This window comes from Vibrio sp. 10N.247.311.14 (assembly GCF_041467715.1).
In the GTDB taxonomy this organism is placed as follows: Bacteria; Pseudomonadota; Gammaproteobacteria; order Enterobacterales; family Vibrionaceae; genus Vibrio; species Vibrio crassostreae_C.
On sequence record NZ_JBFSVE010000005.1, the window covers coordinates 34,643 to 92,313 of the forward strand.

Consider the following 57,671-nt stretch of genomic DNA (forward strand, 5'->3'; position numbering starts at 1 on the left):
AGATCTTCTTTCTTCTTTCTTCTTTCTTCTTTCTTCTTTCTTCTTTCTTCTTTCTTCTATACAGGTATATACAGTACTTTTCTGCAAAAACCAGTGTATACACCTGTATAAAGCTCACATTTATTCAACTTATGATACAAAACAGCAGATTCATTCAAATTTAATTTATCGAATACTTTCAATGATTTAATCATTTACCATCCATAACCTCAGACGAAATCGTCCAATAATCCCGCAAAAAACGCTTGATCTTATAAGCAACTAAAACTACTGTATACACATACAGCATGTATATAAGGACAGCAAAATGATTCAAGCACACGTTAAAGCACAACACTCTAGCCCGCTAGTTCACTGCGCATTTACATCAGTTTCTCGTAAAAGCAAAAATTCAAACGAGGAAGCGTTGTTTGCAAGAATGGCGTTGCTGTCCAATCAACATCAGTGGTTACTGTTTACGGCTCAAACACCAAGACCATCGGCTAAGCAGCTTAAGCAACATAATGTTTGCTGCGACCGCGTTATTCATATGAAAGCCTCTCATCAAATGACTGAGGTAGAGACTGTCGAGAAAGCAATCCGCTCTAAGAATGCGAGCGCGATTGTTGCAAGTGCATCGATTGATCAGTTCAGCCAACAGTACCTAAGAACATTAGGGTTACGCTTTCAATGTGAAGTCTTCTTTATGGATGCAAATTCAGAGCGTATTCACTAAGCCACCTTGCTTAATAACATGTTGGCTTAATAACATTTTGGCTCAAAAACATGGTCCACAAACATAGCTTAATCTTTTAGCTAACAAACTTAATTTAACTTAAGAAAAAATTCGCCAAAACACAGTCCAAACATACTGCCTTCCCCTGCCCTACAATTCGCCCATTTTTTAGCGGATTGTTAGGCGGGGGTTTTTATTTAAACAACAGATTTAGCAATCGTTTGCTTTTTCTCTGGAAGCAAATAGTAGATTGGGTATAATGCCCGTCTAATCATGTGCACACCGCACTTCTCTGTATGACGTTTGATAAAAGATAGGAATGTCTAAATGAGCCTTGCTGATCAAGTTCTTGCCGTAAATGATGACCTACCAATCCGTACTGACAAACCTGTCCACAGTGGCAAGGTTCGCTCAGTCTACTGGTTAACTGAAGAAGATAGCCAACGACTAATTAAAGAGAAAGGCTACGACGTAGCACCCGATGCGCCTTTAGCAATCATGGTGATCAGTGACCGTATCTCTGCATTTGATTGTATCTGGCGTGGTGAAGGGAATCTTAAAGGTGTTCCAGGTAAGGGAGCGGCTCTGAATGCTATCTCTAACCACTGGTTCAAATTGTTTAAAGACAACGGACTTGCTGACAGTCATATTCTTGATATCCCTCACCCGTTCGTATGGATTGTACAAAAAGCTCGCCCAGTCATGATCGAAGCGATTTGTCGTCAATACATCACTGGTTCAATGTGGCGTGCATACGCAAACGGCGAACGTGAATTCTGTGGTATCGAGATGCCTGAAGGCCTTGAGAAAGACAAGAAGTTGCCTGAGCTACTGATCACGCCTTCAACAAAAGGGATTCTGAAAGGTATTCCTGGCGTTCCAGAAGCTGACGATGTGAACATCACACGCAACAACATCGAAGATAACTTCGCAGCATTCAACTTTACTCAAGCAAGCGACATCGCGCATTACGAAAAACTTCTTAAAGAAGGCTTCAACGTAATCAGCCAAGCGCTAGCAAAAGTAGACCAAACCTTTGTTGATACCAAATTTGAGTTTGGCTACGTCAACGATGCTCAAGGCAAAGAAAAGCTTATCTACATGGACGAAGTCGGTACTCCAGATTCATCTCGCATTTGGGATACTCAGGAATATAACAACGGCAACATCGTTGAGAATTCAAAAGAAGGCTTCCGTCAGTTCTTGCTTAACTACTTCCCTGATGCCGACATTCTTTTGAATAAAGAGCGTATGCCAGAACGTGAAGCATTGGCTCGTGACAATGAACTTCCACTGGATTCTCTAATGTCTCTGTCTCGCACTTACCTTGATATCGCAGCGAAAATCACAGGTGCGGAGATCGTACTGAGCGAAAATCCTAAGCAAGAGATCATCGATGTACTGCGCGCTGACTATGGTCTAATCGACTAGTCGCTTAATTGCTAATTGCTTAATCGCTTAATCTCAAAATAAAAAGCTCGAAAGCTAATAAGCTCGTAGACTCAAGTTTTAGATACTAAAAGGGCCTCAATATTTGAGGCCCTTTTTACGTGTACGTTTTTACTATTCCTCGAGAGAGATTATAGGCGAGCTGAAGTTACAGCTTAATCGTGAACTCTTCTCCAGAATTACCCGCAATCACTAAATGACTGCGCGATTCAATATACTCGATCTGCTCTTCTTCAAGTGAATATGGCATCACCACTTTGAGCTCATTGATCCCTTCCAGCTTAGCGAGCTTGAGTAAGGTAACAATGTTCGACTCATCACTTTTACGCGTCGACATTGATTTCAATGCCATCTGCCATAAACGATCCTCTGGGGTGCCCAACTCTTTAATGCTATCTCGCCAGACGGTACTGAACACTGGCGCAATTGTGGTGAGTGCTTCCAGAAAAGTCCATTTTTTACTGCATGAGGCGCCAAGAAATGTTGTGTAATCGAACTCTACACGCGTCTCTTCCTGTTTATCCATGATGTCCCCCGACACTTTGGCAACACAATATACTCAATATCTATCAACTCTTTCTTTATAGCAATAGGATATAGAAGAATAGTCTTTTATGACCTTTTGATTGGTTAAAAAGGAATATAAAAATCAAACTTGTAACAAAATAAGCACTGAAAAATCATATATGCATCTATTTGATTAATATTTTAGAGATAAAACTTATCCATCTATTTGATATCAATTATTCGACTCGCTTTTTTGAACTGAATACGCCAACCAGACCATGTCGGTAGCTCCCAACGTTTTGGCGATAACTTTCGGCTACCCGACTGATAATGGACGTAAATCAGCTTTCTTGCGGGCAAGTATTCAACATCGAGTTGCAAGTCGGCAAGGCTCAATGCAAACGGGTATTTTTCCGAAAATTCTGAGTAGAGCCAAGTTGGAATGCCATCGAACGGTATGTCTGCATGATCGAACATTTCCAATTCGCTGACATCAGTAACACCTAGTACTTCAAGCTGCTCTATAAACCATAGCTCAAAGTTAATGTTCTCAATTTCTGGTGTGTATTTAGTTTGTTCATCGAGACCAAGTTTCACATACAACTGCCAGTGTTTGATTTCTTGAGTGCGAGCCTTTGCAAAACCGGGAAGCTGCTCTCCATTTAACACAAGGTCGACGATAGGTTTTAACGATAGTTGCCCTTCAGCGGCGACGAGTTTGGTTGTAATCGTGCGGCCTGCGTACACTAATGCCATCTCGGTAAAAACACCATCATCATTCACAACGGTTTCGCCTTGCTCCCACTCTCCTAGTTCAGCATCAATGAGAAGCTCAAGAGGAATGGGTGTCGTGACCGTCGCTAAGGTCAGTGTTTGCTTAACGCCTCTTCCCGGCAAGCTGTGAGTATCCAACACCAACATCGCTTGTGCATTATCAGGGAAACGGTTCTGACGACCGAGCACCACTTCTAAAACACCATTGGCAAAGGCTTCTTTCCTTTTCAGTCGGCGCACAAACACCAGTTCAGGATGCAGATTCACAATGGTCTTGAGCAATTCAATGCGTTGGAAACGTGACGCGACTTCTAGCTGAGGAAGTTCAAATACCTCCCGCATTTGCTTCGCCAATCCTTGAGCTTCATTCAGAGCCTGTTGGTCGATGTCTAAATGCGGATATTCTCGACCGCGCACAATCTGAATCAACAGGCTTAAATCACACCCTTCCTTCTCTTGTTGCGCGAGCGCTTCAAGATGTTCTGCATTGTTTGGTAACTGATACAAGCGAGCAGGAACGGACAGCGCCGCAGTGAGATCAACCATCGCCTCTTTTAATGCTTTGGTTTTGATTCGAGTAACGATATCGGCATACAAAGCATCAATCGGCAACGGATACAGCTTTTTACCATGCTCGGTAACTTGATGGTCGGCGTTAATCGCTTCCATCGTCAGCAAGGTTTGAGTTGCACTGTTGAGTGATTTCTCTGGAATAGGGTCAAGGAAGGACAAGCTCTCAAGCGGAGATCCACAACATGCTGCGGCCAACATAGGTTCAGTCAGCTCTTCACGCTGCAATTCAGGCGGTGTGACTAACTCTAACGCCGCATGTTCACCATATAGACGCACGCAAACGCCATCCATTACCCTACCCGCGCGGCCAGCTCGCTGTTTGGTACTCGCTCGTGATATGGATTTAAGCATCAGTGTGGTTCTGCCATTACGCTGAACGGTGCGTCTCTCTAATCCTGAATCTATCACCACGCCAATGTCAGGAATGGTTAATGAGGTTTCTGCAACGTTGGTCGCAAGGATGACCTTTTTCAGGCCATTACCTTCAGTATTGATATTACGACCCGATAAGGCTGAATCTCGCTCTTTATCACTGACCGACGCATGCAATTTAACAACTTGGATATCTGGATTTTTCGCTAAGGCTTGTTCGCATTGCACGATCTCTTTTTTACCCGGTAGAAAAACCAACATATCGCCAGAAGAAGCGATCAACTGATGATTCACTTCTTCCACGATGCGCTGCCCTAGATGTCGACTATCAGGCAGTGTTCTGGATTCATTCGCTCTGTGTTCAATCTCAACTTGATAAGTTCGCCCCTCGCAGCTAATTCGATTCGCATCCAAGTAATCAGCAAGACGCTCCCCTTCAATGGTTGCTGAAGTGATCACCAAGCGATGGCTCTCTTTTTGTTTCAGAATCGCCACCAGCAGATCAATGTCCCAGCGCCTCTCGTGAAACTCATCCACCACAATCACATCAAAACTGGCTAATCCGTCTTCTGATAACCAACGCAGCGCGATACCGGGAGTCACAAAAACAACGTTAGTTTGCTCGTTATACTCTGACTCAAGCTTAATCGCATAGCCCACTTTGCTACCCAACTTCTCGCCTGATCGCTGTGCGAGGTATTTAGCCAGTGATGTACACGCGATGCGTCTTGGCTCCACCACTAACACTCGTCCATGTTGAGAGGCCCAAAGTGGCAGGCGCGTTGATTTACCTGATCCGGTTTCCGCCTCTACGACAAGGTGAGAATTAGCGATTTGTTCGTGGAATACGTTTTGATAAGCATCGATGGGAAGTAATGACATAAAATGGCGAGTAGCGAAAAAGTGTGAGCAAAGTATAACGAATTATCGTGTTGAAATTCGATAAGTGTGGGACAGAGGTAAGAATATCATTTTGTTTGCTCAGATCGCGGAGAAACTATTTACAATTGAATAACTAAACCGTTATCATTTTTTAGTTACCCTTTCTCCCATATTAGGCATCCAATGAACAACGATAAACGCCCTCTATATATCCCTTATGCTGGTCCTGCTCTACTAAGTACACCTCTTCTAAACAAAGGCAGCGCATTCTCTGCTGAAGAGCGCAGTTCTTTCAACCTTGAAGGTTTGTTACCGGAAACAACCGAAACAATCCAAGAGCAAGTAGGACGTGCATACAAACAATATTGTAACTTCGAAAGTGATATGGATAAGCATATCTACCTTCGTAACATCCAAGACACTAATGAAACGCTTTTTTATCGTTTAGTTCAAAACCACATCTCTGAAATGATGCCTATCATTTACACGCCAACGGTTGGCGCAGCATGTGAGAACTTCTCAAATATTTACCGTCGTGGCCGTGGTCTGTTTATCTCATACCCGAACCGCGATCGTATCGATGACCTACTGAATAATGCGACAAACCACAACGTTAAAGTTATCGTGGTTACAGATGGTGAGCGTATTCTTGGTTTGGGAGACCAAGGCATCGGTGGTATGGGTATTCCAATTGGTAAGCTAGCACTTTACACAGCGTGTGGCGGTATCAGCCCAGCTTACATGCTACCAATCGTACTCGATGTGGGTACTAACAACCCTCAACGTCTTGCTGACCCAATGTACATGGGCTGGCGTCATCCTCGTATTACGGGTGCTGACTACGATGCATTCGTTGAAGAGTTCATCCAAGCGGTTCAACGCCGTTGGCCTGATGCATTAGTTCAGTTCGAAGATTTCGCACAAAAGAACGCAATGCCACTGCTTGAGCGCTATAAAGATCGCATCTGTTGTTTCAACGATGACATCCAAGGTACAGCAGCAGTAACCGTAGGTTCTCTACTTGCAGCATGTAAAGCAGCGAACAGCAAACTGTCAGATCAGCGTATCACCTTCTTAGGTGCGGGTTCTGCGGGTTGTGGTATTGCTGAAGCTATCATTGCTCAAATGGTGTCTGAAGGTATCAGCGATGCACAAGCTCGCTCTCAAGTTTACATGGTTGACCGTTGGGGTCTGCTACAAGAAGGCATGCAAAACCTGCTTGATTTCCAACAGCGTCTGGTTCAAACCAACGAAAACACCAAAGACTGGGAAAGCGATGGCACTGGTTTCTCTCTACTAGACGTAGTTCGCCACGCGAAACCAACCGTATTGGTTGGTGTGTCTGGTGCTCCAGGTCTATTCAGCAAAGAAGTCATCAAAGAGATGAACCTACACAGTGAACGCCCTATCGTGTTCCCACTGTCGAACCCAACAAGCCGTGTTGAAGCGACGCCAAACGACATTATTCGTTGGACTGATGGCCAAGCACTTGTTGCGACAGGTAGCCCATTTGAGCCAGTCGTTCACAACGGCACAACTTACCCAATCGCTCAGTGTAACAACAGCTACATCTTCCCAGGTATTGGCCTTGGTGTATTGGCTGTGAATGCTTCACGCATCACTGACGAAATGCTAATGGAATCAAGCCGTGCACTTGCTACGTGTTCTCCACTAGCAATCAATGGCACAGGTGCTCTACTTCCACCATTGGAAGAGATCCACACGGTATCTAAGAAAATTGCTCTTGCGGTAGGTAAAAAGGCGATTGAACAGGGCGTTGCTCTAGAGATCACTGAAGAAGCACTGCAACAAGCGATTGACCAGCACTTCTGGCAGCCAGTTTACCGTCGCTACAAGCGCACGGCATTCTAATAAAGCGTACTGCGCTTGGAATAAAGAGCGTTAACGACTCTTATATGAGCCTCTGCAATTGCAGGGGCTTTTTTCTTTAAACTGTCTTGTCTTTTTAACTGATTTTTCTCATTTTTATTTGGTATTATCGAGCACTCAAAAATTAATGCTCAGTGAAAGGACCATACCGAGAGTGAAATTTGATTCTCACATTATCCGTAGCTACATAAAAAAAGCTTACAAAAAACTGCAAGGTTTTCTGTTTGGCGCTTTCCTCGTGTTCTTAGTAGGCAGCGCTGCGGTTATTGCGATCGATTATTGGGTTTCATGGCAAGCGGAAGATCGTATCATCTACGATATAGATGAAGTGCCCGAGCTTGAGGTCGCCGTTGTGCTTGGCACGAGCAAATATTTGGGTCGAACACTCAACGACTATTATAAGCACCGAATCGAAGCCGCGATTGAGCTGTTCGACCGTGAAAAAGTCGACCAGTTTCTGTTAAGTGGTGATAACGCTCATCGCTCTTACAATGAGCCGTGGACGATGAAACGCGACTTGCTGAAAGCGGGTGTACCCGATGAACGCATTAACCTCGATTACGCAGGCTTTAGAACCTTAGACTCGATTGTTCGCGCTAAAAAGATCTTCGACACCGACAACTTCCTGATCATTACTCAGAAATTCCACTGTGAAAGAGCACTATTTATCGCTAATTCTTACGATATTCATGCACAATGTTTAGCGGTTTCAGGCCCTACTCATCATTCAGGCACCTCTATCCGTTTGCGTGAAGTTTTTGCGCGTACCAAAGCCTTCTTAGATTTGTATATTATGGGGACAACGCCAAAGTTCCTTGGACCTAAAGAGCCCATTCAATCGAGTCCAAAACCGGAATCATTTCCGATTCCAAACCCTATGACTGACCCCTCTGTAAACCCTGTTGTAGACCCTACAAAAAGCCCGATTGCAGACCCAGCAGAGACCGATGTGTAGAAAACTACACATTTTGAATTTGTTGCCTCACACTTCCCCATTGTTAAGCAAAAACACACCAACACTCCTTTATTAACTTGAGTAACATTCTTCCAACAAAGTCTGACCCTACATCAAGCTATATACCTCGACAATAATAAGCATGACTCAATGAAGTCACGCGCCAATACAACGAGGATAAACAAAAGGAGCGTCTTATGACGGCACTTGTTACTACACTGAAACACTGGTTGTTTACCCGCAACAGCATGATATTAATTGGTAATTTCACGCTATTTGCAGTTTTGCTCAATACCCTGCCATTCGAAGCGCAAGTGAATACAGGTTTAAGTATTCTCGTGTTCGTTGCCATTCTATGGTTAACAGAAGCTATTCACGTCAGCATCACCGCTTTGCTCGTTCCCCTATTGGCTGTCTTGTTTGGTGTATTCAACACGCCCGCAGCGCTGGCTAACTTTTCAAACCCAATCATCTTCTTATTCATGGGTGGCTTCGCATTGGCAGCCGCACTGAACAAGCAAGAGCTAGATAAAGCGATTGCTGACAAAGTACTGTTGATTGCAAAAGGCAGAATGTCGGTCGCTGTGTTCATGCTGTTCGGTGTGAGTGCTGGCTTATCCATGTGGATCTCAAACACAGCCACCACAGCAATGATGCTTCCTCTTGTTCTTGGCATCATGAACAAGGTTGACCAAAGTGAAGACCGCAACACCTACGTGTTCGTACTATTGGGTATCGCTTACTGTGCTTCAATCGGTGGTATCGCAACCTTAGTGGGTAGCCCACCAAACGCAATTGCTGCCGCAGAAGTTGGTTTAAGTTTCACAGAATGGATGGCGCTAGGTCTACCTATCTCAATGATCTTATTGCCAATCACAATGGTTGTCCTGTACGTGATGACTAAGCCAAAGCTCGACCATAAATTTGAGCTAGACCACGCTCCTGTAGAGTGGACAAACAGCAAGAAAATCACACTGTCTATCTTCCTTCTAACCGTAACGCTTTGGATATTCGGTAAACCAATCAACGCAATGATTGGTGGATTCTCTAAATTTGATAGCTTAGTAGCGATTGGCGCAATTGTACTGCTTGGCGCTTCTAGAGCGGTGGAATGGAAAGACGTTGAGAAGACAACGGACTGGGGTGTTCTTATCCTATTCGGTGGTGGTATCTGCTTAAGTAACATTCTAAAAGCGACAGGAACCAGCGTATTCTTAGCACACTCACTAAGCGGATTTTTAGAAACAGCTGGCGTACTGCTTACGATTCTAGCCGTGGTAGCGTTCGTGGTATTCCTAACGGAATTTGCGAGTAACACAGCGAGTGCAGCACTTCTGGTGCCAGTATTCGCAACCATCGCTGAAGCACTTGGTATGTCGCCAGTTATTTTGTCTGCACTGATCGCTGTTGCTGCGTCTTGTGCCTTCATGCTTCCTGTTGCAACACCACCAAACGCAATCGTGTTTGGCTCGGGTCACATCAAGCAGAAAGAGATGATGCGAATCGGTATGGTGTTGAACCTAGTTTGTATCCTAGTTCTGACTCTGTTCGCTTGGATCTTCTGGTAAACACTAACGTTCTATAAGCGCATGCTTACAGGAATGCTCCCCTAAACTGGTTGAACTTCCCCCGGTTCAACCAAGACAAAAATGCCCGTTCAGCGTAAGCAAGCACTGAACGGGCATATAAAAACAAGAAACGCTTTCCCTTTTGGTGGCCCCGCGCCACCTTTTTTGTTTTGGCTTTTGGGAGAAGAACCATAAAAACGCCACACGTCACATATGCACGTGTGGCTTATAAACTCATCAAAACAATTTTCAGATTAGTGACTCAAGATCACCTGGTTTCGACCTGAATGCTTTGCTTGATATAAAGCTTCATCAGCGCGAGCAATGGTCTCTGTCACTCGCTCTTGCTTCATCTCGGCAACACCGATACTGCATGTCAGCGGATCGCCATGAACCCAAAGGTGCTGGCTAACCAATAATCGAATGCGTTCAGCTTTTATCTGCGCCTCTCCGGCTTCGGTCTCAGGGCAAAAAACAATGAACTCTTCACCACCCCATCTCACCAACTTGTCGGTAGCGCTGATCGAACTGCCCACCACCATGCTGAACTCGCGTAAAATATGGTCACCCATTTGATGTCCGTACTTGTCATTTACACTCTTGAAGTAGTCGATATCGAGATACAACATACCCAGCTTGCCATGTCCTTGCTTCACATGTTGTGACTGCATTTTCAACCAATCACGAATCGCGTGGCGGTTTAGTATTCCGGTTAACTCATCACGATGGGCCATCTCTGAAAATTCAAAATTCTGTTCTCTCAGTGCGCGATTGACGTTCTTTAAGTGGTGATGTCTTTTCTCTGCGATCACCATGCGTTTTCTTGAACGGTTTAACTCTGACAGCAAGAATACGGTGCCCGTCCCCACCCACACAAACAGTAGGATCATGAACAAGCTTTCTGCGGTGATATACGAACCTTCGAACTCAATACTGCGGATGACGATTCTGTGGTGACCGAGTTTCGCTCCAGACGCAGTAGCAAACTCAACCATATTCACATTCGAAAATTCAGGGGCCGAATGCTCTAACGCAATGTCGTTGTCAGCCAGCCACCATGTCATCACTTGCAGATTTTTGATCGGGATTTCAATCACACCACCATCGACTCCTGGAGAAAACTCCATCCCGTTGTACTTATGTGTGTACTCGTCATCGGGAACAGAATAAGCAGGATTGTAGTTGCGTAGGTAAGTTCTCAAACGGCCACGAGAGTCCGCTTCCGCATGGTAATCAATATTCACTCTAAAGGTGTGATACTGGGAGAGATCAAGGCCTTCGGTAATGTCTGGATTGATACGAATCGATAGGCCGCAATAAGGCCAAGGATACTCCGACTCTTTAAGTTCACAGTCGAGAATATACTGCCCATTTTCGTAGGATAATTGGGATGTACTGACGCCCCTATCAACTCGATCGCTGGTCGCGATAAATTCATATTTATCAGGGGTTATTGCTGTTATCACACGATTTCCGCTCACACGGTAATACTGCACAATGGCAAGCGTTGCGATAACGAGAAAGATAACAATCTTATGGATCCACTTCACGTCTAAGCTTCCGGCTTAAGATCCCTATAGTTGGGATTTCACGATAAAAAACAAATCAGGTAAATTAGTGATCTTAATACCAATAAATCACTAAAAAACGTTATATCACGCCCGAACAAAATGTCATACTATATTTTTATGCATGTATTTGCCGTTAATTATTCACGGCGAGAATCAAGTAATATTGCGTATAAAAACAGGCTCTATTTGTTATACTCATCGCATAATCATCGTTAACCGTACTGCCTGCTCACAGCGCAATCGAGTCGACGAAATAATAATCAAAATACAACGAGTAATGTCATGTCTTTATTAGCAAAAGGAACACTCAGAAAGATGAGTGCTTCCCTTGATGGCGCGGTTACCTACCGTTTGCCTGTAGGCGAAGAGTTTGTAGAGCTAAACCCTCTGATTGGTAAAACCATCAACCTCACTCACACCGGCAATATTTTTTGCTGCTCATGTGGTAAGAAAACTAAGAAGAGCTACTCTCAAGGCCACTGTTTTGTGTGCATGAAAAAGCTAGCAAGCTGCGACATGTGCATCATGAAGCCAGAGACTTGTCACTACGATGAAGGCACGTGTCGCGAGCCTCAATGGGGTGAAGAGAACTGCATGGTTGATCACTTCGTTTACCTATCAAACACATCAAGCCTAAAGGTGGGTATCACTCGTCATACTCAAATCCCTACCCGTTGGATTGACCAAGGCGCGACTCAAGGTTTGCCTATCTTGAAGGTAAAAACACGTCAGATCTCTGGCCTGATCGAAGTTGAGTTAGCGAAGCACATTGCTGACAAAACCAACTGGCGCACGCTGCTAAAAGGCGATGGCGACGATATGGAGTTGGTAGAAAAAGCCAAAGAACTATTGCCATTGGTTGAGGATAAAATCCAAGAGATCAGAGCAAGGTTTGGTGACGATGCAATCGAGATTCTGAGCGAAAACATCACTTCACTGAGCTACCCGGTTGAGCAGCACCCAGTGAAGATTGTATCGCACAACTTTGATAAGAATCCTGAAGTGACAGGCGTACTTCAAGGCATTAAAGGCCAATACCTTATCCTAGATACAGGTGTGATTAACATCCGTAAATTTGGTTCTTACGAAGTGGAAGTGTCTGCATAACTTGTAGAACTTAAACGTTTCTTATAGTTAGAAGCGCTTAGTGAATAGCCAAAAAATAAAATGCCCTCAAGTGATGACTTGAGGGCATTTTTCGTTGTCGATCCTATTCGCTTTCGATGACGATTTTAGGCGTTAGAGCGCAACCACATCTCCGTCTACACAATTCTTGCCGTTGGCTTTCGCGCGATAGAGAGATTGATCGGTTAAATTCACGAGTGCATCAATCGTGACACCGTCTTCACAGGCTTGGCTATCACTGATTCCGATACTGACACTCGAATTAAATCGTAACTGTTCATCAATCTTAAATTCGGTTTGATTAAACTGCTCTCGGATCTGATCAGACACTTGACGCGAAATCTGAGGCGACGCATTAGGGATAAATACAATGAACTCTTCACCGCCCCATCGACCTGCGACACCGCCCACAGCCTCAACATTACGCTTAGTAATATCAGCCAATGCGCAAATTACCTCGTCACCCACCATGTGCCCGTAGGTATCATTGATCGATTTGAAGTCATCGATATCAAGCAGCATACACACTAAGTGAGTCTCAGAGACAAGGTGCTCTCTCAGCCACTCATAAATCGCCCTACGGTTAAGCAAATCCGTCATTTCATCGTAATTCGCTTGGTGTACCAACTGCTTTTCCAGCATCACCTTTTGAGTCACATCTTCGAGCACAACCTGAACGGCTGGCTGACCTTTCCAAGTAATCGCATTGTCGTAAATATTGAAGAACCGATGAACGCCGTCAAAGCCAATGTTTTCAACCACGGTACTAGTACCTGACAACTCCCCTGATACGATCGCGTGATAGTGCTTGCTGATGCCATCGGCATTCTGTTTTGGTACCAGTTCAAGGATAGAGTCCAGCTCTAATACTTGCTCGATGGAAGCCGCGCCTTGCATGTTGACCCAAGATTGATTAACCATCAGCGGCTTGAAATCTCGGTGAACCAAGATGCCCTGCCCAGATTGCATGATCATGTCGTGATACATCTTATCTTGCTCACGCACCGCATTTTGCAGCTGAATCGCAGGGGAAAGATCGATCACTGTGACTTGCAGTGCAGGTCTTCCCTGCCACTCCGTCACATGGTCGATAGAAAACACGGTGAACTCTCTGCCATTGCGATCAACATTGGTATAGGTGTGAACCTGAGGGTCGCGTTGACCACTGACCGTTTCAAGGTAATTTTGATAGGCGAGAACATGATAATCTTCTGAGATTAGATCTAGAAAGCTATCGATATTAGAAAGTAGTTCTTCGGGCGATTGGTATCCATAGATGCGAGCATAGTTAGCGTCAACACTCACTACATTCATATCTTGAATAGTTATTACACCGTACGTGGATTCGAAATTTATTGAAGACATTGCCAACTCCGCACTCTAGCTACACTTCATAAACTGGAGCATAACAACACATCCCGCCAACGCTTCCACACAATCTATCACGCGCTAGGGACATTAATATGCCATCTAGTATATCGTACTGTTGCGGCCTTCTCTACAACTCAATTGCTAACACGAGTTAGTAAAAGTAGACAAGCATCTCAATCCCATTATTCGCGTCAAAAAACAGAAATAGATAACCTATACCAATGTAACCATTATCTTTTTCTATTTTTGGGTTAAATCTGATGAAATAACCCGTGCACTACTCGTTCCAATCAGAGAAATAAGAGACTAAAAAGTCGATAGCCAACCGTGCTCTCTGTGGAAGAAAGCGACGGTTCTGATAAACAATCCAACTGCTTGTGCCCGATCCCCAATACTCTTCTAACACAGGAACGAGTTTTCCATTGCTAAGACTGCCATTGAAACTGCTTTTAGGAAGATAAACGATACCAAGCCCCTCTTCGCAAGCTTTCAGTACCGCGCTTGAATTGTTGCTTCTCCAACGGCCATGAACTCTTACCGCAGTTAGCGGCTGTCCATCTTTCTCGAATAACCACTGGTCACTGTTGGCGATAATACAGCTGTGCAGCTTGAGTTGTTCTGGATTCGCTGGCGCACCAAACTCAGCAATGTAATCTTTGCTTGCTGCCGCAGCCATTGGGCGATCAACCAACTTTCTTGCCACCAGCCCTGAATCGTCTAATCGACCGTAGCGAATGGCGAAGTCGATACCATCCTCGATGAAGTTCACCATCTTAGTATTGAAGTTCATTTCGATAGTCAGTTCAGGGTGATCTTTAGCAAATTCCATCAGTGCTGCGGCAACATGGTTTTCTGCAAATGCGCCCGCCGCACTGACACGTAAAGTACCGCTCAACTGAGTTTGTTGAGATGTGACTTGTTCATTCGCTTGTTGCAGCCCAATCACCAAGTCTTTGCACTGTTGGTAATAAGTGTGGCCAGATTCAGTCAGGCTAACCATCCGTGTTGAACGCGCAAGCAACGCCACGCCAACTCTCTCTTCCAACCTTGAAACTTGGCGACTGACATGACTAGTACTGCAACCCAACTGTTTTGCTGCTGCAGAAAAGCCGTGACACTCGGCTACCGCAACAAACTCATTAATCCCTTCAAAGCTATCCATACTTCACCTGTTTACATCTAACGAATTCACATTCGACTAATTCACATTAGACTATTGCTATATAGCAATAATGTTTTGCCTATTCGGCATATTATCACTCAAATGGTTTACTACTAGTATTACAGGTAACGAAACAGCGGCATCTAAATTGAAAACTTTGGTTTTCTAAATAAAAACCACGATGCCTAAAGAAAAACCACAACGCTGAAACCAAACAAACGTGCTCAAAGGGACGAATCATGAAAAAAATACTAATACCTGTAACTAACCACGCAACACTAGGCGATACAGATCAAGCGAACGGTACTTACGCTCCAGAACTAACCCACGCTCTGAAAGAGATCATGGCTGCTGGATTCGAATACGACATCGCTTCTATCAATGGTGGCAAAGCCCCACTCTACGGAACGGATATTGAAGGAGATGTGGTTAACGCTGATATCTTGGCGGATGATGACTTCCAGAACCGCATCAACAATACGATTCCAGTAAGCCAAATCAATACTGAAAGCTACGATGCTATCTTCTACCCAGGTGGATTCGGTTTGCTTTCAGATTTAGCAACCAATGAACAGTTCGCTAGCATCGCAGCAAAGCATTATGAAGATGGTGGTATTGTCGCGGCAGTATGTCACGGCCCTGCGGCGCTGCTTCCGATTGTTCTGAGCAACGGCGAGAAGCTACTAAGCTCTAAATCGGTGACTGGCTTTACACGTGAAGAAGAGATCGACTTTGGTACGATCAACGACATTCCATTCCTACTGGAAGAGTCGCTTGCTCGTAGCGCAGCACGTTTCAACAAGGTTCAACCTTGGCAAGAGCTTGTGATTGTTGATGAGCGAGTCATTACAGGTCAGAACCCAACCAGCGCACACGCAGTGGGTGTAGCTATTGTTGAGCAGCTGTCTTGATTAAAAGCGGTCTTAATCGAATCACTGGCGTTACGTAAATAAGTAATAAGCGCTGTGAAACGAAAAAGAGCATACTTCCTACTCAATGTTCATGAGAGAAGTATGCTCTTTTCTAATTCTTTAGCTATTAAGTGCTAGTGACTGCTTGCTAATGGCTTCGCAAGATCCCTTCAAGCACATTGAACAGCAAGTCGATCTCTTCAATCGAGTTGTAATGCATACAACCAATACGCACCACGCCCTGCTCTTCGATACCCAGCTGCTTCACCAAACCTAGCGCGTAGAAGTGTCCATTCCACACACAGATATTATGCTCGCCCAGCTTCTTAGCGATAAACTCTGGAGAGTGATTATCAAAGGTGATGGCAAATGTTGGCGTTCTTAGATTCGAGTCAAACTCTGTTTTCCCGTAAAGCTTTGCCCCTTCGAGATCAGACAAGCGTTTAAGGAAGTACTCACTAAGCTGGCTTTCATGCTTGTTATAAAGCGCGTAGCTTTGCTCTAAACGAGAACGCAGTGAATCTGTTGGCTCACCGAATTGCGCCAAGTAATCTACCGCCGCAATCACACCGGCAAGGCCTTCAAAGCTTTGCGTACCTGTTTCAAAACGGCCTGGGCCGATATTGGTTGCAGGCTCTACCTTGTAAGGCTTTAACGTGTGTAGCCATTGAGGTGCAACATAAGTAATGCCCACATGCGGGCCGAAGAACTTATACGCTGAACACGCTAAGAAATCACAATTCAGTTGCTGAACATCGATCAAGTGATGCGGTGCGTAATGTACGGCATCGACATAAACCTGCGCACCATGCTGATGTGCAAGTTCAATAACTTTTGCCATGTCGACAATAGAGCCTGTCGTGTTCGAAGCAAATGTCACCGCAACAAGCTTGGTTTTCTCGTTAAGCAGCGACTCAAAGTGCGCCATGTCTAGGCTGCAATCCGACTCGTCTACACGAACTTGGCGAACAATCGCGCCTTTGTCGTCTGCCGCTTGCTGCCAGCTCGATACATTTGAGTAATGGTCTAACGCCGTGACGATAACTTCATCGCCCTCTTTCCAATCGCGGCTGATCGCACGGCTAAGCTGAAACGTCAGCGAGGTCATGTTGGCACCAAACACAACATTGCCAGAAGACTCCGCATTAAGCAGTGCTTGCGCCGCTTCTCGCGCTTGCTGCATTAAACTTGTGGTCTTTTGGCTAGAAAAATAGTGGCCGCCTAGGTTTGAATTGAAATGTCCTAGGTATTCGGTCATTGAAGCTAAAACATTCTCAGGCACCTGAGATCCACCCGGACCATCAAAAAAGGTCACAGGCTTGCCGTTATGATATTGGCCTAACGCGCTAAACTGTTGGCGCACATCATTAAGAGTGAAGGACATTGCGCGCATCCTTAGCTGTTAGAACAAACACATCCATATAGCCCATCTCATCGTGGTCTATGGTGCGAATCGGTTGTGCATTGTGCCAAAGCTTACTGTCTGCCAGCATCGCAACCTCGCCATCGCCTAACACTTTTCTAAAGAATGGTGCTTCGTGGCTATCTTGATACAGCATCACTTCACCACCAACGATGTTGTGGCGAGTAACACCAATGATCGCAATGTGGTCAAAACCATCTTGGTGAACACCTTCTGGTGCAACCTGAGTTTCTTCAAAAATAGCGGCGATGCGGATCTGATGGATTTCGATTTCTTGTCCGTCTTCAAGCCCATTGGTTTCAATAAACAGTTCACACATCTCTTGCATGCCTTCGCTGCTTAGGATTTGTGCTTCAATCGGCTCGAACTGGCGAACAACGTCACCTTGAAAGTGATTAATGTCTTCAGACTGAACAAAGTTATGTTTGTCTAGCTCAACGACTTGTCCATTACTGAATTCAACCACTGAGTACCTTCTCAATCGGAACTGGCCATCCGCATGCTCTGTGCTTGGTAGCTTAGAGAATGAAGGTGACAACTCCTTAACCGCGTGGTTACTGAGGTGGGTAATATGTAGGGTATTTTCGTGAGCATGTAACATCATCGACTCCTTAATGATTGTTAATTAACTTTCGATATTTAACGTTTTGTTTACATAAAGGATACTTGAAGATCTTGCCAAATCAACATTAAACAATCATTTATCCCGTCAGATTTAATAATTCAGACACTAAATCCAACCTAGAAATAAAAAGCAGTGTATAACACCAGAATAAAAGATGACCAACTCTTAAAACTAGCACACTCCACTAGCTAGTTATAAATCCCTGCAAATTAAAATTTAACGATATTATTAACTGGTAAGCTAGGTTTCATATTGTGTCAGCCCTTTCGCTTCAATACGCCAGCCTCCTTGCATGAGCTCAGACACCACGCTCGCCATCATTCATTTCTATGCTTTTGCACAGCAAAATACGACCTACCTATCAATTGCCAAGCTATTGATTATTTACACAACAAACTGAAATTGGTTAATTTATGAGTACGCCAGAAACCAAACGCCTTTGCTTGCGCGTCTGGAACAGGTCGAGTTCGGGGGGAACTCGGCCGCCCTCAATGGTTTACTTCTTCGTGGGATTGGGACTTCACTGGTCTTCAATTTTTGAAAGCGCTTGAAGTCGAATATTACGAACGGAGTTGACTTAGTGTTTTTTGACTGCCAGAACATAGCTAGGTGCTCACAAATGTTAGAGACTTTTCGCTAACACGTTTATGCCCCATTGTTGGATAGACCTTTTGCTTATTCACATCCTAAAAGTTATCAATTCTTCCAATGCTGTTTGTTGTAAATCCCTGTGTTGTATCACAAAGTAAATTCGACATAGCTACAAAAGTTTGATTGTTTACATCTAAATAAGCTCAAATTATTCTGAAATTGATATGAGTTTGTTTTCATTATGTTTCTGTTCAGGTGTCTTTTTGTCTAACCCCTCAAATATCCACTTAAGTATTTGATCTTTATCGGTATTAACTGCAGTATCTACCAACTTAATTCAATGAGCTGCATATATGTTTGGAAAACGCTATTATCTCGAACAGTTAAACAAGCAAGAAAACGATTTGTTGATTGATAGAAACAGCATAAAAATCGCGATTATTGATGATATGGAAGTTCCCTATTTAGATAGTCTTCGTCGTAGTGGTTATAATGTCCAGCATTACAAAGATATCGAAGACTTTGACATGCTAAAAGCATACTCAGTAATTGTGTGTGATATTAAAGGAGTTGGTAAAAGCTTTGGTTCTAAACTAGAGGGCGCTTATATCATAAAAGAAGCAAGAAAATTGTACCCCGAAAAATATATTATCGCCATGTCCTCAGCCGTTTACAAAATTAGTGTAGCCAAAGTTATCGGGGTAGCCGATGACAAGATAATACGCGATATTGATTTGGACAAAGTACTCGACTCTATCGATACAGCAGTAAATACAATGCGCTCTAACAGGCTTCGTTGGTTAAGACTAAGAGACAACCTGCTTAATACTCATAATGTCGATATGTATGATGTTTGGAAAATAGAACAAGCTTTTATCGCCGCAATGATTAACAAAGACAAAACGAAGTTAGAAAAAAACAAAACGATTAATCACGCTAACGACATGGTCAAAGGGTTACTTATCAATTTCATTTCAGGAATCATTTTCTAATGGAAAAAAACCAACATAACGATCTAGTGTTAGAGTCAATGCATGAACTGCGTTATTTTAACCAACAATTAAAAAATTTTGCTGAACAACTATCTATGGACTTACAAGCGTCCAAGGTCGGTGAAAATCGCAAACTTGATATGAAGCCCCAACAAGCTGATAAAGTAAGAAACCTTGCCGAAAATATCGCAAATTTGTCTCAGCTATTTACTACTAGAATTGACTTTATTGATGTAGAGCTGAACCCCAGTGCGATCGAACATTTACCTATTCAACGCGTTAGTATTTATGGCAAGTTTGATAAAGCTAAAAAAATGCTTGATTCAATGTCTAGAAAAAAGAAGGTAAAGTTAAATATTCATTCTGATGTCAAAGATTTAAGAGTTATTGAAGCATATTCAATAATAGACATTTTGCCTTATTTACTTTTAGACAATGCCGTTAAGTATGCACCTGAAAGAACAGCGGTAGATGTAAACTTTGAATATTACGATGATTGTGTGAAGATCGACATATCTTCTGAAGGACCATTTGTTGGTTCTGACGAACTGAAAAAGCTTCCAGATAAACACTACCGTGGCAGAAATGCACTTAACCTTGATGCCTGTGTGGGCAGAGGTTTAGGGCTGTATTACGTTGCCTACATTGCTGAACTTCATGATATCGACATAAGCTATCAATCGGATAAGTACAGCTACACAATTAATGAAGTTCCTCACTCTAATTTTACTGTGTCTTTAAGTATCCCATTGGAGTAGAAGATAAGGGCCACTAATCAGTTGCCCTTCTTATTTTACTCTTATCATCGACTTGGCGATTGCTCTAGCTAACTTCAATAGTTGAGTTGATGTTCGTATTTCTAACTCTAATTGAATCCCAAACAACGCGATCCTTGATAGCGTTTATTGTGGTCTTACAACTTGGCCTGTCTATCCAGAAGCTACATAGGCTGAGTTTTACCTGTGGCACTTTCTAACTCGAAAGTGTCCCTCATCAAGTCAGGAAGCCCTTAATCATAAGGATTGGTCACATTGATGAACTACAATTTAGTTGATGATATACTTCGTCTTGATTTTCAATTAGTTAACAAATTTAATAATATGGATAATAAAAGATGAATGTGGGAATTATAATCATAGGTGTTGCATTCTTAATAGTTGCTATATTTGTTATTAATGTATTACAGCAATATAAACTTACAACTCAGTACAAGGAGTTACCTACAATGGAAGAGGCTTTAGCAACCAATTCTAAAAACGGTAAAGTCATATGCCCTAAATGTGGAGGCAATTCATTTATTAATTGGGGTGTCGGGGGAAAAAGAGACAGTAAACGAAAACATATTTGTAATGACTGCGGGAACACGGTCTATAGAACAACTTGGTCATAATCCTATTCAACTAAACTCTAACGAGCTTATGTCCAATTTTGAGTTTAAATCCCGTAACTCCCCTGAACCCACTAAAACATACAAGCTTCTTCAAGGTCGATTTCAAAATCAATGGGCGGCAGGTTTACTAAGTGCTTGCTCGTATCATTCAATAAATCGACTTTGGCGGGCTTCCCTACTTCGTTTGTGTAGATGGTCGCTAAGTAAAGCTTGTCTGATCGGTGGAACGCATCGTGAAAGCTCAATTCTTTGTTTAACAAGCTGGCTAGCAATGGTTTGGTTACCGGAATGTAAGCCCACTTAATGCATTGGCCGTTGTCGTAGTCCCCACTCCAATACACCATAAACCTTTGGGTATTTTCATTCTTAACCGTGAAGCACTTCGGCCCTATGATGTCTTGATACACTTCCAGTAGTTCCAATTTACCTAACTGTGTGCCTGTTGGGAGTAAGTTCATCGCTCGTTCCTCATCTTTCTAACGTTACCTATCAAACGTGCGTGCAATCTTACAATCAAATACTGTTTTTATATACAGTTACTTTGGCGTATTTTGACATGACCATTAAAAATCAAAAAGGCGGTAATAAGAATCCTCGAGGAAGACGGTGGTTTAACCGATCTTATAGCCACGAAAACGTTTGTCTCCATTAAGTTCTAAACTATAACGATTAATTACACTTCAGCCCTTGTTTAACCTTTTATTGCCTCCATATTTTCCATACAATCCTAAGCGATTATAAATAAAAACAATTTCAATTTCGGAGTCCTCATGAGCGACGTAAAGCACTGTAATTTATTGATTCTTGGTTCTGGCCCTGCTGGCTATACAGCTGCAGTTTACGCTGCTCGTGCAAACCTAAACCCAGTACTTGTGACAGGTATGCAGCAAGGTGGTCAGCTTACAACCACAACAGAAGTGGAAAACTGGCCGGGTGATGCGGAAGGTTTAACGGGTCCAGCACTGATGGATCGCATGAAAGAGCACGCAGAGCGCTTTGAAACAGAGATCCTGTTCGACCACATTAACGAAGTCGACCTTTCTAACCGCCCTTTCCGTCTTAAAGGCGATTCTGGCGAATACACGTGTGATGCGTTGATCATCTCAACAGGTGCATCAGCTAAGTACCTAGGTCTAGAGTCTGAAGAAGCATTCAAAGGCCGCGGCGTTTCTGCTTGTGCAACGTGTGATGGTTTCTTCTACCGCAACCAGAAAGTAGCGGTTGTTGGTGGTGGTAACACGGCGGTTGAAGAAGCACTTTACCTGTCTAACATCGCGTCTGAAGTTCATCTAGTTCACCGTCGTGACACGTTCCGCGCTGAAAAGATTCTTGTGAAGCGTTTAATGGACAAAGTAGAGAACGGCAACATTGTTCTTCACACTGATCGCACGCTAGACGAAGTTATAGGCGACGACATGGGCGTGACTGGCGTTCGTATTAAAGATACTCAGTCTGATAAGACAGAAGATATCGAAGTAATGGGCGCATTCATTGCTATCGGTCACCAACCAAACACTGAAATCTTCAAAGGCCAAGTGGATATGAAAGATGACTACATCATCGTTCAGTCTGGTCTTGAAGGTAACGCAACACAAACTAGCATCCCAGGCGTGTTCGCTGCAGGTGATGTAATGGACCACAACTACCGCCAAGCAATCACTTCTGCTGGTACAGGTTGTATGGCTGCACTGGATGCTGAACGCTTCCTAGATGGCCTTAACGATAAGTAAATCTGAGATTGCAGATTTGATTATCGGTGCTCTCGCCTCAGTAGATGCAGGGCGTCATCACATTTTGTTGTAAATCCCTAGAGCCCAGTGGTATATCCACTGGGCTTTCTTTTGTATACTAGCCGCCCTCAACAAATAATAATTATCATTAAGCCTTCATAATGGATAAGAAAAAACAACGCAGCTTGAACAAGTGGCTTAAGCAACAGAGTAAGTTAGCGAAACGCTGGCTTATGATTGCGATTAGCCTTGGCGTACTTTCAAGCGTGTTCTTAATTGCTCAAGCAGCTCTTCTCGCCTCTATTCTTCACCAGCTGATCATCGAAAATGTCGATAAATCTGAACTGGTTGGTCATTTCGCAGGCTTGGCATTATCGGTCGTTGGCCGTGCTGGCTGTACATGGGGACGTGAGATCGCAGGTTATCGCTGTGGTGAACAGATCCGTGTCTACATCAGGCAACTGATCCTTGATAAGTTACGTGAGTTGGGCCCTGCTTATATCAAAGGCAAACCTGCGGGTACGTGGGCAACCCTGTTGCTAGAACAAGTCGAAGACATGCAAGACTTCTTCTCTCGTTACTTACCTCAGATGTCTTTGTCGGTAATGATTCCATTCATTATTTTGGTTGTGGTGTTCCCAGTAAACTGGGCAGCAGGACTGATCTTCTTGATTACTGCTCCACTGGTACCAATGTTCATGGCACTTGTGGGTATGAAAGCAGCCGATGCAAACCGTAAAAACTTCAAAGCACTGCAACGTCTTTCTGGTCACTTTTACGACCGTTTGCAGTCAATGACAACCATCCGTCTATTTGACCGCACAAACGCTGAAACAGAAGTATTGAAAGGTGCATCTGAGGTGTTCAGAACGCGCACCATGGATGTATTGAAGATCGCTTTCTTGTCGTCTGCAGTACTTGAGTTCTTCACGTCTATCTCGATTGCGATGACGGCGGTTTACTTTGGTTTCACTTACATCGGCGAGCTTAACTTCGGCCACTACGGCGTTGGCATTACGCTATTCGCAGGTTTGTTTATCCTTATCTTGGCGCCAGAGTTTTACCAACCTCTGCGTGATTTAGGTACTTTCTACCATGCGAAACAACAAGCGGTTGGCGCAGCGGAAAGTATTGTCGAGTTCCTAGAAACAGACATCACTAAGGTTAAATCAGGCGACACTCAGCTCGACCCGGCTCAAGGCATCAATATTGAAGCTCAAGATCTCAAAGTGTTAAGCCCTGAAGGTGTTCAATTGGTTGGTCCTATTTCGTTCGCACTTAACACTCGACAGTCGACTGCGTTAGTTGGCCCAAGTGGTGCGGGTAAAACGAGTTTGATCAACGCTATTCTTGGTTTCATGCCTTATGAAGGAAGCTTGAAAATCAATGGCATTGAACTGCGTGACCTAGACTTAGCCTCTTGGCGTAAAACCATTAGCTGGGTTGGTCAAAACCCGTTGCTACTGCATGGCACAATTCGTGACAACGTCACCCTTGGTAAGCACGATATCACTGACCAAGTTGTCGCGAATGCACTTGAGCAGTCTTTTGCTAACGAATTCGTAAATGAGCACGGCTTGGATTATATGATCTCTGATCGCTCTGGCGGTCTGTCTGTGGGTCAGTCTCAGCGTTTAGCTCTGGCTCGCGCAATGATTCAAGACGGTCAGTTCTGGTTGCTCGATGAACCCACTGCCAGCTTAGATACTCGTAGCGAACAGTTGGTAATGAAAGGCATCAATAGCAATATCGAAAGCCGCACTGCCCTACTTGTGACGCATCAACTTGCCCCGCTTCAATCGGTCGATAACATTCTGGTTATGCGCGATGGTGGTCTGGTTGAACAAGGTCATTACTCTCAGCTTTCGACTGCGGGTGGTTTATTCGAAGAGATGCTTAACGCGAACTTAGCTCAACAAGATAATAAGGGTAATTTAGATGCGTGATTTACTGCCTTACCTGAAACTCTATAAAAAGCATTGGTTTGGCCTATCGCTAGGCATGCTATTGGCTTTTGCTACTCTGTCGGCTTCTATCGGCTTGTTAACGCTATCAGGTTGGTTTATTTCAGCTTCCGCGGTTGCTGGCCTGACGATTGCACGTGAAACCTTCAACTACATGCTACCGGGTGGTGGCGTACGTGGTTTGGCAATGAGCCGTACTGCGGGTCGTTGGGGTGAACGTGTTGTGAGCCACAATGCGACATTCAAACTGTTAACTGATTTACGTATCTTCTTCTTCAAGAAGCTGGCTCCGCTGATCCCAGGTCGTATTTCAAACCTTCGTGACGCTGACCTTCTGAACCGTTTGGTTGCTGATGTCGACGCCATGGACCACGTGTACTTGCGCTTAGTAAGCCCTGTGACGGTGGGTGTGTTCGGGATCTTCTTCCTAACTCTGTTCTTAATGTGGTTCGATAGCTCACTAGGTTTAATCTTAGGTTCTATCCTTCTTATCATGCTGTTGGTTTGGCCAATCTTGTTCTACAAGCTGGGTAAACGTAACGGTGGTGAGCTGACACAAAACAAAGCGGATCTTCGTGTCACTACGCTAGATTGGATAGAAGGCTACAGCGAACTGACTCTGTTCGGTGCTGAAGAGCGTTACCGTAATGCGATTCTAGAAACGCAACGCAAGCTGATGGCGAATCAGTTTGTGAACGCTAACCTAACCGGTATGGCGTCAGCAGCACTGATGCTGTTCAACGGTTTGACGCTTGTTCTTATGCTTTGGCTTGCGGCTGACGGTGTGGGTGGTAATGCACCAGACCCGTTCATCGCGCTAATGGCGTTCGCTACTATGGCTAGTTTTGAACTATTAATGCCAATTGCAGGTGCGTTCCAGCATTTAGGTCAAACTCTGTCTTCTGCTCGTCGCTTGAACGAAGTGATTCTGTCTGAGCCTGAAGTTCAGTTTGCTGAAGAGAAGCTCGACATCAACAAGCCACTGGATATTACGTTCTCAAACGTGACGTTCAACTACCCTGACTCTGAGCGCAGTGTTCTGAACGCTGTCGACCTAACGATCCCTGCAACGAACAAGGTTGCGATTGTGGGTCAAACGGGTTCTGGTAAATCGACTCTGATTCAGCTTCTGACTCGCTACTGGGATCCTAAGAAGGGTTACATCTCAATCGCGGGCATTGAACTGACGCAGTGGAATGAATCACAGCTTCGTGAATCAATCAGTGTGGTAAGCCAACGTGTCGACATTCTAAATGGTACTTTGCGTGACAACTTGTTGATTGCAAGACCAGAAGCGACCGATGATCACTTAGCGAATATCCTTAAAGATGTTGGCCTAGAAAAACTGCTTGAGAATAATGCACTTGATAGCTGGTTAGGTGACGGTGGTCGTCAACTGTCTGGTGGTGAGAAGCGCCGTATTGGCATCGCACGTGCGATTCTTCATGATGCCCCTATCCTGCTTCTCGATGAGCCAACAGAAGGCTTAGATAAGCAAACAGAGCAAAGCATCATGACGCTGTTCGAGAAGCACTTCGAAGGCAAGACGGTTATCTTCATTACACACCGTTTGATTGGTTTGGAATCGATGGATTCGATCGTTCTGATTGAACAAGGCGAGATTGTTGAGCACGGCTCTCACGAGACACTATTAAACGAAGAAGGACGTTACTTCCAACTTCGTCAGGCAATCTAGCTCCTTCATAAGTTATAAAGAAAACCATTCAAAGCCCGAGTTCATACTCGGGCTTTTTGTTGTCTGTAATTCTAGTATCGAGCAACCATTCCCCCTTAAACGGTTGTTCATGCGCTGATTAGTTTTGCCCTTTCCTACAAAAACTTACCATTTATAAAGCAACGAGTTGCACATAATTCAAGTCGTAGCACATTACTATGATCATCTTTCTAGGATAATACGTATCGATCAACCTCATGGAATAACCTCCCCCTAAAATAATGGAGAACAGTGTATGTCTTTACGATTAATCGCAACAACGATAGCGCTTGTAGGTGCTAGCTTTACCGCTCAAGCGAGCTCGGAATGTGAAGTATCGATTGATGCTAGTGATCAAATGAAATTTTCAACTGACACATTAAGCGTTCCAGCGAGCTGTAAAGAAGTGAAGCTGACGCTAAACCATACTGGTTCTATGCCAGCCCAATCAATGGGTCACAACGTCGTTATAACAGACACTGCGTCGCTACAAGCAGTGGGCATCGATGGTATGTCGGCAGGTATCGACAATAACTACGTAAAACCTGACGACAGCCGCGTTTACGCCTTCACTCGTGTTATCGGTGGTGGCGAGTCAACCTCAATCACTTTCAGCACAGAGAAAATGACAGCCGGTGGCGACTACTCTTTCCTATGTTCATTCCCGGGCCACTGGGCAATCATGAAGGGCAAATTTGAGTTTAAATAACTCGTTAGTCTAGATTGTACAGATACATCAAAGCCCCAACCTAGGTCGGGGCTTTGTTATATTGGCTTCGATTACAGCTTGAAGCGGCTGATTTCGCTTTCTAGCTCGTGAGACAGTTCAGAAAGCTGCGCAGCTTGCTCTGCAGCTTGGTGTGCTTCGTCTGCTAGCTCGTTAGATACGTCACGGATTCCTTCAGTGTTACGAGTAATCTCAGACGTTACTGACGCTTGCTCTTCTGCAGCAGAAGCAATCTGTGTTGCCATGTCGCTGATGCGTTCAACAGCAGCATGGATTTGCGTTAGGCTTGCAGCCGCTGAGTTCGCGTCATCAACACTGGTTTCAGCAAGAGTACGGCTATCGTTCATGATGTTAACCGCCTTGCCTGTTGTACCTTGCAGCAACTCAATCGTTTGTTGAATTTCTTGCGTTGAACCGTGTGTACGTTGGCTCAGAACTCGAACTTCATCCGCTACTACTGCGAAACCACGACCTTGCTCACCGGCACGTGCTGCTTCAATAGCGGCGTTAAGTGCAAGTAGGTTTGTTTGTTCTGCAATACCTTGAATGTTAGACAAGATAGCGTTGATGCTGTTGCCGTGCTCTTCAAGTTCTAGAATCACGTTGGTTGCGATTTGAACTTCTTGAGCCAGGTTTTGGATAGAGCTTTGAGTCTGTGTCACTTGACCAGTACCGTGCTCACACGCGCCAACCGCTTCAGATGAGTTCTGTGCAGTATGGTCTGCGTTACCTGCGATCTCTTGTGTTGCTGCAGCCATTTCGTTAACGGCTGTTGCTACCATGTTGATCTCGTCTTGTTGCATTTGGATACGAGCACTACGTTCTTCAGCTTGAGAAGCCGTTTGACGTGCTTGGTTGCCTAGCGCAGCAGATACTTCGCTTAGCTTGATCACCATGGTGTGCATGTTACCCACAAAGCGGTTGAAGTTTGCTGCAAGCTGACCAATTTCGTCGTCGCTCTTAGGCTCAAGGCGTTGAGTAAGATCGCCCTCACCTGAAGCAATTTCTTCAAGTGCTGCTGAAACGCGGTTTAGGTCGCGGAATAGGAAGCTTACTAACCAAGACACGAGTACGATTACGATGAGCGTAATAACGACAGCAGTGATGATCAGCTGAGTAAGTAGCGTTGAGTGGTTCGCTTCTTCTGTTGCTTTGTCCATCTGAACCGCGAAGATCCAGTTAGTGTTAGGCACCTTCGTGAAGTAAAGCAGCTTGTCTGCGCCGCGCTCTTTGATGATCTCGATGCTACCCGTACGCACTGCGTTTTCGATGATAGGCATAGAGATATCGTTTGAAAGCTGGCTTACCGGCTTCAAGCTTAGTGCTGAATCTGGGTGTGCTAGGAATGTGCCGTCAGAGGCATCAATTAGCATTGCGTAAGCGTTGTCACCAACATCAAGGCTGATTACATCGTTAACCAACTGGTCGATCAGTACGTCTGCACCAACAACACCAACAAGTTGGCCGTTGTGGCGAACAGGTTCTGCGATCGTTACTAGAAGTGCTTTGGTGATTGCATCTTGGTAAGCCGTAGTAATGATTTGCTTACCTGCAGCGTTTGCTTCTTGGTACCAAGGACGTTGACGAGGATCGTAATCTGCACGATTACGTTCAGGATGTGAACGGTACATTCCACCTTCTGGAGTACCTAAAAAGATATCGTCAAAGCCACCCGCTACACGAGCTTGTCTAAGGAAAGGAACAACATCATCCTCTCGTGAAAAGTCATTAAATGCTGATGCGATATCAGTACGGATATCAATCCAGTTTTTAATACCTTCAGATGCTGCTTCAGATACGCTTTCAGCTCGTAGGTATACGCCATTACGAGTCTGTTCAAATAATTGGTTTGCTGACAACCAAGTCAACGCTGTAGCCATAACGACAACAGCAGATAGGCTAGCGCCTATCAACTTCTGCTTTAGTGTTAGTTTCATGTCAAAGTTTCACGAGTGGTGGGAAATCTCGCGCATACTACCCAATATTAGTATTAAATTCGAGCGATTTTATAATTTAATATCGGAATATAATTTTAAGCAAACCATAAGCTTACCTAATGTCAATTCCTTGGCTTGTCGCCAAATTTAAGGCGGCATTATCTCTACGGTTATTAGTATTTTTATCGCACTTCACATGTTAAAAAGAGACAAGAAAACACGGTAAAGAAGAAACAAAAAAGGCAGAAGAGTTTCCTCTTCTGCCTTCATATTATTTACCACTCTACTGCGTATAAATTGCAGTAGATTTCAGCTTACAAAGCCTAGCGTTTTTCTGTACGCATACCCATTAGCAAGCTCACACACATCAGTAATAGAATGATGGTGAATGGCAATGCTGTAGAGATTGCACCCGCTTGTAGAGCTTGTACTGCTTCAGTACCACCAACCCACAATAGAGCCACAGCAATCGCACCTTCTAGGAACGCCCAGAACACACGTTGAGGCACAGGCGTATCAACTTTACCACCCGCGGTGATGCTGTCGATTACTAGAGAGCCTGAGTCAGACGATGTAATGAAGAATACTAGAACCAATACAACCGCAATGATTGAAAGCAAAGTCCCGAACGGCAGTGCATCAAACATTTGGAACATTGCTAGTGATACATCTGTTAGGCCGTCTTGACCAAGAATACCAACGTTATTCACGATTTGGTCAATCGCCATGCCACCGAATACTGACATCCAAATGATAGTCACTGTAGTCGGTACAATCAGTACTGCTGTGATGAACTCACGAACCGTACGACCTTTAGAAACACGTGCGATAAACATACCTACGAATGGAGACCATGAGATCCACCAAGCCCAGTAGAATACAGTCCAACCGTGCATCCACGTTTCATCTTCACGACCGTGAGGGTTACTCAACGGAATGATGTTTTCAATGTATGCCATCAATGTCGTTGGGATAGAACCTAAAGTCACCGCGTAGCCGATTAGAGCCACTAAGATAAGCAGTAGGAAAGCCACCAACATGTTGATGTTACTGATAACTTTAACGCCACCATCAATACCACGAAGTACTGATACTACCGCCAATAAAGTCACCGCTGTAATCACAATAACTTGCAGACCTAGGCCCGCTTCAATGCCGAATACATGCTGAATACCACTTGCCGCTTGTTGTGCACCAAGACCTAACGATGTCGCCAGACCAAATAGCGTTGCAAGTACAGCAAGAATATCAACAATGTGACCTGCCCAGCCCCAAGCTCTATCACCTAAAATTGGGTAAAAGATAGAACGGATAGAAAGAGGCAATCCCTTGTTGTAAGAGAAAAACGCAAGTGACAGTGCTACTACGCCATAAATCGCCCAAGGGTGTAGACCCCAGTGATACATGGTTGCGCCCAATGCCAGTTTTGCAGCTTCTGGTGTGTTTGGTTCAACACCTAACGGAGTTTCAAACCAACCCGTGAAGTAAGCCGCTGGCTCTGCCACACTCCAGAACATCAAGCCGATACCCATACCTGCGGCAAACAGCATCGATAGCCAAGAGAAGAATGAGTAATCTGCCGTCGCATCAACACCACCAAGGCGGATTTTGCCGTACGGAGAAACAATCAAACCTAAGCAGAAAATTACGAAAATATTACCCGACCAGATGAAAAGCCAATCAAACGAATTGATAATCTGGCCTTTAACGCCATCTAGCGCAGCCTTTGCTGAAGCGGTATCTGTAATAAGAACACCGATCAGGAACAAAGCGATAAGTCCCGCACTAATACCAAATACTGGGTTATGAACATCAAAACCCCATTTTTGGACGTTATCTTGACCGACAGTGTAATCCGTACTGTCGATACTGTATTTATCTATACCTTTAGTCATTATCCCTCTCTACGGAATTCTATTAGGGTCTATTGACCTCGTATTCCTTACTTACCTGCGACTTAATTACAAACTCGAACCTACGATCCAAGTAGTACAAGCTGTTGTCACAATAATTCAAATACTTGGATGTCTGAAGTTTAGCAGGTTAACTTGTTGTTTTCAGTAAACTAGAATCGGCTCGATGGAATTTCAAACAATATTCACGTAATTACTCAAGTTTATGACGAAAAAAAGGTCGACCCTGTCGACCTTTTTATCAAAAATACTTTTAACTCAAAGCATTTTGGTGCTTAACCAATTGATTTTCAGTTCGTAAACCTAGCAATAAGCTTAGGCACATAAGCAATAATATGAAGGCAAATGGTAGCGCCATCGATACCGTTCCAGCTTGCAGTGCTTGAATAGATTCCGTACCACCAACCCATAGTAGAACCGCTGCAATCGCGCCGCCCATCAACGCCCAAAATACACGTTGTGGAACCGGTGCATCCACTTTACCGCCAGAGGTAATGCTATCGATAACCAATGAGCCTGAATCAGAAGAGGTGATAAAGAACACCATAATCAAACCAATCGATACCACTGAAAGCACAGAGCTCATTGGCAGAGCATCGTAAGTATGGAAAAGAGAAAGTGTAATATCTTGCAGACCATTCACACCAATCTCGCCCACCTTGTTCGCCACTTGATCAATCGCGATGCCACCGAAAATAGCCATCCAGATGATGATTACTGTCGTTGGGATGAACAATACAGCAACGATGAATTCACGAATCGTTCGACCTTTAGAGATACGAGCGATGAACATGCCTACGAATGGTGACCAAGACATCCACCATGCCCAGTAGAATACCGTCCAACCTTGCATCCACGTTTCGTCATCACGACCGTGAGGATTGCTTAAGGGAATGAAGTTTTCAATGTAGCCCATTAGCGCGGTTGGGATTGCTTTAATACCCGCCATGCCACCAGCGATGGTAACGAAGATAAGTAAGCCCAAAGCAACCAGCATGTTCACATTACTCAGAAGCTTTACACCACCGTTGATGCCACGAACCACGGACATTGTCGCTAAGAAAGTAACCACAGCGATAACAATCAGCTGCATGCCAATACCGCCATCGGTACCAAATACATGGTTAATACCACTTGTTGCTTGTTGAGCACCTAAGCCCAATGAAGTTGCAAGGCCAAATAGCGTTGCAAGCACAGCGACGATATCAACAATATGACCAAACCAACCCCAAGTTCTATCACCCAAGATAGGGTAGAAAATAGAGCGGATTGATAGAGGTAAACCTTTATTGAAGGTGAAGAAGGCAAGCGCTAGAGCAACAACCGCGTAAATCGCCCAACCGTGCAGACCCCAGTTGTAGATGGTTGCACCAAGAGCCAACTTCGCCGCTTCAGGAGAGTAAGCTTCAACACCTAGTGGTGTTTCATACCAGCCAGTGAAGTAAGCTACTGGCTCAGCAACACCCCAGAACATTAAGCCAATACCCATTCCTGCGGCGAATAACATCGACATCCAAGATAGGTTTGAGTGCTCTGCTTTGGCATCATTGCCACCAATACGTATCTTGCCATACGGGGAGACAATGAGGGCAAAACAGAAAATTACGAAGATGTTTGCTGCCCACATGAAGAAACCATCGAAGTTACCAATGACTTTCCATTTGATTCCATCAAGCGCCGCTTTTGCGGTTTCAGGGTCTGCGACTAGAAGTGCCAACAGGAAGATAATGATCGCCCCTGCACTGATTCCAAATACTGGGTTATGAACATCAAAACCCCATTTCTGAACGTTATCTTGTCCTACTGTATAATCGGTATTTTCAATACTATACCTATCTTTTACAGGCTCCATGCTTCCTCTCTAATTTGCAGCGCACAGTTTGCAACATTGCATTCGGCGCTTAAATTTCGAAAAGAAGAATATCAACCTGTCGCAAAAATACTAAAAAAACCTCCATAAAGGAGGCATTTAGTAATTAAATTACACATTTAACGTTATTTAGCGTAAGATCAGTCCACAAGCCCGGAGCTGACCGCATATTTAGCAAGCTCTGCCGTAGAGTGAATATCGAGCTTATGCTTAATATTTTGCCTATGGGTTTCTACCGTTCGATAGCTGATATTCAGCGCCTTTGCGACCTCTTTACTGCTCTCCCCTTTTGCGACTAATTTCAGCACAGCCTCTTCACGTCTGCTCAATGGATTCTTGACAGATGGCGTGGGAGTAATCGGCTGAGTAAACAAATTCTGCGTGACTTTTTCACAGAAATAGGTCGATCCTTGATTGACCGTTTTGATTGCCTGTACCATTTTTTCAGCCGAAATCTCTTTCAACATGTAACCGACAGCACCCGACTGCATCACCTTCATGATGTATTCACGGTTGTTATGCATGGTCAGCATCAGGACCTTGGCTTCTGGGTCTTCTTCTTTAATCAGATGGGTGGCATCAATGCCATTCATGATAGGCATGCTGATATCCATCAACACCACATCGGGACGTAAAGACTTAACAACCTCTACCGCTTCTAGTCCATTGCTGGCGGTACCTATCACGCTAATATCTGGCTCGAGTTCCAATCTCGCCATAAAGCCATCCAGTACCACTTGGTGATCGTCAGCAATCACAACTCGAATAACTTCACTCATTCATTAATCCCTCTAGTGTCAGTAACACTGTAATTTCCGTTCCGAGGCCAATCTCACTCATCAATTCAAAGTCACCACCGATGAACTCCACTCGCTCTCTCATGTTACGCAGCCCGATCCCTCGTTTTTCCATCGCTTTATAGGTGTTGAAACCGACACCGTTATCTTGAATCAGTAGTTGCAACACATTACCAATTTGCTGAGCGATAACCGTTACTTTGGTCGCTTGCGCGTGTTTCTCGATATTATTCAGCGACTCTTGCACCACTCGATACAAGGTTGTCGCAGCCTCAGATTTCAACTTACCCTGTTGAGTGCTAAACAAGGTTTCTACTTCAATACCCGAATGCGCCTGAAAATCTAACAACAATGAAGACAATGCCGCCTCTAAACCAATATCATCCAACGAACTTGGACGAAGTTGATGCGAGATGTGCCTCACTTCTTCGATTGCTCGCATCAGTGAATGCTGCGACTTATTCAAATGTGCTTTAAGGTCTTCATTTTGTAGCTTATTACCGAGCAGTTCCAAATGGCAACGACTCGACACTAATAACTGGTTAATACCATCATGCAACTCACGCGCTAGATGCTTCTTCTCGTCTTCTTGGAACATCACCGTCTTATGCGCCAGCTCCTTTAAGTTGTTATCAGCAATCCGATGTTCATGCATGTTAATAGCCAAGGTCAGCACGATGATGACCGCGACCGTTACGCTCAAAATCACCACAATCGAAAAGAACGTGGTTTCAATATTCTTATTTATCGCAGCCTGCATCGAAGCCACTTCTTGGTGTACGTCTTCAATATACAAGCCGGTGCCAATCATCCAGTCCCAACGCTCTAACCAAGCGGCGTAGCTCAGCTTAGACACCACCTCACCCGTCGACGGTTTTTGCCACAAATACTGGTGAAACCCGCCTCCGGTTTGCGCTTCTCTTAACAGAGCCTCTATCAGAAAATCGCCATCTTCATCTTGCAGTTGGAGTAGGTTTTGGCCTATCAATTCTGGCTGAATTGGATGAACCAAGTTGGTCCCGAGGCGATCGTATGCGAAGAAGTACCCATCAGAGCCATATCTAAGTTTAGACAATATGGTTCGAACTTTTTTTTTGGCTTGGGCTTCTTGGATATTTGGATCGTTATAGACGTGTTCTATGGCGTCGAACGCGAGATCAACCGTGTCTTTGAGGGCGTTTTCACGCGACTTGATTAGGCTGTCTCTAAAGATCTCGACTTCTTTAGCGCCTAACGTCTTAGTCTGGTGCAGCGAGATCCAACTAATACTCGCCGTTACCAGCAGCAACGGGAGCAACGTCAGCAAAATCAGCTTGGCTTTTAGAGGCATTCCTTTCCCTCACAAAAAACGGCTTACTGAACATCAATAAGCCGTTTTACTTTAGCAATTTATAGATAGCCGTTGAAACATATCATTCACATTCTTGGCTTCACTCACATTCCATAGAAAGATGGGAAAGCGAGAAGTGATCCAAGTACGAGGATTTGAATCAGAATGAACGGCATCACACCTCGGTAGATGTCCTTAGTCGTCACGCCTTTCGGTGCTACGCCTTTTAAATAGAACAAACTAAAACCAAATGGCGGCGTTAAGAAGGAAGTTTGTAGGTTCATCGCAATAAGGATAGCGAACCATGTCATGTTGATGCCCATCAGTTCAGCAACTGGCGCAATGATCGGCACGATGATGAAACAGATCTCTACGAAGTCGATGAAGAAACCCAGAATCAGAATCACAAGCATGGTAATGATCAGGAAGCCCCATTTTTCACCTGGCAGTTGTAGCATCCACTCTTCAACCAGATAGTCGCCACCAGTGTAGGTAAACGCCATTGAGAATGCCGTTGCACCCAACAAGATAGCAAATACCATCGCCGTTACTTTCACCGTCTCTTTCGACGCCTCGTACACCATCGACCAACTAAATTGACCGTAAAGCAGTGCAAGTATCATCGCACCCGCGCCACCTAATGCGGCTGACTCTGTTGGCGTAGCAACACCTGCGAAGATAGAGCCCAGTACAACAATGATTAACGCTAGAGGCGGAAGAATCGCTTTCAGTGCATTAAACACTTCCTGCTTACGGCTGATGGAGTCATCACGTTCAATAGGTTGAGCCGCTTCAGGGTGTAGCTTTGCGTATATCAAGATATAAACGATGTACGCGCCGACCAGCATCACGCCCGGCCAAATCGCCGCTTGGAACAAGTCGCCTACTGGAACACCTAGAACATCACCCAATAGAATCAATACGATGGAGGGTGGAATGATCTGCCCTAGCGTACCAGACGCACAAATAGTGCCGCAGGCTAAGCCTTTGTCGTAATTGTACTTGAGCATTACAGGTAGGGAGATAAGTCCCATAGCAACAACAGAAGCACCAACCACGCCAGTAGAAGCGGCAAGCAATGATCCTACTAATACCGTCGAAATTGCGATACCACCACGAACCCCACCAAACAATCTGCCCATAGACTCAAGCAACTGCTCAGCAAGCTTGGTCTTCTGTAGAACAAGCCCCATGAAAACAAACAATGGAACGGCCATCAGCACCGTATTTTCCATGATCGATTGAATTCGATATGGCATGAAGGCAAACATCTCAATGCCCTCAGCCCAAACACCAAAGATTAATGCGATACCGCCAAAGGTAAACGCTACTGGGAAGCCAAGTAAAAGTGCAAACAAGGCGACAAAAAACATTACTATTCCAATCATGTCAGCCTCTACTAATTCTTTGTGTGAATATTATTTGCGTGGATAAGGTGCGGATTAAAAATCTTATTCAGTGAATGCAGGATCAAACCTACGCCACTAAGTGCCATCAAAAAGAATGACAGCGGGATCATAGCTTTGATGATCCAGCGATACGGCAGGCCACCGGGATCGCCTGAGGTTTCACCCAGTTCATAACTCTCTTTGGCAACATCGATACCAAACCAAGCCACCAGCAGGCAAAACGGAAGTAGAAAGATAAGCGTGCCAAGCAGGTCAATAATCGCTTGTGCTTTAAAGCTCAGTTGCTCATAGAACACGTCAACTCGAACATGGCCACCAGCCTTGATGGCATAAGGAACACCGAGTAGGAAAACGGCGGAGAAAAGGTGCCATTCCATCTCTTGGAAGGCGATAGAGACATCGTTGAAGGCATATCTCATGACAACGTCATACACGACGTTGGCGATAAGTAAAATAAACAACATACTGGAAAGCCATCCCAGTGCGTCACCGATACGATTAAACAGGCGTTCAATATAAATTAGACTTCGCATTCCCGACTCCATGGAATTTGAAAAGACATCGCGCAGCTGAGGTAACGAGCTGTAGGACGTAGAAAAGGTTCTTGAGCGTAATACAGGATTTATCCTGCTTAGTTATTATGTTTTAAATGAACCCTCGGCTTATTCACTCTTAAATACTCAATAAGAAAAGCTTCGGGTTCATTTAGATTCAGTTCAACAACTGTCGATTATTTCGCTTGGCTATTTAGATAAGCTCTATGTGAAATATCCGTCCATGAACGTACTTGCTCTAGGTAGCTTGCTTGTGAAGCTTGAATCTCTTTTGCTAGCTCATCTTTCTCAGCATGTGCAGCCAGTAGGCGATCGTTCGCTTCTTTCAGAGCAGACATAACCTCTGGTGGGAAATCTTTCACTTGTACATCTGGGTATTCTGTCTTCATTGAAACCCAGTTCTTACCACTTTCGTGCGTTGCTTGTGTGTACATGTCGTAAGCCGCAGTACGCATTGCAACACGTAAGATTTCTTGTAGGTCTTCAGGCAGCTTGTTCCATGTACGCTTGTTCACTAGGAATTGAAGCTCTGAACCCGGCTCGTGCCAACCTGTGTAGTAGTAAGGCGCGATTTTGTGGAAGCCCATTCGTAAATCCAGCGATGGACCTACCCACTCTAGTGCATCAATCGTGCGACGCTCTAGAGACGTGTAAAGTTCACCTGGGGCAATGTTCGTCGGTTTAGCACCTAGCTCAGCAAGAATCTCGCCTGCAAAGCCCGGGATTCGCATTTTCAGACCTTGTAGATCTTCAACGCTGTTGATCTCTTTTTGAAACCAACCCCCCATCTGGATATCCGTGTTACCACCAGGGAAAGACATCAAGTTATGTGGAGAGTAAACCTGCTCCATTAACTCCATACCACCACCGTGATAGAACCACGCGTATTGTTCTGCTGGCGTCATACCGAAAGGCATAGAAGTGAAGTAAAGAGTGTTTGGAACTTTACCTTTCCAGTAGTAAGAGCCTGAGTGACCCATGTCGTATTGACCAGACTTAACCATGTCAAAAACGCCAAGAGGTGCTTTGTGTTTGTTTGCTGAATCGATTCTGATTTGCAGTCGACCATTCGACATCTTCTCAGCCATCGCCGCCATGTTTTTGGTTGCATCACCGAAAACTGGGAAGTTTGGTCCCCAAGTTTCCGCAAGTTTTAAACGGTAAACCTTATCAGCGGCTGTAGCACCAGTAGCGACCAAAGCTAAACAAGCCGCAGCAGTTACTGCAACGTTTTTAAAAACTCGTGTGAGGGAGTTAGAAATTAGACTCATGTTCACGTCCTTTGTTGGGTTAACACTCTTTCTATGAGCATTTTTTATGATTCAACATAAGAGTGCACCGTGATGAGGCAACAAGATATCAGGGAGAGCACGCACGCATGGCGTTAACAAAGTTACGTATTAGACCAAAGGATTAAGTAGAACTACGTAGGAGATGATTGAATAGTGTCGATTTCAAAGGAGTTTGGATATTCACCAAGGCAATGCGTATTGATAAATACCTAAGTATTAATAATTAAATACTCTTAACAATTGATTGCCATTTCGTGATGAAGCTCTATTCATTGCTGTATTTTAGGGAAAAAAATCAAGGCTTTGCTCTCTTGATCTACCTAGCTAACGCCCTAATTTAGTGCTTGCTGATTCGAAGCTCTGACACGAGACAACACTAATCAGTTAAGCCGTATATCGAATTGGAATTGAGATTATAGAGCCTAGGTTTAGGCTTGGATTTGGGCTCGGACTTGGCATAATGTGCCAGATACAAAAAAGCCTCGAAAATCGAGGCTTAAAAACTTAACGAAGCGAATGTAATCCACAGGATTAGATAGCTTTGTAGATAACCTTGTTACCTGCTAGCTGCTCTTTCGCTACTAGGTTTTCTTCAAGAAGTTTTTTCAATGCGCCTGTTGCCCATGAAGCTGCTTTCGCGTCTTCTTGACCAGCTTCTAGGCCGATACCTTTAGGGTTAATGCCTTCAGCATTGCTAACAACGATGTCTAGAACTTGTTGTTGCTTAGGAGTCAGTGCTACTGCAACTTCTTTAGTTGCTGCTACTGCTTTCTCTACCGCTGGTTTTGCTGCTACAGTTTTTTCTGCTACAACTTTCTCTGCGACAGGCTTCGCTTTTTTCGGCGTTGCCACTGCTTTAACTACAGCCGCTTTAGTGCGTTTCTGCAGTTTAGCCTGCACCTTACGCTTATGAGCAAGTCTCATTGAATATTTCTCCAGTTCACTGCTCTTTTCGCAGTGGTGAAAATTTGAAGCGCGATTTATACCAAAAAACAGGAGCTATTTGTAGAGTGAAGCGTCGAAAGTCGACGAAAAATACCGATATTGTCTACTAGCGTCTATTATTTAAACATCGACTTATCAATTCAGGGTCATATACACTGGTTATCCATCCAGACAAAAATATGAAAACTTGGTGTTACCTATGGACACTCGTCACCTTAGTAATTTCTCTTTGCCTTCATTCACTCGCTCGTACCGTATCCTCGCCATTATTTTAGGCTTCATTTGCTTGATCGTTTCGCTCTACAGTGACAATCCAAAGTTACTGATCGTGGGTGCTTTTTGCAGTATTGCGCTTCTGGGAACTGGCTACTATTTGATGCTGCGCAGCCGAGTGATGTTCACACTTACCCCGACTCATTTTCAGCAGCACTTTTACAAAGGGGGTTGGGTTTTAAAATGGAGTAACATCCAAAAAATTGGTCTTTGCACTTATGAACAAGATGGTTGGCATCAACCTCTGCCCTGGGTCGGAATTAAAGTAAAAGATTACTCGCCCTACCTCGATTCGATTTGCCCTAAAATAACTTGTGAATTATTGCTCAGCCAACGAGCACTTTTGTACTTAGGAGCCAAACAAGCAGGCAAAGAGTCCAACTTTGAGGATATGGTTCTCGACTCATCGCATTACCATGCGCGTTGTACTGAAAGTGGCTGTGTCGAACTAAGCCAATACAAAGAGTCGCAGAATACCGACAACGTAAATTTCAACGATAACCAATCACAGGACAACCTTGATTCACCGAATGAGACAAACAGTCCAAACGCGGTGATTAAAAACTATTCTGGATTGCAGGCGATGCTTGCCAACAGAATGAAATATCAAAGGGGCTTCCACGGTTATGACATTTTCATATCAACCCATGATTTGAATATGAGTGGAGAAGAGTTTGTTGGGCTGGCTCGACGCTACTTGGCTGCCGCTGAACGTCTTTCTGATTAAGGTTTACCAGTAAGTTCACACACAATAAAAAAGCTTAGCTTTCAGGACAAAAGCTAAGCTTCATTTTCAATCAATCGACACAAATAATCGGTTGGAAAATCAAAGATTTAATTAGTACAGAGGCATTTCATCTGCGACGAACGGGTTTGATGCACGCTCGCGACCGAATGTCGATTCAGGACCATGGCCCGGAACGAATGTTACGTCACTGCCTAGTGGCCAAAGCTTAGTCTTGATTGAAGCGATAAGCGTATTGAAGTCACCTTGTGGGAAGTCAGTACGGCCAATTGCGCCGTTAAACAACACATCACCCACAAACGCTAAACGAGCTTGCTCACTGAACAGTACAACGTGACCTGGCGTGTGGCCCGGCGTGTGAATCACATCAATCACTTGATTACCAAAAGTGACTTTGTCGCCCTCATCTAACCAAGTGTTTGGTTCAAAAGCTTTACACAGTGGGAAACCAAACATCTGACTTTGATTCTCTAGACCTTGTAGCCAGAAGTTGTCTGCCTTATGCGGGCCCACAATTTCAACCTTCAAGATCTCAGCAAGTGGTACCGTACCGCCAACATGATCTAAGTGACCGTGCGTCAGTACCAAGTTCACAACCTTAACACCGAGTTCTTCAATGATAGCCGCGAGTTGTTGAACATCACCGCCCGGATCGACAACGATGCCTTCCATGGTTTCATCACACCACACAATCGAGCAGTTCTGAGAAAAAGAGGTAACAGGTACAACTTGATACTTAAGAGACATATACAAACCTTAAAGAGCGAATCTGGTGAACAACTCGAATATCGCTATGTTATTGGCAACAAACCCAACAATAACAAACTAAACAGCAACAAACTGAGCAGCAATAAACCGAATTATTAGAACAAACTGAAATTTGGGCAAACTATGACATTGGATGTCTACTTTGACAAGTGCCTACCGTATCACTCAATAACTCAGCTTAGCTCTACCAGCTGCGAACTGGACCAGTATCAATGTGGATGAAGTTACTACGAGCGTAATAACCAACACCACCTGCTTGCAGACTTTTAGCTACGTCTCTCAGTTCCTTTAAATCAACACCATCGATACGAAAATCGATCGCTTTACCAAGCATGTGATAGCTCTTTTTAGCGACACCACTCGACTTAGAGCGCAACGCTTCGTTGGTTGCTGGAGAGCGGTAGCCAGAGATGATTTGAACTTCTTTTTGAATACCCAGTACATTTTGAATCTGAGTGATCTGATCAAACAGGTTCTTATCCATTGGATGAATCTCATTGCGGCGGAAGTCACGGCACAGTTTGCTAAGGCGTGCCATCTCGTCACCAACATAGTTAGTGCCATCGAAATAACAAGTCTCTAATCGTTCACCAGTGTGAAGATTGTTCATGCTAATCGTTCTTGGTTGATCCGGGTATGAAGCGAAAGCGATAGAAGGAGTAAGAGAGGCGACTACAGCAGTACCACCAGCGTAAGTCAGAAACTGACGGCGTGAAAATAAACTTTGAGACATACAGCAAAAAAACCAATTAGATCGAACGAAAAATGCACGATACATAATGGAATTTGCTGCGTCAACGTACAAAAACCGTGCAAAACGTTAGTATTTGTAACCTTTGCACGGTTAGTTATTGATACTCATTATAATTTTATCAATAGAAGCTTGGTTGTCATTTTTCAGTCAAGATCACCTTTCTTGACCATATTTCAATCAACCGCCCTCTTTATCATATTGGTAGATATCACCGCGGTATTGTATGCCTCCTTCTTCAAACAACACGGTTTGATAAATGATATGCACTGGAATTCGCTTCTTGAGACGAACCTTAGTATTGGGCGCAAGTTCATCATCCTGATTCGGCACTTTCTTTACCTTAGTCGCAAATAACAACTCCGCGAGTTCCTCGGCATGCTCAACACGAATACAACCAGAGCTATAGGCGCGGAAGTCATCGTTAAACAAGCTTTTACTTGGGGTGTCATGGAGATAGATGGCTCGCTTGTTGGGCGTATTGAACTTATACAAACCCAATGCGTTACTAGAGCCTGCTTGCTGGCGCATTCGATAAGGAAAAGAGTTAAAGTTAATCGTTTGCCAATCTATCTCGGTAGTATCGACAGTTTCCATCGAACGCCAACCATCGATCACTTGAAAATTGTGTGTTTCAAGATAACTCTCGTCGGCTTTTACTTTAGGCAAGATATCTTTAACCATGATTTTCCATGGCACGTTCCAAGTCGGATTTAAGATAACCGAATCAAGCTTTATCTCTAAGAGTGGTGTTTTTCTCGATTTTCTCCCAACCACAACTTTAGATTCAAAAACCTCTTCCCCATCTTCCCAATACTTCATATCAAAACTAGGTACATTCACCACAATCAGTGAGTCTCTATTTCTTGGCCATAAGCGGGCACGCTCGGCGTTCAATGCTAGGGAAGTAAGTCGATCATCAAAGCCCATATTGATCCATTTGATCGTGTCTGGCCCGATAATCCCATCCGCGGTAATCCCATGCATACTTTGAAAAGCTTTGATCGCGATTTGTAAGTCTCGATCAAATCGAGGGGAATCGACAGCGATCATTGAAGTGTCTACGCCAACCAATGCAATGCGCTCAACCAGCGTCGCTTTGTCTGAAAGTTGATCCCCCAAGCGTTTCAAACCTTTTTGTCGGTAACGTTCAACACCAAGCTCTGATGCCGTGTTTAAAACAGAATAGGTTGCTTTGAATTGGTCAAAATCCCCAACAGGCGGCGCGTAAGACAACACCATCTCCAATAAGTAATCATTGGCAACGCTGCTTTTTAATCTCATCAGGATATGCGGAGAAGGCGCTGGTAATTTGGAATGCAACTTGCCCGAGAAGTACCACTCTTTACCGGCAAGCGGCGCATTTTCAACGTAGCTCAGGTAGTAGATAAAAGTATCGGTGAGTAATATGTCCAACTCTTGCCATTGAGCATGGGATTGATAGTGACGAATTTGCTTGAGTTGTCGATCGAAGAGTGGTGCCATTTGAGCTTGTTCGAGAAGCGACAATTGGAACTCAAACGCTTTAACCAGCTCAGGTGAATCCCAAAGGATAGGCACAGAAGTGTCTTGATAGATACTCTGTGTCAGCTCTGGATAAATCAGCATAAAAGAAAGTTCGGATTCCGCCGGAATGAAACGGCTCTCGTCAGAACTCGCATAGCTCCATGCATGCACAGAAACTAACACCAATAATCCACAGAAGTATTTTGCTAACATGCTTAACTCCGTTACCAGCAATTCCATAAGTATGGCAAAGAAACGGGAGTAAGCATGTTATTTTTTAAGAGGCTTTATAAATCAGATTGAACTCCAATGGTTATCCCACTGGACCGATGATTGTTGAGTTGATTTCTCATAAGGCTTGCTCTGGCTTACCACACTTCCCGCCCCAGAGCTTAATCGAAACTCACCATCAAGCAGCACAGCGCCAGAAGCGTCAGATAATGCAGACAGTTCTACTAATTCTTTGGTTTCTTTAGACCAAATACCGTAGCAGTTGCCTCTTGGCGAAGTCGCAATAATCCAATCGTCTGACGCCGCAATACTGGCGATATAGTGATTGAACCTTGCCCATTGCTCAGGCTCTGCGTTCAGTGATTCAAACTGGCCGCCTTTAGTATGCATCGCCAATAGCGAAGGATACTCATCTGGTTCACCACGATATTGCTGGCCACAAAGTACCGTTTCAGCACCATCATGGGCTAAATGTCGAATGCTCAGCTTCTTATCCAACAATTCAACCTGATCAAGTAACACACCTTCAGGAGAAACATAACTCAAGCTCGGCAGCATCGAATCGAGGTTTTTCGGTGTTCTACCATCAGTATGAACGCCACCAACGCCGATCGCGAGATTACCATCCGGCATGATGATCACTTCATGTGGGCCGATACCGAAACCAGTGAACTCTTCGACCTTACGATAGCCTTGCGCGACATCGTAAACGCCAATCACGCCTTGACTGGTGTCGGTTTTCCCTTCAGTGGCATACAATAGTGTGCCGTCTAATGAGTAAACGCCATGACCATAGAAGTGGCGGTTGTTACCTTTCACCACCATTTTGATCTGCTGACCGTTTTTATAGTCAAACACCATAAAATAGTCACCAGGACGACGGGCAAAAACCACCGCATGTGATGAGGTTGGGCAGATTGCGACGCCATGGCCACGCTCAGGGATAGGTAGCTGGCTCAGTGGCATGCCATACTCATCAGCCACAACCGCGGAATACTGGCCTCGACCATTAAGCGCACAACCAATCAACTGAGGTTTATTCGATGCGCTTTCACCTGAACGGCTAGCACATCCGAACGGCAGCACAGGCACAGCAGCACACCCAAGTGCTGCTTTCAGTAAGGTTCTTCGTGTAGTATCAGTCACCATCGGTAGCATTAAATCCTATTACCACGCCAAGCTCTATCGCCACTTCTTCATGAATCAGGTACTTCAAACGTTCTAGTTTGTTGTATTGAGTCAGCACCTCGCGGTAGCCCTCTTTGCTCTGCAATAACTCAAACAAGCTTGAGTCTGTAGGCCAAGTATCTAGCGTCAATGTGAACTGGTCAGCAACGCGATCAGCTAGGTCGTTTAAGCCCTTCTCTCTCAACAAGCCGTCTAGGCCATTGCCACCGGCAAGGTACAAATTCTGAAGTGCTGCTACATTGGCTTTTAGTTGAGTCATCGAGGTTTGTGCACGCCATGATTCTGAGAAGTAAGGACGCGGATGACCAATTTTCGCCATCGGGCGACTCAGCTTTTTCATGCTGTAATCAAGTTGGTTGGTCAATAAAGCGATGTATTCAGACTCCCAACGAGTCTCGTCTAGCGCTAACCAAGGGTTAACCTGCCATGCCTCAGCAATAGAGGCCGATTTCATTGCCAAGTTTTGTGCGATCGCTTGTGAAGATAGACAACCAGACGCTTTGTCTTGCAGTAATGGAGATTGCTCGTCGTACAGAGACCACTCCAACGCACCTAGCCCTTGAACCGTCACACTCTGCTGCGCGATTTCGTCTTGAGTCCAAGCTTTGTTCTGTTGAGTTAACTGACGCATCTTAAGACCCGTCGTGTTCTTTTTGTCTGGCCAGAATTGAACATTCCAGCTCTCTTCAAGCGCTGCTGTTGGACCTCTTTCTTGGCCTTGTAGTGCCATCCAGCTGTTCATTGTGATCTGCCATTGATCTTTCAAAGCGTCTAACTCAACGTTATCCGTTTCACAGTAACCTTGCATCAGAGCTTCTAATTCGCTCGATTGCTTCGCGAATAGCACCGCTGAATCAAACTCTTGTTGATAGACACTGCGACTGATGTGGTCGGTCGTGTCTGCTTGATAAGACACACCGTTAACCTCAGATGAAGCGGCTTGCTCACCCGATGATTGGCAGCCTGCCATAATTAATGCCGACAAAGGCATTAACAAAAATTTATGTGTCATGCTGTTACCTTACTTCCTAGTTTTTCTTTTAATTATATGAGTTCAATAAATATGAAACGACCGCTGGCCTCGTATCCCTACAAGTTCAGCGGTAGTCAGTCTTTTGTTAGCGGTTTTCTTAAGTAACTAAGCCGTTGGCTTAACTGAATTCAAGACAGCCTATAATGATTCCAAAAACGCTAGTAGTGCTTCGCGTTCACTGCTACTCAAAGCTAATACTTTTTGTTTTGCCATTTCTGCTTCACCACCATGCCAAAGTACCGCTTCCATAACGTTTCTTGCGCGACCGTCATGAAGTAAGAACGTATGACCGTTCACTTCTTTGGTATAACCTAATCCCCAAAGTGGTGTGGTACGCCACTCTTGACCATTGGCAAGATACTCAGGGCGATTGTCCGCTAAGCCTTCACCCATGTCGTGTAGCAACATGTCGGTATATGGGCTAATTAACTGATTAGATAATGCAGGCAAGCCTTCACGCTCTGCCGTGCGAATTTCAGCTTGGTGACAGCTTTGACAACCAATCTCTTTGAACAGATTTTTACCTTGAACAACCGCTGGGTTATCGACATTACGACGAACAGGTACCGCGAGATGCTGCGAATAGAACTCAACAAAATCTAAGATGTTGTCACTGACTTCTGGCTCGCCACCATTTGGAAAATCATCACAGGTTGATTGCGCTGATGTGCAGTTTTCATTCGGAAATAAGCTGCTTGTCAGGCCTAAGTCACCGTTAAATGCCGCCGCGTTTTGCTGCATTAAGTTTGGCTGCCCGGCTTTCCAACCGAAACGACCTAGCGCCATTTCATTGGTTTGAACATCAAGAACATAGTTGGCTTTACCCGACAGGCCCTGTTTGTCTGCCAATTGCTGCTCTGCAAATCCTAGAATCGTTTCTTGTGGGATACTTTCAAGCAGACCAAGACCAATCATTGGCGGCGCCACTCGAGCTGAAAACTCGGTCTTAGGATGCATCTCGCCGAAAGCAAGTTCAGTAATATTTAAAGTGGGTTTACGCAGAGTAACGACGGTGCCGTCTTTGAATTCAACAGGAACATCCGTGTAGCTAATGTTCACTTTGCCCTCTGGTTTTACACCTTGAAGCGCAAAATCTTGTAGCTGACCGCCGTACGTCGGCTCTGGAATTCCACCATCTCGAATGAAGGCTTGTCGCTGCTCAGGCGTTTCAGCCGGAATGCTTAAACGAACCAACATGGATACTGCGTTCTCATCTCCTTCTTCTGGCGCGTGACCACGACCATCTTTGATGTGGCAGTTTTGACAGCCGTTAGTATTAAATAGTGGTCCTAACCCATCACGAGCATCGGTTGATGACGGTGCAGGAACCCAAGGGTTTCTAAAGAAGCTATTACCTACGCTGAAATCCAAGCGCTTACTCATTGGTAGATTGGCTGCGGGAAGGGAAAAAGCGTTCGCTCCTTCTTTCTTCACGGTCGTTTTGCCGCCAGAGTAGGTTTCATGAGCGTGTAATGGAGATACGAAAAACAGTGCGGTTAATAGTGAGGCTGAGAGATACGACTTCATACATTGCCTTGCTGTGTTTTTGATTTTAGTTTTTATGTGGGTGTGGCTTTCTTGAGGATCAAACAATTAAGGGCTCAATCAGAGCCCTTACATTTGTGTCGGCTCGGGTTCTTAGAACTCGTGATCCGCTGTGTCTGGGTTTAGGCTATCAATGCCAATCACACCCGCAGCACGCTCAATAGCCGCTGTTTGAGACACTAGCGCAACAATTGTTTTGTTTACTAGTGCATTACCCGCAGCGTTGTCAGCAGCGATTAGCTGATCGAAGTGCTGGTTGTTTTTCTCTGCAGACGTTACTAATTCGCCTACTTGTGCACGTGCTAGGTCAAACTGCTTTTGAATCTCTTTCGCAGCTTGCTCATCTTTTTGCTCTACTAGGTCGAACAAGCTTGGGCCGGAAAGCAGAGTACCGTCTTCACGCTTGTATAGACCCGTGTAAACGTTGTAGATGCCTTGCTCGTTGTAGTAGTGAGAGTTGTGCGTGTTATCAGAGAAACAATCGTGCTCGTCTTCAGTAGAGTTTGCTTCTAGTGCAACCTTCATACGCTCACCCGCTAGCTCACCTAGAGACAGTGAACCCATGCCAAACAGCATTTTACGAAGACCATTCTCGCTAGATTCTGAAAGAAGCTCTTGACGGTAGTTGCCTTTCTCGCCTTCAGCCCACTGCTTTTCCATCCATTCTAGGTCTTGGATAAGTAGCTCAGCAGATGCTTTTAGGTATGCGCCACGACGGTCACAGTTGCCGTTAGTACACTCAGCGCCAACAACGAAATCAGTGTAAGCACGCTCACCTGCACCGCTGTTTGTACCGTTTAAATCTTGGCCCCAAAGTAGGAATTCAATTGCGTGGTAGCCAGACGCTACGTTCGCTTCAGAACCACCGATCTCGTTCAAGTCTGCGATTAGCTCAGGGGTGATGTTGGTTGCATCAACGGTAGTCTGACCAATTTGGAAAGTCTTGTTAGCCACGATGTTTGCGCTAGCGCCTTCGTTACCAAGTTCATATTGGTAATCAGTCGAAACATAATCAATCAGGCCTTCATCAAGTGGCCATGCGTTCAGTTGGCCTTCCCAATCATCAACAACAGCGTTGCCGAAGCGGAAAACTTCTGACTGTTGGTATGGTACGCGAGACTCAAGCCAAGCTTGTTTTACTTGTTCGAAGTTGCCAGCAGAAGGAGAAGCTAAGAAGGTATCAATAGAAGAGTTCAACGCTTTTGCTGTAATTACTGAATCTGCAAACACTGCATGCGCAATATCTGCGTAATGTTCTACAACTTGATCTTGAGTTACTGCTGCGAAAGAAGAAGCAGAGGCAAAAATGAGTGACGAAGTTACGGCTTTTGTCACTAAAGATTTAATGGTCATGAAGCATCCTTGTTGAGCTTTAAATTATTATCCGTAGTAATAGTGCAAACCATTATCATTTGCACTACGGATTGAAATAATACAAACTTACAATTTTATTGCAAGATAAATACAAAAAAACCTCACATATGTGAGGTCTTTAAACATTTTTATGTTAAGCGTAACAAAGAGGCTAATCAGATATCCAGATTATGCTTACCGTGTGAGACTTTTGCCTTCAGGTAGCTTTCATTACCCGATTTGATATGAGCAGAGGTATTCACCACTTCTTCAATCTCAATACCAAAAGATTTTAGCTCATTGATCTTCTTAGGGTTGTTGGTGACTAAGCGGATTTTTGTAGTACCTAAGGCGCGTAGCATTTCAGCAGCTTCAGTAAAATCGCGTAGGTCATCGCCAAAACCTAGGTGGTTGTTGGCTTCATAGGTGTTCATGCCTTCGCTTTGCAGACGGTACGCATCGATTTTGTTGTACAAGCCAATACCACGACCTTCTTGGCGTAAGTAAAGAATCACCCCACCCGTCTCACCCATAATTCTAATGGTTTCGTCTAACTGCTCGCCACAGTCACAGCGAGAAGAATGGAAAACATCACCAGTCAGGCACTCAGAGTGCATACGAACAAGAGGTATGTCTTGTGTCTTGTCTGCTGATTTAAATATCACAGCAACATGCTCTTTATCTGTTTTCAATCCATGAAAAGACAGAAGTTCAGCATCTATACTGCTTGTTACCCCTACTTTGAAATCTATTCTGGCACGCACTTCCGCCATAGCTATACTCACTTGAAAATTCGATGTATTTAACAACACTACATTATATGTCTAGGCAATATTTTGTAGCTAACTATCTAATGATAGACACTATGAGGCTGTTAACAATTTTTTTCAAGGTCGACCTCGTACAAATTGTTATAATATAACAATTATTTTTCACATAAGAAAAAAACCCACATTGGGATGACCAACATGGGGTTATAAATTAATCAGTTGCGGCTAAGACTACGATTTTTTACAGAACGATCAACTTACTTGAGTTTGCTTCCAGATGACAAGCTGAACCCAAGCGTTCTCTAATTCGGTTAACTCTTCTTGAGTAAGCGTAGAAATGCTCGACTTTGCACTGTATTTTTCTGCCCATTTATCAGATCGGACATGAGTATGGAACTCTTTCTTTAAATTTGAGATTACGTTATCCACAGATACATCCTTATATAGCAGTGCTTAGCCTTTATAATCGGTCAATGTTACAAAATACAGGTCAATTGGTAAACAGTAATACACAATTTTTATGAGCTCTTCCTAACACTTTTTACTGATAAATATATAAATAAGAGAAATAATAGGCTCGGTAGCAACCAAAGTAATAGATTTGAAACCTTCATCGCCGGCTTATACAGTACAAATTCACCATATCTTTCCGTCATATATCGAGTAATCTCATTATTACTCTTCCCTGCTTTCACCATATTGAACACAACAAAGCGTAAGTCTTTTGCTATTGGTGAGTTGGATTCAATCAGATTTTGGTTTTGACATTGTGGGCAGCGTAACGTTTTCGCCAAGCTAATAGCACGTTGCTGTTGTTCTGGGTTTTCAAACTCAAACAGTTCAACTTGAATACTCGTCTCTTTATTACTGGCAGTAAACAGATCTTCAGCCATGGTTGAAAGGCTAATCACTAAAAGAGCTGACAGCATAAACAAGGTTTGTACTAGAGACTTCATCATCCATTCACACCATCAAAATACATCGCAAGCTCATCTTTCCATACCATTTCATTAATCACGCCCAATAGCTTTTTAATGATCTGGCCATTGGCATCAACCAAATACGTTTCAGGTGTGCCGATTACGCCCAACTCTAATGCTAACTTGCCTTGAGGGTCACTGATCACGGTTGAGTACGGGTTGCCATCGTTCGATAACACGTTAATCGCAGCCCCAGAGTTATCTCGATAATTAAGCCCAACGATGGGAATGCCTTTATCGTGAAGTTGAAGCAAAAATGAATGTTCGGTTTTACATATCCCGCACCAAGATGCCCATACATTAACCAGTTGATAAGGGTGCTGCGTGACATCAGTAAGCGTAATTTTCTGCTGACCATTGACGCCTTCACTATTCACTAACGCAGTCGATGTAAATTCTGGAAATGCCCTTTGTTGTTCAGACACCATGGTCGACTGCTGCTTATTATCAAGCGCAAAGACAAATACCAGCACCACAATCAATGCTAAGGCAATTAGAGTAATTAGCTTGTTACGAACGCTGGTATGCATACTGTGACGCCTTAACGGTTTTCTTTTTACGATGAGTCAATGAGAGCAAAGCGCCGATAATGGAGAACAGCCCACCAAACCAGATCCAGCGCGCATACGCCTTATACTGAACACGAAATGCGTAAGCGGTGGAATCGACTTTCTCGCCCATGGTGATATAAACATCGCCATGCCAGAACCACTTCATTGCAGGCTCACTCATGTTCATAACACGAACTTGGTAGTGTCTTCTTTCTGGCGCGATGGAAAAGCTTTGCTCGCTAGCATCTAATTCGAGTATCGCTTTTTCTGCAGTAAAGTTGGAGGCGACATAGAGCTCGGTATCACGATGAGAGAGCGTCCAGCCCATAAACTCAACCTCTTCACCTGGGCTCAATTTGTAACTTCGCTCAAATGAATGGTAACTGTTCATCGCGGCACCTATCGCTAATACTGCGACACCCACATGCGCCAACGTCATCACCCATACTTTGCGTTGAAACTTAGAGTTGCGCGTTACCGCTAAGCCGTAAACATGAGTCAGGGCTACCCAAAACGCAAGTGACCATGTCATTAGCACCATCACTTGGATCGCTTCAACTTGCAAAACATAAGTTACAAAGCCAAGACAGAGAGACAATAAGGCAATAATTCCAATCACACCTTTCGACGCTTGAGGTTTGATACTGAGCAATGGCGCTAACCCTATCACTCCCATCGCAAGCAGAGCCAATGGCGCAATAAGAAGATTAAAGTAAGGTGCGCCCACAGAGATATTTCCAAGGCCAAGTAATTCAAAAACCATTGGGTAGAAGGTACCAAACACCACCACCGCCGTACCCAGTACAAATATAAGTACCGCCACTAAACTCAAAAAACTTTTACTCGCAAAGCTAGTGATTGGATTCGACTCGAAAGATTCACCACGAACAATAAGAAGAGAAAACGAACTCACTAACACCAAAACCAGTATCAGCAACAGCGCGATACCTTTGGTTGGGTCAACAGCAAAAGCATGAACGGAAGTGAGGACGCCAGATCGAACAATAAAAGTACCGAGGATACTTAAACAAAACGTAATGAAAGCAAGGCTAAGTGACCACTTCAGCAACTGTTGCTTGCCTTTAGCAACACCCAAACTGTGCAATAGAGCGGTTGATGTTAGCCAAGGTAATAGGCTGGCATTTTCTACCGGGTCCCAGAACCACCAACCACCCCACCCTAACTCGTAGTATGCCCACCAAGAACCAAGAATGATCCCTGCGGTTAAAAAGATCCAAGCGACCAAACAACAACTGCGACAATGAGCGACCCAATCGAACTCAATCGGATCCACCAGCAAAGCGGCCACAGCAAATGCCAAGACCACAGAGAAACCAACATAACCCAAATACAACAGAGGCGGATGGAATATCAAACCAACGTCTTGCAGCATTGGGTTAAGGTCACGCCCTTCAAGTGGCAAGGTCGAATTCAGTTCAAATGGGTTCGAAGCAAATAAGGTAAACCATGCAAATATCGCGAGTAACACATTCATCACCCACAATACGCGGCTCTGATACTCAGAAGAATATTGCTTTTGTAGGGCAATCACACCCGACCAACAGCTAATGGTTAAGACCCAAAATAGCAATGAGCCTTCATGTCCAGCCCACACAGCGGCCATTTTGAAGAAGGTGGGTAATTGAGTATTGGAGTGTTCTGCAACATAGAGGATGGAAAAGTCGTCACCTACAAAGGCATAGCCAAGTAAAACGATAGCGCCAATGGAAAACAAAGCGCTAGAGAGGGAGAAACTACGAATTAAAGCCACATTTTGTGCTTGTTTAGTTAGCATTTGATACATCGAATACACAGCGATAATGCTGCTGAGAACAGCGACCAAAATTAAACTAAACAGCCCCAAAGAACCGACCATATCACCTCAATCAGGCTCTACCTAAGCAGAACCAAGTTAAACCATTATTGGCATTGATTGCTCAACTAGCTGATGTAACTCAACTAGCTATTATTACTCAACTAGCTACTGTTACTCAGCGAAAAGAAATTTAGTGAGCAGATGTTTAGTATCCAACATCCACTCACTTATAACCTTGAGCGAAATTAAGCTAACGTTAATTGTCCTGCATAAAGGACAAACGTTCTTAGCATTAATACGCCCATCAGACTCAATGAAGTAACAGAGAAAATATACACAGTACTATGGCGAACCGATGCTGGTGTCACGGCGTTAAGCAACAAGGGTAAAACCATACCCACACCAATTACGCCATACCAGAACCAACTTGCCCAGAAACCACCGCCAATCGCGTTCCATACTGCCTGCTCACTTTGACCACCAGCAAATATCAACCCAGTGAAGAAAGTAACAAGGACAAACAGTTCAAACATAACAACAGGACGTTCGAAGCCGTGGATCCAAGAAATACTCGCACTATGCGGAGACTCCTTAAAGACCAACACACCAAATAAAATACATGCCGCCGCTCCCGAGGATAAACTCGAGAATAAGAACAATATCGGCAACACTGGGTTATTCAGCATTGGGAAGGTATTTAGCGCAGAGAGTAAGAAGCCAGTGTAAGCCGCAAGTAATAGCGCAAGCACAGCTAAGAATATTTCAAAAACATTCTCAAAAGATTCTAATTTGCCAATCCAGTTACTGACAAAATCGAGTCGCCCTTTTAACCATGCTTGATCACTCAAGAATACGGCAATCTGATTTCGGAATATAATGCCGATCCAAACAAATAGGATCACCATATACACTTGGAATAAGATCACACCCATCGACATCACTGACGTCGGATTATAAAAGATCATGATCTTCCAAAATGATAGTGGTTTCGTCAGGTGGAAAACCAAGATCAATAAGCCTGAGATGATCCCGAATGGTGCTAGAAAAGCCGTTGCCTTTAATACACCATTATTCGCTGGATCGTCCTCAATCACCTTTCTCTTAAGGTAAATCGAGATCATCACTGCACCCGCTGACATACCCGCCAAAAACAGATAGATAGCAATGATCCAGTCCCAAACCACGGTACCTGATTGAAACGCTGTATCCCATGCACTCATAATCAAATCTCCCCTTTTTGGTGTGGCACTTTATAGAGTTTTGGCTGAGTACCTAGATAAGCCTTATCTCTGTAAACCACTTCAGATTTAAGTACCTGGTTTATCCCGCTCTTAGGGTCATTTAAGTCGCCAAATATCAGCGCATTGGTAGGGCAAGATTCAACACAAGCAGGTAATTTACCTTGCGCAAGATTGGTATCGCGGCAGAAGTTACATTTGTCGGCCGACTTATTCTTAGGATGGAAGAAGCGCACTTGATATGGACAAGCTAGCAGGCAATAACCACAGCCGACACACTTCTCTTTATGTACATCAACAATTCCTGTCTTCTCATCTTTATAGGCGGCGCCTGTTGGGCAAACCATCACACAAGGTGCATTATCACAATGTTGACAAGAGTTACGAGTGAAACGGTAATCAACATTTGGATATTCACCTTGAGGTTCGCTCTTTATGATTTCTAAGCGCGATACGCCTTCAGGCACTTTGTTTACTTCACGACACGCCTCAGTACAAGCAGCACAGCCAATACACGCGGTTTCGTCATGAACCATTCCGTAACGCTTGGTGCCATCTTCCTGAACATTAGACAGCGTTTTGCGGCTTGTAACCGCTGCAGTACCTGCAACACCAGTTGTGAAAATAACGGCACCCGCGCCAGCTAAAAAGTTTCTTCTTGAGCAGCTCATAGATTACTCCCCTTCTTTCTTCTGGTTGAAGTCTGAATGGCAATCCACACACAGCTTGATGGTTTGCTTTTTATCTAAGCCAAGCACCTTCGCTTCACTCGCATGCACATCGTGACAGTTTGAACACGTTAAGTTTTGTGCGTGTACGTCATGAGTCCAACTCGCTTCGCGCAGATCATCAGGCTTATGACAATCTATACATTGGCTGTTGGCATCTAGGATTAAGCTAGGATCGAGGAAAACCTTTTCGGTTCCGGGTTGTGATTGAGCCGCGCGATACTTCACCACCTCAGGTGCACCATCACGGTGATCGGGGCCAATAGAACTATGACAATCTGTGCAATTCACTTCACGGCCAAGCAAAGCGTGCGCACTCTCACCATGTGAACCAAATACCGTTTCTTTAGAATCTTTATGGCATTGGACACATTTGTAATCTTTGTCACGTATTAATTCGACTTCATGTCTTGTTGACTCTCCTACTGGCGTAACAGCAGGCTCTGCAACAGCATGAATGGAATAACCATAGAGGCAGAATGCTAGAAGGGATTTAAGCATTATGACTATGGTCAATTTAATATTGCCCATTTTATCCTTTCCTTATACCGGCATTATTTAACTCTCAACTAAATAATATTCCGGTTAAACAAAAGTACCCTTAAACGATATTATTACCGCTTAAATGATATCAATTCTTATTTTGGATAAGCCACAACGCTTTCTATATTTAGAATATGCCCCTAATTAGGTAAAGCGAAATATACAAAGGGTAATATGTGAACACAATCACCCTATTTATAGTGAGGGCATGTCGGGTAATTGTTTGTTATATATGATAATAATTCTCAATAAGACCAGTCTAACTTGATGTCCACATACCCCTTTAGGGCTATATAAACTTCAACGTGATTGAAGTCACTGTCATTAATTGATCTAAAACAAGCAAACATCCGACACGTAACAAAATGTGTTTATTTATGAATTAATATAAACAGCAATTCTCCAGTTCTTAATTTGAATAGCAAACTCACAACGCTTGGTATAAAAATCAGTATATTGGAGATATCACTGTGAAAAAGCATTGGATACGTAATTCCGTCACAGCATTATTAATGGTTAGCGCATCACTAGTAAGCGCGACCAGTTTTGCTGCGTCTGAACAAAAAGAAATTGGTGATCCTCGTAACGACCAGTTCGAGCAAAACCACCCAGATCAATACCATTCATGGAGACAAACGTCAGAGAGCGAAGCCATTGAAGACGCACTAAAAGAAGATCCAAACATGGTTATTCTATGGGCGGGCTACGGTTTCGCGAAAGACTACAACAAAGCCCGCGGCCACTTTTATGCGGTTGATGATGTAAGACAAACCCTGCGTACTGGCGGACCAACCGACGAAAATTCAGGCCCAATGCCAATGGCGTGCTGGAGCTGTAAAAGCCCAGACGTAGCACGCGTTATTGAAGAGCGTGGTGAAGACGGCTACTTTGAAGGTAAATGGGCTCGTCTTGGCAGCGAGATAGTCAATCCAATTGGTTGTGCCGACTGTCACGATACTCAAAGTGAAGGCTTTAAAATTGGCGAACCTGCACTAAAGATCACTCGTCCTTATGTTGAACGTGCGTTCGATGCGATTGGGAAGAACTTCGAAGAGCAAGGTCGCTTTGATCAGCAAGCCTCTGTGTGTGCTCAGTGTCACGTGGAATACTACTTCACGGGTCCAACAAAAGGCGTGAAATTCCCTTGGGATAAAGGGACGCGTGTTGAACAGATGGAAGAGTACTACGATCAGATTGGTTTTAAAGATTGGACACATAAAGTCTCTAAAGCACCAATGCTAAAGGCTCAGCACCCAGGTTACGAAACTTGGCGTGAAGGTATTCACGGTAAGAACAACGTCGCTTGTGTTGACTGCCACATGCCTAAAGTGACGAAAGAAGACGGTACCGTTTACACCGACCATAAAGTAGGTAACCCGTTTGACCGCTTCGAAGACACTTGTGCTAACTGCCATACTCAATCTAAAGAGACCATGCGTAACATCGTTTCAAGCCGCAAAGCTCAAGTACTAAACATGAAGCTGACCGCTGAGAAACAAATCGTAGCCGCTCACTTTGAAGCAGGCGCAGCATGGGAAGCAGGCGCAACAGAACAAGAGATGGCACCTATCTTACAAGATATTCGTCATGCGCAATGGCGTTGGGACTACGCTATCGCATCTCATGGTGTTCACATGCACGCGCCTGAAGTAGCCCTAGAGGTTCTTGGAACGGCGGTTGACCGCGCAGCAGACGCGCGAACTAAGATTGTTCGTCTACTTGCGAAGAAAGGCATTACCGATCCAATCGAGATTCCAGATATCTCAACCAAAGAAGCCGCTCAGAAAGCGCTAGGAATGGACATGGATAAGATGAATGCTGAGAAGCAACACTTCTTAGACACCGTGGTTCCTAAGTGGGAAGAGCAAGCTGAAAAGCGTGAAGCTAACTACGAATACTAGTTCCTTCAAATAGACCAATAAGATAAAACCAGTCACACTGTAAAGGTGTGGCTGGTTTTTTAGATTTGGGCGCACTCAACCGTCCCAATTTCACATTACCTTTTAGCTAATTCAAGGAACAAAGAATGAAGCACTTACTTTCGCTTTCGGCATTATGCATCGCATTAACAAGTTCAGGACTTCACGCCTCAGAACGAGCAGAAACAGGGTGGGAAATGATTGAGGAAGGTGCGCTGGTCGTTGATGTCAGGACACCAGGAGAGTTCAAGCAAGGTCATCTGGACAATGCGATTAACTACCCTCTTTCTGAAGTCGCTACGCACTTTGCCAGCATAGACAAAGCTCAACCTATCGTTTTGTATTGCCGCAGTGGTAACCGCTCAGGACAAGCTTACCAGTATTTGAAAGCTCAAGGGTTTACACAGATCCACAACGCTGGCGGTTTAATTGAGATGCAAGAAAGCAAATAATCTCGAAATTACAGATAGTGCCCGTTTAACGGATCATTTGCTTAGCTTGGTTGATCGAATGGATGATAGAGACACGATCAATGCCTTTCTGGTTAGAATCGAGAATTTGAGTCCAAGCATCGATCGCTTGTTGGTAGCGCATACTGATGAAGTGATCGGTCGCTATCAACATCAATGCCGTACGATCGTTGGGATCAAGCTCCATGGATTGATTTAAGAGCACTTTCACATCATCACTCATCGCCTGTGAACT

49 protein-coding genes (1 of these 49 cut by a window edge) are annotated in these 57,671 nt (G+C 44.3%); 16 read left to right on the forward strand and 33 right to left on the reverse strand.

Annotated elements, in window-relative coordinates:
• The first annotated feature begins 307 nt into the window (after positions 1 to 307).
• The gene (locus AB6F11_RS03080; RefSeq protein ID WP_017055178.1) at positions 308 to 715 is read left to right on the forward strand and encodes a SulA-like leucine-rich domain-containing protein; all 408 of its coding nucleotides are present in this window, start codon (positions 308 to 310) and stop codon (positions 713 to 715) included.
• Positions 716 to 1,042: 327 nt separating this feature from the next.
• A complete protein-coding gene (locus tag AB6F11_RS03085; protein WP_017055177.1) occupies positions 1,043 to 2,146 on the forward strand; it encodes a phosphoribosylaminoimidazolesuccinocarboxamide synthase in 1,104 nt (367 codons plus the stop codon).
• A 166-nt stretch (positions 2,147 to 2,312) separates the two neighbouring features.
• Here the strand turns inward: AB6F11_RS03085 and AB6F11_RS03090 are convergent, their stop codons facing one another.
• Together AB6F11_RS03090 and AB6F11_RS03095 are read right to left on the reverse strand one after the other, a co-directional pair.
• The gene (locus tag AB6F11_RS03090) at positions 2,313 to 2,690 is read right to left on the reverse strand and encodes a hypothetical protein (protein WP_017059766.1); all 378 of its coding nucleotides are present in this window, start codon (positions 2,688 to 2,690) and stop codon (positions 2,313 to 2,315) included.
• Positions 2,691 to 2,893: 203 nt separating this feature from the next.
• Entirely contained in the window at positions 2,894 to 5,272 is a 2,379-nt protein-coding gene (locus AB6F11_RS03095) for a helicase-related protein (RefSeq protein WP_102393415.1), read from the reverse strand.
• 183 nt (positions 5,273 to 5,455) lie between these two features.
• Between AB6F11_RS03095 and AB6F11_RS03100 the strand changes: the two genes are divergently transcribed.
• From AB6F11_RS03100 to AB6F11_RS03110, 3 genes are all read left to right on the forward strand, one after another.
• The gene (locus AB6F11_RS03100; protein WP_017059764.1) at positions 5,456 to 7,144 is read left to right on the forward strand and encodes an NAD-dependent malic enzyme; all 1,689 of its coding nucleotides are present in this window, start codon (positions 5,456 to 5,458) and stop codon (positions 7,142 to 7,144) included.
• A gap of 172 nt (positions 7,145 to 7,316) precedes the next feature.
• Positions 7,317 to 8,117, forward strand: coding sequence for a vancomycin high temperature exclusion protein (locus AB6F11_RS03105; RefSeq protein ID WP_102393414.1), 801 nt, complete (start codon positions 7,317 to 7,319; stop codon positions 8,115 to 8,117).
• A 197-nt stretch (positions 8,118 to 8,314) separates the two neighbouring features.
• Positions 8,315 to 9,685: a DASS family sodium-coupled anion symporter gene (locus AB6F11_RS03110; RefSeq protein WP_102393413.1), complete on the forward strand. Its 1,371-nt coding sequence runs from the start codon at positions 8,315 to 8,317 to the stop codon at positions 9,683 to 9,685.
• A 254-nt stretch (positions 9,686 to 9,939) separates the two neighbouring features.
• Here the strand turns inward: AB6F11_RS03110 and AB6F11_RS03115 are convergent, their stop codons facing one another.
• Entirely contained in the window at positions 9,940 to 11,235 is a 1,296-nt protein-coding gene (locus AB6F11_RS03115; protein ID WP_102393412.1) for a GGDEF domain-containing protein, read from the reverse strand.
• Between the two features lie 303 nt (positions 11,236 to 11,538).
• On the opposite strand from AB6F11_RS03115, the gene AB6F11_RS03120 reads away from it, so the two are divergent.
• Positions 11,539 to 12,363, forward strand: coding sequence for a DUF2797 domain-containing protein (locus AB6F11_RS03120; protein ID WP_029235452.1), 825 nt, complete (start codon positions 11,539 to 11,541; stop codon positions 12,361 to 12,363).
• A 132-nt stretch (positions 12,364 to 12,495) separates the two neighbouring features.
• Here the strand turns inward: AB6F11_RS03120 and AB6F11_RS03125 are convergent, their stop codons facing one another.
• A complete protein-coding gene (locus AB6F11_RS03125) occupies positions 12,496 to 13,746 on the reverse strand; it encodes a sensor domain-containing diguanylate cyclase (protein WP_017059759.1) in 1,251 nt (416 codons plus the stop codon).
• A gap of 283 nt (positions 13,747 to 14,029) precedes the next feature.
• Positions 14,030 to 14,914: a LysR family transcriptional regulator gene (locus AB6F11_RS03130; RefSeq protein WP_102393411.1), complete on the reverse strand. Its 885-nt coding sequence runs from the start codon at positions 14,912 to 14,914 to the stop codon at positions 14,030 to 14,032.
• Positions 14,915 to 15,153: 239 nt separating this feature from the next.
• On the opposite strand from AB6F11_RS03130, the gene AB6F11_RS03135 reads away from it, so the two are divergent.
• Positions 15,154 to 15,825 (forward strand): type 1 glutamine amidotransferase domain-containing protein, encoded by a 672-nt coding sequence (locus tag AB6F11_RS03135; protein WP_048669269.1) that lies wholly within the window; start codon positions 15,154 to 15,156, stop codon positions 15,823 to 15,825.
• Between the two features lie 148 nt (positions 15,826 to 15,973).
• Here the strand turns inward: AB6F11_RS03135 and AB6F11_RS03140 are convergent, their stop codons facing one another.
• A complete protein-coding gene (locus AB6F11_RS03140) occupies positions 15,974 to 17,209 on the reverse strand; it encodes a cysteine desulfurase-like protein (RefSeq protein WP_102393410.1) in 1,236 nt (411 codons plus the stop codon).
• Positions 17,193 to 17,849, reverse strand: a complete 657-nt coding sequence (locus tag AB6F11_RS03145) for a 2OG-Fe dioxygenase family protein (RefSeq protein ID WP_017059755.1) — start codon at positions 17,847 to 17,849, stop codon at positions 17,193 to 17,195. The genes AB6F11_RS03140 and AB6F11_RS03145 overlap by 17 nt, the downstream gene beginning before the upstream one ends.
• Before the next feature lie 968 nt (positions 17,850 to 18,817).
• Here AB6F11_RS03145 and AB6F11_RS03150 point away from each other — a divergent pair.
• Positions 18,818 to 19,456: a hypothetical protein gene (locus tag AB6F11_RS03150; RefSeq protein ID WP_086969604.1), complete on the forward strand. Its 639-nt coding sequence runs from the start codon at positions 18,818 to 18,820 to the stop codon at positions 19,454 to 19,456.
• Positions 19,456 to 20,214: a sensor histidine kinase KdpD gene (locus AB6F11_RS03155; RefSeq protein ID WP_086969602.1), complete on the forward strand. Its 759-nt coding sequence runs from the start codon at positions 19,456 to 19,458 to the stop codon at positions 20,212 to 20,214. Before AB6F11_RS03150 ends, AB6F11_RS03155 begins: the two co-directional genes overlap by 1 nt.
• A 703-nt stretch (positions 20,215 to 20,917) precedes the next feature.
• Here AB6F11_RS03155 and AB6F11_RS03160 read toward each other — a convergent pair.
• Positions 20,918 to 21,304, reverse strand: a complete 387-nt coding sequence (locus AB6F11_RS03160; RefSeq protein WP_086969598.1) for a DUF6575 domain-containing protein — start codon at positions 21,302 to 21,304, stop codon at positions 20,918 to 20,920.
• A 312-nt stretch (positions 21,305 to 21,616) separates the two neighbouring features.
• Here AB6F11_RS03160 and trxB point away from each other — a divergent pair, with 312 nt between their 5' ends.
• The 4 genes from trxB (at position 21,617) to azu (ending at position 26,963) form a co-directional block, all read left to right on the forward strand.
• Positions 21,617 to 22,576: a thioredoxin-disulfide reductase gene (gene trxB / locus AB6F11_RS03165; protein WP_102393409.1), complete on the forward strand. Its 960-nt coding sequence runs from the start codon at positions 21,617 to 21,619 to the stop codon at positions 22,574 to 22,576.
• A gap of 161 nt (positions 22,577 to 22,737) precedes the next feature.
• On the forward strand, positions 22,738 to 24,522 hold the full coding sequence (cydD, locus tag AB6F11_RS03170; protein WP_102393408.1) for a heme ABC transporter permease/ATP-binding protein CydD: 1,785 nt from the start codon (positions 22,738 to 22,740) through the stop codon (positions 24,520 to 24,522).
• On the forward strand, positions 24,515 to 26,236 hold the full coding sequence (gene cydC / locus AB6F11_RS03175; protein WP_102393407.1) for a heme ABC transporter ATP-binding protein/permease CydC: 1,722 nt from the start codon (positions 24,515 to 24,517) through the stop codon (positions 26,234 to 26,236). Before cydD ends, cydC begins: the two co-directional genes overlap by 8 nt.
• Positions 26,237 to 26,510: 274 nt before the next feature.
• Complete coding sequence (azu, locus tag AB6F11_RS03180) at positions 26,511 to 26,963, forward strand: azurin (protein ID WP_017063577.1); 453 nt, start codon at positions 26,511 to 26,513, stop codon at positions 26,961 to 26,963.
• Between the two features lie 71 nt (positions 26,964 to 27,034).
• Here the strand turns inward: azu and AB6F11_RS03185 are convergent, their stop codons facing one another.
• The 9 genes from AB6F11_RS03185 to AB6F11_RS03225 all read right to left on the reverse strand — a co-directional run bounded on the left by AB6F11_RS03185 (position 27,035) and on the right by AB6F11_RS03225 (position 39,007).
• Positions 27,035 to 28,918 (reverse strand): methyl-accepting chemotaxis protein, encoded by a 1,884-nt coding sequence (locus AB6F11_RS03185; RefSeq protein ID WP_017070254.1) that lies wholly within the window; start codon positions 28,916 to 28,918, stop codon positions 27,035 to 27,037.
• 323 nt (positions 28,919 to 29,241) lie between these two features.
• A complete protein-coding gene (locus AB6F11_RS03190) occupies positions 29,242 to 30,813 on the reverse strand; it encodes a BCCT family transporter (RefSeq protein ID WP_017060963.1) in 1,572 nt (523 codons plus the stop codon).
• Between the two features lie 271 nt (positions 30,814 to 31,084).
• The gene (locus AB6F11_RS03195; protein ID WP_017066829.1) at positions 31,085 to 32,683 is read right to left on the reverse strand and encodes a BCCT family transporter; all 1,599 of its coding nucleotides are present in this window, start codon (positions 32,681 to 32,683) and stop codon (positions 31,085 to 31,087) included.
• Between the two features lie 158 nt (positions 32,684 to 32,841).
• Positions 32,842 to 33,480: a response regulator transcription factor gene (locus AB6F11_RS03200; protein ID WP_017060961.1), complete on the reverse strand. Its 639-nt coding sequence runs from the start codon at positions 33,478 to 33,480 to the stop codon at positions 32,842 to 32,844.
• Positions 33,473 to 34,828, reverse strand: coding sequence for a cache domain-containing protein (locus AB6F11_RS03205; RefSeq protein WP_017072488.1), 1,356 nt, complete (start codon positions 34,826 to 34,828; stop codon positions 33,473 to 33,475). The genes AB6F11_RS03200 and AB6F11_RS03205 overlap by 8 nt, the downstream gene beginning before the upstream one ends.
• 104 nt (positions 34,829 to 34,932) lie before the next feature.
• Positions 34,933 to 36,216, reverse strand: coding sequence for a TRAP transporter large permease subunit (locus tag AB6F11_RS03210; protein ID WP_029235146.1), 1,284 nt, complete (start codon positions 36,214 to 36,216; stop codon positions 34,933 to 34,935).
• An 11-nt stretch (positions 36,217 to 36,227) separates the two neighbouring features.
• Positions 36,228 to 36,770, reverse strand: a complete 543-nt coding sequence (locus tag AB6F11_RS03215; RefSeq protein WP_017063572.1) for a TRAP transporter small permease subunit — start codon at positions 36,768 to 36,770, stop codon at positions 36,228 to 36,230.
• A 197-nt stretch (positions 36,771 to 36,967) separates the two neighbouring features.
• Entirely contained in the window at positions 36,968 to 38,062 is a 1,095-nt protein-coding gene (locus AB6F11_RS03220) for a TRAP transporter substrate-binding protein (RefSeq protein ID WP_017060957.1), read from the reverse strand.
• A 552-nt stretch (positions 38,063 to 38,614) separates the two neighbouring features.
• A complete protein-coding gene (locus AB6F11_RS03225) occupies positions 38,615 to 39,007 on the reverse strand; it encodes a hypothetical protein (protein ID WP_017060956.1) in 393 nt (130 codons plus the stop codon).
• A 220-nt stretch (positions 39,008 to 39,227) separates the two neighbouring features.
• Here AB6F11_RS03225 and AB6F11_RS03230 point away from each other — a divergent pair, with 220 nt between their 5' ends.
• Complete coding sequence (locus AB6F11_RS03230; RefSeq protein ID WP_017060955.1) at positions 39,228 to 40,028, forward strand: DUF2982 domain-containing protein; 801 nt, start codon at positions 39,228 to 39,230, stop codon at positions 40,026 to 40,028.
• 111 nt (positions 40,029 to 40,139) lie between these two features.
• Here the strand turns inward: AB6F11_RS03230 and AB6F11_RS03235 are convergent, their stop codons facing one another.
• The 15 genes from AB6F11_RS03235 to nrfB form a co-directional block, all read right to left on the reverse strand.
• The gene (locus AB6F11_RS03235; RefSeq protein WP_102393406.1) at positions 40,140 to 40,793 is read right to left on the reverse strand and encodes an MBL fold metallo-hydrolase; all 654 of its coding nucleotides are present in this window, start codon (positions 40,791 to 40,793) and stop codon (positions 40,140 to 40,142) included.
• Between the two features lie 205 nt (positions 40,794 to 40,998).
• Positions 40,999 to 41,547, reverse strand: a complete 549-nt coding sequence (locus tag AB6F11_RS03240) for a YcbK family protein (protein WP_017060953.1) — start codon at positions 41,545 to 41,547, stop codon at positions 40,999 to 41,001.
• A gap of 198 nt (positions 41,548 to 41,745) precedes the next feature.
• Positions 41,746 to 43,284 carry a murein L,D-transpeptidase gene (locus AB6F11_RS03245; RefSeq protein WP_102393405.1) on the reverse strand — a complete coding sequence of 513 codons (1,539 nt, stop codon included), beginning with the start codon at positions 43,282 to 43,284 and terminating at the stop codon, positions 41,746 to 41,748.
• 81 nt (positions 43,285 to 43,365) lie between these two features.
• A complete protein-coding gene (locus AB6F11_RS03250; protein WP_102320486.1) occupies positions 43,366 to 44,451 on the reverse strand; it encodes a DUF1513 domain-containing protein in 1,086 nt (361 codons plus the stop codon).
• On the reverse strand, positions 44,441 to 45,502 hold the full coding sequence (locus AB6F11_RS03255; protein WP_065585177.1) for an imelysin family protein: 1,062 nt from the start codon (positions 45,500 to 45,502) through the stop codon (positions 44,441 to 44,443). The genes AB6F11_RS03250 and AB6F11_RS03255 overlap by 11 nt, the downstream gene beginning before the upstream one ends.
• 159 nt (positions 45,503 to 45,661) lie before the next feature.
• On the reverse strand, positions 45,662 to 47,050 hold the full coding sequence (locus tag AB6F11_RS03260; RefSeq protein ID WP_102320485.1) for a di-heme oxidoredictase family protein: 1,389 nt from the start codon (positions 47,048 to 47,050) through the stop codon (positions 45,662 to 45,664).
• Positions 47,051 to 47,161: 111 nt separating this feature from the next.
• Positions 47,162 to 48,421, reverse strand: a complete 1,260-nt coding sequence (locus AB6F11_RS03265; protein WP_017063566.1) for an imelysin family protein — start codon at positions 48,419 to 48,421, stop codon at positions 47,162 to 47,164.
• A gap of 176 nt (positions 48,422 to 48,597) precedes the next feature.
• Positions 48,598 to 49,194 carry a GTP cyclohydrolase II gene (gene ribA, locus AB6F11_RS03270; RefSeq protein ID WP_009848836.1) on the reverse strand — a complete coding sequence of 199 codons (597 nt, stop codon included), beginning with the start codon at positions 49,192 to 49,194 and terminating at the stop codon, positions 48,598 to 48,600.
• 249 nt (positions 49,195 to 49,443) lie between these two features.
• The gene (locus AB6F11_RS03275) at positions 49,444 to 49,620 is read right to left on the reverse strand and encodes a hypothetical protein (RefSeq protein WP_017063565.1); all 177 of its coding nucleotides are present in this window, start codon (positions 49,618 to 49,620) and stop codon (positions 49,444 to 49,446) included.
• A gap of 89 nt (positions 49,621 to 49,709) precedes the next feature.
• Positions 49,710 to 50,150, reverse strand: coding sequence for a heme lyase NrfEFG subunit NrfF (gene nrfF, locus AB6F11_RS03280; RefSeq protein WP_102320484.1), 441 nt, complete (start codon positions 50,148 to 50,150; stop codon positions 49,710 to 49,712).
• Positions 50,147 to 50,701 (reverse strand): DsbE family thiol:disulfide interchange protein, encoded by a 555-nt coding sequence (locus tag AB6F11_RS03285; RefSeq protein WP_102320483.1) that lies wholly within the window; start codon positions 50,699 to 50,701, stop codon positions 50,147 to 50,149. The genes nrfF and AB6F11_RS03285 overlap by 4 nt, the downstream gene beginning before the upstream one ends.
• Complete coding sequence (locus tag AB6F11_RS03290; protein WP_017066838.1) at positions 50,682 to 52,598, reverse strand: heme lyase CcmF/NrfE family subunit; 1,917 nt, start codon at positions 52,596 to 52,598, stop codon at positions 50,682 to 50,684. Before AB6F11_RS03290 ends, AB6F11_RS03285 begins: the two co-directional genes overlap by 20 nt.
• A 185-nt stretch (positions 52,599 to 52,783) precedes the next feature.
• Positions 52,784 to 53,758: a cytochrome c nitrite reductase subunit NrfD gene (gene nrfD, locus AB6F11_RS03295; protein WP_017063561.1), complete on the reverse strand. Its 975-nt coding sequence runs from the start codon at positions 53,756 to 53,758 to the stop codon at positions 52,784 to 52,786.
• A 2-nt stretch (positions 53,759 to 53,760) separates the two neighbouring features.
• Entirely contained in the window at positions 53,761 to 54,447 is a 687-nt protein-coding gene (gene nrfC / locus AB6F11_RS03300; RefSeq protein ID WP_102393402.1) for a cytochrome c nitrite reductase Fe-S protein, read from the reverse strand.
• 3 nt (positions 54,448 to 54,450) lie between these two features.
• Positions 54,451 to 55,035: a cytochrome c nitrite reductase pentaheme subunit gene (nrfB, locus tag AB6F11_RS03305; protein WP_102393401.1), complete on the reverse strand. Its 585-nt coding sequence runs from the start codon at positions 55,033 to 55,035 to the stop codon at positions 54,451 to 54,453.
• A gap of 482 nt (positions 55,036 to 55,517) precedes the next feature.
• On the opposite strand from nrfB, the gene nrfA reads away from it, so the two are divergent.
• Positions 55,518 to 56,948, forward strand: a complete 1,431-nt coding sequence (gene nrfA, locus AB6F11_RS03310; RefSeq protein WP_170963067.1) for an ammonia-forming nitrite reductase cytochrome c552 subunit — start codon at positions 55,518 to 55,520, stop codon at positions 56,946 to 56,948.
• A gap of 125 nt (positions 56,949 to 57,073) precedes the next feature.
• Positions 57,074 to 57,418 (forward strand): rhodanese-like domain-containing protein, encoded by a 345-nt coding sequence (locus AB6F11_RS03315; protein ID WP_017063559.1) that lies wholly within the window; start codon positions 57,074 to 57,076, stop codon positions 57,416 to 57,418.
• Between the two features lie 25 nt (positions 57,419 to 57,443).
• Here the strand turns inward: AB6F11_RS03315 and AB6F11_RS03320 are convergent, their stop codons facing one another.
• Positions 57,444 to 57,671, reverse strand: partial view of a tetratricopeptide repeat protein gene (locus tag AB6F11_RS03320; RefSeq protein ID WP_017066842.1) — the final stretch only. The gene runs 402 nt beyond the window's last position; 228 of the gene's 630 nt are visible here — the last part of the coding sequence; its start codon lies off the right edge, out of view; it ends in the stop codon at positions 57,444 to 57,446.

Coding starts and splice junctions, on each gene's coding strand:
- AB6F11_RS03145 (WP_017059755.1), bottom strand. CDS start 17,849: ATGTTACATGCTCACGAAAATACCCTACATATTACCCACCTCAGTAAC.
- AB6F11_RS03190 (WP_017060963.1), bottom strand. CDS start 30,813: ATGACTAAAGGTATAGATAAATACAGTATCGACAGTACGGATTACACT.
- AB6F11_RS03110 (WP_102393413.1), top strand. CDS start 8,315: ATGACGGCACTTGTTACTACACTGAAACACTGGTTGTTTACCCGCAAC.
- AB6F11_RS03085 (WP_017055177.1), top strand. CDS start 1,043: ATGAGCCTTGCTGATCAAGTTCTTGCCGTAAATGATGACCTACCAATC.
- ribA (WP_009848836.1), bottom strand. CDS start 49,194: ATGGCGGAAGTGCGTGCCAGAATAGATTTCAAAGTAGGGGTAACAAGC.
- AB6F11_RS03100 (WP_017059764.1), top strand. CDS start 5,456: ATGAACAACGATAAACGCCCTCTATATATCCCTTATGCTGGTCCTGCT.
- AB6F11_RS03255 (WP_065585177.1), bottom strand. CDS start 45,502: ATGACACATAAATTTTTGTTAATGCCTTTGTCGGCATTAATTATGGCA.
- trxB (WP_102393409.1), top strand. CDS start 21,617: ATGAGCGACGTAAAGCACTGTAATTTATTGATTCTTGGTTCTGGCCCT.
- AB6F11_RS03265 (WP_017063566.1), bottom strand. CDS start 48,421: ATGACCATTAAATCTTTAGTGACAAAAGCCGTAACTTCGTCACTCATT.
- AB6F11_RS03185 (WP_017070254.1), bottom strand. CDS start 28,918: ATGAAACTAACACTAAAGCAGAAGTTGATAGGCGCTAGCCTATCTGCT.
- AB6F11_RS03090 (WP_017059766.1), bottom strand. CDS start 2,690: ATGGATAAACAGGAAGAGACGCGTGTAGAGTTCGATTACACAACATTT.
- AB6F11_RS03260 (WP_102320485.1), bottom strand. CDS start 47,050: ATGAAGTCGTATCTCTCAGCCTCACTATTAACCGCACTGTTTTTCGTA.
- AB6F11_RS03130 (WP_102393411.1), bottom strand. CDS start 14,914: ATGGATAGCTTTGAAGGGATTAATGAGTTTGTTGCGGTAGCCGAGTGT.
- AB6F11_RS03155 (WP_086969602.1), top strand. CDS start 19,456: ATGGAAAAAAACCAACATAACGATCTAGTGTTAGAGTCAATGCATGAA.
- AB6F11_RS03215 (WP_017063572.1), bottom strand. CDS start 36,770: ATGCGAAGTCTAATTTATATTGAACGCCTGTTTAATCGTATCGGTGAC.
- azu (WP_017063577.1), top strand. CDS start 26,511: ATGTCTTTACGATTAATCGCAACAACGATAGCGCTTGTAGGTGCTAGC.
- AB6F11_RS03120 (WP_029235452.1), top strand. CDS start 11,539: ATGTCTTTATTAGCAAAAGGAACACTCAGAAAGATGAGTGCTTCCCTT.
- AB6F11_RS03250 (WP_102320486.1), bottom strand. CDS start 44,451: ATGGTGACTGATACTACACGAAGAACCTTACTGAAAGCAGCACTTGGG.
- AB6F11_RS03195 (WP_017066829.1), bottom strand. CDS start 32,683: ATGGAGCCTGTAAAAGATAGGTATAGTATTGAAAATACCGATTATACA.
- AB6F11_RS03095 (WP_102393415.1), bottom strand. CDS start 5,272: ATGTCATTACTTCCCATCGATGCTTATCAAAACGTATTCCACGAACAA.
- AB6F11_RS03125 (WP_017059759.1), bottom strand. CDS start 13,746: ATGTCTTCAATAAATTTCGAATCCACGTACGGTGTAATAACTATTCAA.
- AB6F11_RS03245 (WP_102393405.1), bottom strand. CDS start 43,284: ATGTTAGCAAAATACTTCTGTGGATTATTGGTGTTAGTTTCTGTGCAT.
- AB6F11_RS03230 (WP_017060955.1), top strand. CDS start 39,228: ATGGACACTCGTCACCTTAGTAATTTCTCTTTGCCTTCATTCACTCGC.
- AB6F11_RS03205 (WP_017072488.1), bottom strand. CDS start 34,828: ATGCCTCTAAAAGCCAAGCTGATTTTGCTGACGTTGCTCCCGTTGCTG.
- AB6F11_RS03240 (WP_017060953.1), bottom strand. CDS start 41,547: ATGTCTCAAAGTTTATTTTCACGCCGTCAGTTTCTGACTTACGCTGGT.
- nrfB (WP_102393401.1), bottom strand. CDS start 55,035: ATGGGCAATATTAAATTGACCATAGTCATAATGCTTAAATCCCTTCTA.
- AB6F11_RS03210 (WP_029235146.1), bottom strand. CDS start 36,216: ATGATTGGAATAGTAATGTTTTTTGTCGCCTTGTTTGCACTTTTACTT.
- AB6F11_RS03225 (WP_017060956.1), bottom strand. CDS start 39,007: ATGAGACTTGCTCATAAGCGTAAGGTGCAGGCTAAACTGCAGAAACGC.
- AB6F11_RS03315 (WP_017063559.1), top strand. CDS start 57,074: ATGAAGCACTTACTTTCGCTTTCGGCATTATGCATCGCATTAACAAGT.
- AB6F11_RS03150 (WP_086969604.1), top strand. CDS start 18,818: ATGTTTGGAAAACGCTATTATCTCGAACAGTTAAACAAGCAAGAAAAC.
- cydC (WP_102393407.1), top strand. CDS start 24,515: ATGCGTGATTTACTGCCTTACCTGAAACTCTATAAAAAGCATTGGTTT.
- AB6F11_RS03285 (WP_102320483.1), bottom strand. CDS start 50,701: ATGCATACCAGCGTTCGTAACAAGCTAATTACTCTAATTGCCTTAGCA.
- cydD (WP_102393408.1), top strand. CDS start 22,738: ATGGATAAGAAAAAACAACGCAGCTTGAACAAGTGGCTTAAGCAACAG.
- AB6F11_RS03200 (WP_017060961.1), bottom strand. CDS start 33,480: ATGAGTGAAGTTATTCGAGTTGTGATTGCTGACGATCACCAAGTGGTA.
- AB6F11_RS03135 (WP_048669269.1), top strand. CDS start 15,154: ATGAAAAAAATACTAATACCTGTAACTAACCACGCAACACTAGGCGAT.
- nrfF (WP_102320484.1), bottom strand. CDS start 50,150: ATGATGAAGTCTCTAGTACAAACCTTGTTTATGCTGTCAGCTCTTTTA.
- AB6F11_RS03140 (WP_102393410.1), bottom strand. CDS start 17,209: ATGTCCTTCACTCTTAATGATGTGCGCCAACAGTTTAGCGCGTTAGGC.
- AB6F11_RS03080 (WP_017055178.1), top strand. CDS start 308: ATGATTCAAGCACACGTTAAAGCACAACACTCTAGCCCGCTAGTTCAC.
- AB6F11_RS03235 (WP_102393406.1), bottom strand. CDS start 40,793: ATGTCTCTTAAGTATCAAGTTGTACCTGTTACCTCTTTTTCTCAGAAC.
- AB6F11_RS03220 (WP_017060957.1), bottom strand. CDS start 38,062: ATGAGTCTAATTTCTAACTCCCTCACACGAGTTTTTAAAAACGTTGCA.
- nrfD (WP_017063561.1), bottom strand. CDS start 53,758: ATGAGTGCATGGGATACAGCGTTTCAATCAGGTACCGTGGTTTGGGAC.
- AB6F11_RS03160 (WP_086969598.1), bottom strand. CDS start 21,304: ATGAACTTACTCCCAACAGGCACACAGTTAGGTAAATTGGAACTACTG.
- nrfC (WP_102393402.1), bottom strand. CDS start 54,447: ATGAGCTGCTCAAGAAGAAACTTTTTAGCTGGCGCGGGTGCCGTTATT.
- AB6F11_RS03290 (WP_017066838.1), bottom strand. CDS start 52,598: ATGGTCGGTTCTTTGGGGCTGTTTAGTTTAATTTTGGTCGCTGTTCTC.